This is a genomic window from Rickettsiales endosymbiont of Trichoplax sp. H2 (assembly GCF_009690945.1).
Taxonomy (GTDB): Bacteria; Pseudomonadota; Alphaproteobacteria; order Rickettsiales; family Midichloriaceae; genus Aquirickettsia; species Aquirickettsia rohweri.
Genome location: NZ_NPHZ01000001.1, coordinates 172815 through 230485, shown reverse-complemented (window position 1 = coordinate 230485; position 57671 = coordinate 172815). Strand labels below are relative to the sequence as shown.

Here is a 57671-nt window from a genome sequence, read left to right as displayed (position 1 = left end):
TAAATCACCAAAATCCATAGCATTAAAATTTTCCAGCCTATTTTGATATTCATTATATATTTCGCTTAATTTACCTTTTGCATAATGATCAACTTCTTGTGATGATAAATTTTTAGGCATAATAGCCCTATCTTTAAATCTATTTATATAATAAAGTAGAACCTTAGCTAACGTATTTTTATCATCTAATCCAAAATCTTTTATAAGCTGTTTAATTAATCTAATTTGATCATCTTGGTTTATAATTGTAAAATCAGTATTATATCCAATAAGTTCTGCATGACGCCTTAAAATTTTTGCAGCCATAGAATGAAAAGTACCTATATTCATAGAGCCAGAAATATTCTCTAAAAATTTCTCAACTCTTTGTTTCATTTCATTAGCTGCCTTATTTGTAAATGTTACAGCTAATATTTGTGATGGAAATGCAAAACCATTATTAATCAGGTGAATAATTCTTGAAGTTAACACTTTTGTTTTACCAGTTCCAGCTCCTGCCAAAATTAATATGGGACCATCAATATGTGAAGCAGCTTCAAGCTGTGCTTCATTTAATTGTGACAAATAATCCTCTTTAAAATTTTGCATTATTTTTTATTAATTATTTCGACAGTGGTAACTTTTCAACATTTTGTAATTTGTTTTTAATTACATTTCCTTTATATTCAGCATCCCCTATTGCTTTACTAGCTTGGTCTAATTTTACTTTTGTTTTACTTAAAATTCCAATAAAATTAGAGAATTCATGCTTTACAGTATCTAATAATTTCCAAACTTCATTCGATCTTTTTTCAATTGCTAAGGTTTTAAATCCCATTTGAATACTATTTAACAATGCTATAAGTGTAGTTGGACTGGTAATAATTACCCTATAATCACGCTGAAGTTTGTCAAGCAAACCAGGTATTCTAACTATTTCTGCATACAATCCCTCAACTGGTAAAAACATAACAGCAAAATCAGTACTATGCGGAGGCTTTATGTATTTTTCATTAATACTTTTAGCCTCTTTCTTAACTGCAATTTCTAAAATTTTCACCTGCTTTTCTATATTTGATTTATCACCATCTTCATAAAATTCTATAAGCTTATGATATTCAATCATCGGAAGTTTTGCATCAATAGGCAACAAAGTATTAGAATCTTCTTCATCTTTGTTTGGAAGTTTTAAAGCATATTCAACTCTTTGGTTACTGAGTGGATCAATTTTAGCATTTTCCTCATATTGCTCTTCACTTAAAACTTGCTTTAAAATATTTCCTAATTGCACCTCTCCCCAAATTCCCTTTGTTTTAACATTAGTTAGCACCTTCTTTAAATCACCAACACCTGTCGCTAAATTTTGCATCTCTCCAAGCCCTTTATAAACCATTTCTAGCTGATTACTAACCAATTTAAAAGATTCTCCTAATCTTTTTTCAAGGGTAGATTGTAATTTTTCTTCAACAGCCGCTCTAATTTCATCCAACTTTTTTTGATTATTTTGTTGCATGTTATTAACTTTTTCTTCCATTGATCTTCTCATGTTCTCTATTTTATTTTCATTCAGTTCTGCAATTTGAACCAATTGCTTTTGCATAGAGTCTAACTGTTTTTGCTGATTTAAATAATTGTTTTCAATTTGCTTCGTAATACTACTATGTAAAAAATTTATTTGTTTATCAAAAAAATTATTTAAAAGATTAATTGATGATTTTTGTTCTGACAAAGTATCTTTCAAAGCATCAATATTATTTGAATTTTTAATGCAGATAATGCAAAGATAAATACTTAAAGCAATTAACAGCAATAATATTATTAATAGAAGTATAATTTGTATATTCATAAATAATTAATAGAAGTATTACTTCAGATATAATAATTTTAGTAATATGTATATATTAAATTTAACTATTAATTAACCAATTAATTTTTTAAAAAAATATTTAATACCTTGAATAGACCTTTTAAAAAACCCTGCTTCATTTACATCAATACTTGTAATTAGTTCAACCTCTTTGATTAAAGTATTATTTTTACTATCCATAATCTTTAATTTACCAACAACTTCTCCCTGCTTAACAGGAGCTTTTAGTGGTTCCTGAAATTCAGTTAAAAACAATAAATCTTTCATTTTATCATAGTTATTTGGCACAGTAATAATAATTTCACTTTTTACATTTAAGGCTATTTTATTTAAATTACCATAAATAACATCACCTTCAATTACTTCCTTATGGCCTTTAAATAAAGTCAAATTTTTAAAATTTGAAAATCCAAAATTTAATAATTTTCTTGCCTCTCTTTCTCTTTCTTTTTCACTACCAAGTCCATTTATAACTGCTATAAGCCTTCTTTCTCCTTTTTTTGCACTTATGACAATTCCATGTCCACCTATATCAGTTTTACCCGTTTTTATTCCATCTACTCCATAAGCACCAATTAATGTATTTCTATTATTTTGTCTTACCTTATTAAAAGAATATCGTTTTATGGAATGGTAATGATAATACTCTGGAAAATCTTTTAATAACCTTATTGCCAATGTCACTAAATCTCTAGAGCTCATCAAATGTCCCTCATCAGGCCATCCCGTGCTATTTTTAAAAACAGAATTTTTCAACCCTAATTTTTTGGCATATATATTCATTTTATTGGCAAATGATTCTTCACTACCATCTAATGCTTCTGCTAAAGCAATCGATGCATCATTACCAGATAAAACAATCACTCCTTTTAAAAGTTCATCAACAGAAACTTTTTGTCCTGATTTCAAAAACATCTTTGAACCACCTTTTTTAGCAGCTTCATCACTTATTATAAATTTATCTGATAATTTTAAATCTCCGTTTTGTAAATTTTGAAATATAATATATGATGTCATGATTTTTGTCATAGAAGATGGAGGCATTGGTGTATTACCATTTTTATCATATAAAACTTCACCACTTTCAAAATCTACTAAATATGCAAATTTAGCACTTGTATCAAAGTTATTTGAAAAAATATTATCTTGAGCAAAATTAAAATTTATTGCTTGAGTTATAAAAACGAATATTATAAGGGTTCTATAGGCTATTAAATTAAACATCAGATTACATGAAAATTAAATTATTATTTTTTATATTATGTTATTTTTGCATTATATCTGTGCACATTCCATCACAAGCAAAAAATAATTCACAAATATTACAAAGAAATATAGGTAATTGGATAACATATATTGAAAAAAAAGGTAAGAAAAAAATATGCTATATGTATTCTAATCCTATAAAAACAATAATATTTACGGAAAAAAGGGATACACCATATATAAATTTAAACTACCTAGGTGAAAACAATTTTACAATTACTGTTAAACCAGGATTTGAGATCTCTCAAAATAATCCCATATTAATTATAATTGATGAAGAAAGAAAATATAATTTAAATAGTAAATATAAAAATTTTGCAACAACGTACAATAGCGATCAAGATAATCATATAATAAATTTATTTATCAAAGCTACATATAATTATTTTACTATTAAAAGCTATAAAACAGATGATAAATTAGCTTTAGATTATTATAGTTTATCGGGTTTCAAAGATTCATTAAAGTATTTAAAAAATAATTGTTCCTAATAATAACATGCATTTTATAGATGAAGCTAAAATATTTCTAAAAGCTGGAGATGGAGGGAATGGAGCTTCTAGCTTTAGGCGAGAGAAATATATTGAATTTGGAGGACCAGACGGTGGAAATGGTGGCAATGGAGGTTCAGTAATATTTAGAGTAGTAGAGAATTTGAACACATTAATTGATTTTAGATATAAGCAGCATTTTAAAGCTCCTAAAGGACAAACAGGTCAAGGAAAAAATAAAACTGGAAAGTCAGGTGAAGATTTAATTATTGATATACCACAGGGAACTCAAATGCTATCCGAAGATAAAAAATACATATTATATGATTTTGATCAACCTGAACAAAAAGAAATAATTATTAAAGGTGGAAGTGGTGGATTAGGAAATAGCAATTTTAAATCTTCAAGAAATCAAGCTCCAAGAAAATTTACTGAAGGTAAAATCGGCAATGAAATGTGGGTATGGCTTAATTTAAAATTACTATCAAATATTGGTTTATTAGGAATGCCTAATGCTGGCAAATCTACTTTTCTGTCCAAAGTAACATCTGCAAAGCCAAAAATTGCTGATTATCCATTCACAACTCTCAAACCTCAGTTAGGGGTTGTTTATTATGGACATAATGAGTTTACAATAGCAGATATCCCAGGATTAATTGAAAATGCAAGTTTAGGACATGGTCTTGGTATAAAATTTCTAAAACATCTAGAAAGATGTAAAATCCTTCTTCATATAATAGACATAACAAGTGATGACATAATTGATAATTATAAAATTATAAGAAAAGAATTGGAAAATTATAAAGATTTAGCTAGTAAAAAAGAACTAATATTACTCTCTAAAACAGATATGATTGATGAAGTTGCAGTTCATGAAAAGAAAAAGAAATTAGAAAAAATAACAAATAAAGAAGTAATGACTTACTCATCCATTACAAATACTGGTATTGAGATTGTTAAGAATCGTCTATTTAAAGCATTATAAAATTCATATTTTTTTACACAGCTCATCACTATTACTATCAATAACTTTCTTCAATTGAGCTAAAGCTTGTTTGTTATCTAATTTTTTATCTAATTCTGGCAGAATTTTAAAAATCACTGTGCCAGGATATTTTAACCAAGAATCTTTAGACCAAAATAAACCTGAATTTAAAGCAATTGGAATAATAGGTATATCTGGAAATTTTTTTCTAATTGCAATAATACCAGAATGGTATTCAGCTGATTCAAAAGTTCTCACACGAGTCCCTTCTGGAAAAATTATAATACTCCTCTTTTGTTTTAAATTTACTTCGCAATCTCTTAACATACTTTTTAACGCTGACATCCCTCCCTTTCTATCAATAGGAATCATACCCATTTGCTTCAAAAACCAGCCGTAAAAAGGTATACTAAGCAATTCTTTTTTTATTACATAAACTGGAAAATTTAAATATTGCTGAAAAAAACCTGTTTCAAGAACAGATTGATGTTTGCAAGCAATGATGAAAGGCTCTTTAGGTAAATTTTTTAGTCCCCTTAATTCTATTTTAATATTACAAATCGCTTTTAATCCATAAATTAAACCATAAGACCATATTGTGCCTAAAACTGCCATAACTTTAGGTTTTTTAAAAAAAACCAACGGAGATAATATGCTGCAAGTTATAATTGTCCAAACTGGCAAAAAAATATTAAAAATTAATGACCTAATGTAAACTAAAATTAAATTACTATTTTTCATATTTTTTTAAATAATCTTTTGATTTTAATAAATCTCGCTTTGTATCTATACTTATATTAGGGTCGTTAGTTATTACAATTTTGACTTTCATACCATTTTCTAACGCCCTTAATTGCTCTAATTTTTCATTTTTTTCTAATGGTGATTGAGGTAAACATACAAACTTCTCAAGAGAATTTGCTTTAAATCCATATATTCCAATATGTTTATAATTTTCATCTAACCTCACCGGATATCTAGTAAAATAAAGAGCGTAATTTTGGTAACTTTTAATAACTTTTACAGCATTAATGTTATTTATGTCATCTTCTATATCATTAATTTTAGAAGCAGCAGTGGCTATATCAATATCTTGTTCATCATTCAAAACATCATTTACTTTTTTTATAGTCATTGAATTGATATGTGGCATATCACCTTGTAAATTTATGATGTTGTCATATTCTTCATTTAAATTTTTATATGCTGCATAAACTCTATCTGTACCGGAAGGAAGCATTGGATCAGTACTTATATAATTAAAATTATAAGAATTTATTAAGTTTCCTAGCTCATCATTACAACCTGCAACAACAACTTTCCCTATATTTGCTTCTAAAGCCTTATTATAGACCCTGATTATCATTGGTATTCCTTTAATATTAATCAAAGGTTTTTTTGGCAAACGAGTTGAATCAAGGCGTGCAGGTATAATAATAATAGATTTTCGAAAAGTGTTCATCTTAAATAATTATTATCTCTTCTAGTGAGTAATTTGATTATACACATCATTAATTATATTTTGTATATCCTGAGAATCCACTATTTTTTTACTATTCTTAGTATTTTGCAGTTTTACCAAAAGATGAATAATATTCAATATTTTATCATGTTTAACTCTTAACCTATTTTTAAATTGATTATATAAATTAGATAAAAGCTTTTTTCTATCTAGATACGCATATGATACAGATTGCCTTAAGATTTTATTTGCATCTTCTATTGTTAAGAGTTTATTATTTTTCATCAATGAATAAATATAAGGCTCAGAGTTATCATTAAATAAATGCCACTTCTTTTGTTTCCAATATATATTTGATCTAATAACATCCGCACTACTAGATAGGTCTCCATCTAAAACTTTTATTGCTTTATCATCATCATTAACCTCAAAAAGTGCTTGAGCATAAATATGAGTTCTTACAATTTTAATTTGATCAGGATAATTTTTTAATAAACTTTCATTAATTAATTCAACAACCTTTTTAGGCTTACGTAGTTCCAAATATACATTTAATAACTTATTCAATACCTGCTCTTTCTCATATCCATTTAATCTATATTTATATTGGTGATCTAAAATCTTAGATGCCCTATCTAATAAATCTAAGTCAATTAAATAATTTACCAACTTTAAAGCTATTTTGTCCCCTATATTACCAATAAGGTTTAAGTAACTAAATTCATCAAATATTGCCACTTTTTGGAAAGCATCATATTTATCTCCAACTTCACTTAGAAAAATACTTATAAAAGTAGTTGTCATTTTCTCTTTTGCTTCTAAGGCTTCAAAACTATTATGAAAATATTCTATAATGGTTTGCCAAGTTAATAATGCATTAATATAATCCTCAACCATGTAATATAATTCAGCAGTTCTTTTTAAAACTGTTATTTCAAATTCTGAATTCCTAATTTTAAAATCTAAATATAATAATTGCTCAATACCCTCTTTAATGCTTATTTTTTTATTCTTAATTTCTAAATCAATCAACTCATATTCACACTTTGGGCTAAAATAAAATGAACCATCTATATTTTTACAATTTGTTAACAATTTTATGACATCATTATTATTCTCAGCTAATTTTTGTAAATTTGCTTGTTCATAATAAAATTCAGCTAAATTTTCCCTGGTTAAATTAATTTTTGATAAATTTTTAATAATATCTTTAGCTGCATTAAAATATTTATTTTTAATCAAAAGTCTAAGTTCAAATAGTTTAATTTTTATGAAAATATTTTCAGGATAATTTTTCAAAAAAGCACTATTATTATCAGAAAAAATTTCAATTAAACTACCACTTATTTTTTGAGGTTTATTATTCAATAAATTAATAATATCATTCCAAAACCTGACTTCCTTTAAATTCTTTGTTGGAACAGAAGATATATCTATTTTACTTATTAATTCATAAGCTTTATCAAATCTGTTGCTCATCACATTAGATACTGCATATGCCAATAAAAAATCATATTTGTTGGCTAATAATGGATTATTATATATTGAAAATTTTAATTGAGAAGTTGATTCAGGGTAGTAACCATTAGCTAAGTTAAGTAAAGCAAGATTAATTCTAAAATTGTATTTTTCATCAACTGAGCTATTATATATTTCTGATTGTATTAATTTTTGATCATTGATATATTCTTCCAAACCCTTTCTGTAAGGTTTTATACATAGGATACAATCTTCACTTTTAAATTTTTTTAATTTTGTAAACCCAGGGGTCTGAAATATAGAATTAATTAATGAAGACCCATATTTTGATGATATGTTAAGTCCATTTTTTGAAGTAATCCAAAATAAATTATCATTTTTATTAAACAAAAGTTCACTAGATTTTTCAGAAATAGCAACTCCTTGTATTGAAGGCAAAACATCTAAATCAACAAAAGTAAATTCATTTTTTATACCATACTGATAAGAATTTGTTGTTAGAACTGTAATTTTACCTTTATTTAAGGGGTCAATAAAAGAAATTATCTTTCCAGTTTTTAAATTTTCAATATCAAACTCTATTTTAGAAGTTGGTTCTTCAAAAGGTTTAGATACAAAATTAATAATTTTTGATTTAACTTTCTGAGGAAATATCTTAATAATAAATGAATTCATGTCTTTATATACCAAGAAATACTGATGATTTATTTTCTTTTCAACTAATTTAAAAACTATAGCTAAAGAATCATCTCCTATTTTATAATGATAAAAATCATCTACCAACGCATGATCAATAACGTGTTTATTGACATATTCATTTAAAATTTTGACATTTACAGGAACATATTTATCAAAAATAACATACAAATAGTCATTTTTTATATACGAAGCTATATTTACAGTTTCATCCCATGGAAATATTATTTTTGTATTTTCAATATTTTGATTTACAACAACGTCAAGTCGCTTAGGAATAAATTTATGTGTTTTAATCTTTGATTTTGAATTATCAAGCTCTATTTTTTTTATATTTGAGGTAATTTTTTTAACTTTTTTTGCCTTAACTTTCTTCTTAGGAATATTTTTTAGATGCTGTAATAAATTATATGGTCCAATACTATCATCTGCTAAAGCAACGTTAAACTCAAGGGAAAATAATATAATTAATGTAAGTAATATTATTCTAAAGGTCTTTAATTTCACAAGCAAACTATATTTAGTAAAAACTATTTGATAAACTCAAGCTTACTGATAATATTCATTTTGTAAATTATAATATTATTTTTATGAAAAATATTAAAATAAAAAATAGAATTGCTGTTGTTATATATAATTTAGGTGGTCCAAATAGCAGAAATGATATTGAATTCTTTTTATTCAATTTATTTAACGATAAAAATATTATAACTATTCCTAATCCTTTTAGATATCTTTTAGCAAAATTAATATCTAAACTTAGAAAAAAAGAAGCCACTCTTAATTATAATAAACTTGGCGGAAAATCTCCTTTACTTAAAAATACAATTAAACAAAAACAAGCTCTTGAAAAAATACTTGATAAAAGTACCCATAAAATTTTTATCAGCATGAATTTTTGTAATCCTTTGCCCTATCAAACAGTTAAAGAAGTTGAAAACTTTAATCCTACAAAAATTGTTTTAGTTCCTTTATATCCACAATTCTCTACTACAACGACTGCATCTTTTTTAGATAAATGGAATAAAGCTTTCAGTAAATCTACATTAACATGTCCTCAAAAAATCATTTGTTGCTACTATTCTCAAAAAGAATTTATTGAATCGTCTAAAAAGATTTTCTTAAACATATATAACAAGGCCACAAAAGAAAATGGAAAACCATATGTTATCTTTGTTGCCCATGGTCTACCTGAAAAAATTATTGAATCAGGAGATCCTTATCAATGGCAAATTGAAAATACAGTTAAATTAATTGTTGAATCAGCAAACATCAAAAACTTAGATTATATATTAGCTTACCAAAGCAGAGTTGGACCTGTTTCATGGATTAAACCTTATGCAGATGAAGTTATAATCAAAGAATCAAAAATGAATAAAAATATCCTAATAGTCCCTATATCTTTTGTATCTGAACATGTTGAGACCTTAGTAGAGCTTGATTTAGAATATAAGGAACTAGCTGAATCAAATGGAGCAAAATCATATTATAGAGCAAAAACAGTGAGTGAAGATGATGTTTTTATAAAAGGATTAAAAAATTTAATTATCAATGATAAAAGTAGTTGTGAAACCTGCCCTAAGAAATTTAATAAATGCTATAAAATTAAAAACTAAACAATTAGATGCATAAAATTGATTTTATTTATTCTAATAAACCAATTGAATATGAATTTTCAATGAAATTTATGAAAAATAAAGTAGAAAAAATTATTTCTTCTAAAGAAAATCAGGCAATATGGCTATTAGAGCATCCTAATATTTACACACTAGGAAGAAGCGCAGTGAAATCTGACATTAAAAATAATATTAATATTCCATATATTGATACAGATCGAGGTGGTAAAATAACTTATCATGGACCAGGACAAAAGATTATTTATATTATGTTAAATTTAAAAGAAATCTTTAATAATCAACCAGATATAAAATTATTTATTAATATGTTAGGGAAATGGATAATCACTATACTTAACAAAAACAATATTTTAGCTTATATAGATAATGAAAACATTGGAGTATGGGTAAAAGATAACAATATTAATAAAAAAATAGCATCTATAGGAATCAAATTAAAAAAATGGATCTCATATCATGGTATTGCATTAAATATTAACCCAAACATGAGCTATTTTAATAATATTAATCCTTGTGGAATATTAAATTGTAAAATGACATCTATTTATAAAGAAAATAATAAATTAATTGAAAATTATAAATTAAATGAAATGATCAAAAATACATTTTTAAAAAATTTTAATTTTGAATTAGGAAATGAATATAAAATTTAAATTATTTTTACCTTTTCTTACTTTGCTCTTAATCGTAACTTTATTTAGTTTTAAGCTTATTTTTAATAAAAGTACTGATAGTGTTATTAAATTAAAAAATGAGGAATTACTTTTTCACAAAACAGTAAGCATTTTTACTGAAAATGAAGTGAAATTTAAACAAAATAATAAATATATAATACTTAATTTTTTTTCAACAAATTGCGAGCAATGTATAAATAAATTATCTGAATTAGAGCATTTAAATAAAAAAGGAATAAAAATTTATGGTATAATGGTAGGTGAAAATAAAAATAATTTAACAACTTTATTAAATAAATTTGGAAATTGTTTTGAAGATATATTAATGATTAATTATAAGACATATAAAAATATTGGATATAATAAATTACCAGTGACTATTATTCTCAAAGATAACAAAATAGTATATAAATTTGAAGATAATCTTAAATATCAATTAATAGAAAAAATTATTTTAAATGAAGATAGAAATTAATACAGAATATAAACAAATCAATTCACTAAAGAGAATTGTTAAAAATCTAAATAATGAAATATCAAATTTGATTATTGAGAAAAATAATATAATTAAAATAATAGATACATTAAATATAAAATTAAAAAATTTAATTAAAGAAATTGAAGAAGAAAAAACTCTATCAAAGCAAATTTTAAATTTTGAATTTGGAAAATTTTTTGAATTATCAAAACAAAAAATGAATAAAATTATTGATGAAAAAGACCTTAATAAATCTAAGCTTGAATTGTTAATTGAAGATTTAAAAACAAAATATGATGAACAAAAAAAGTATGAAAATCTATTAGAAAAATCTAAAGATAGAATTGATTATGCAAATAATCTTACTGAACAAAAACATTTAGATGAAATATCACAACATAGACATATTCAAAATAAATTTTAATTATAAAATTAACTTTTTCACATACTTATTAAAACAATAGTTTTTCCTTGATTTATATTGCTACTCATAATTTGCATGTCTCATCATTATATAAATTTTCTGACATAAGTTAAATAATTGTAAAAATATAAATTTCACTCTAGACATTTTAAAAATACTATTATATAAAAAATGTGTATTAATCCTCGGTAGCTCAGTGGTAGAGCAAACGGCTGTTAACCGTTCGGTCGCTGGTTCGAATCCGGCCCGAGGAGCCATTTAAGTGTACTTCATGATTATTTGTTGGAATGTAAATTCGATATCTTCTAGGTTAAATCACCTTATTAAGATTGTTAAAGAGCATAATCCCAAAATAATTTTATTACAGGAGCTCAAATGCACTCAAGAAAAATTTCCTTATGATATATTAGAAGATTTAGGTTATAATATTAAGATTTTTGGTCAAAAGACATATAATGGTGTTGCTATTTTAAGTAAATTCCCTTTAGAAGACACAATCATTGGACTTGAAGGTATGAGTAATGAGCAAGAAGCTCGTTATATTGAAGCTACAATAACGATTAACAAAACATGCTATAAAATAATTTCAGCATACATTCCCAATGGCTCTGAAGTAGGTTCAGAAAAATTTATATATAAGCTGGAGTTTTTTAAAAAGCTTGAGAAAAGACTTATAAAATTGATTGGTTATGGTGAAAACGTAATTATTGGAGCAGATTTTAATGTTGCTCCAGAAAAGATTGATGTTTTTAACCCAAATCACTCTGATGGAAAATTATTATTTAGTATTGAAGAAAGAAAAAGTTTTAGACGCTTATTAAATTTAGGTTTAATTGATACCTATAGAGAGTTTAATAAAGAAGTGCAACAATTTAGTTGGTGGGATTATAGAGCTGGCAGTTGGCAACATAATAAAGGCATGCGAATAGATCATATCTTAGTATCACCTAGAATGGCAGATAAAATAATTACTACAGGAGTATTAGCAGAAACTAGAGGGTGGGAAAAACCATCTGACCACGCCCCTGTTTATATAGAATTTTAACTTCAAGAGCTCATAATTATTATCTTATCAATTATTTATAGATAGTATCCTGTATTTAATAATCAAATCTATATTGAAGTATATTTAAATAATCTGTATTATAAGCATCTATTCACGATAAATTTAATTCATCACTATGATTTTATGCAAAGATATCTCTATGCATTTTGGAGGTAAAAAACTTTTTGATAATGTTAGCTTTACTTTGAAGACAAATAATAAATATGGCCTAATTGGAGCAAATGGATCAGGAAAATCAACCTTAGTTAAATTAATTAAAGGTGAGGAAGAGTTAACTTCAGGTGATATAGTCATCAGTGAATTATTGAAAATTAGTGCTTTGAGCCAGGATCAATTTAAATATGAAAATGATAGAATAATTGATGTCGTGATTCAAGGGAATGAAATCTTATGGGATGCAATGAAAGAACAAGATGCATTAAGTAATAAAAGTGATGTTACTAATGAAGAAGGCTATAGAATTGCAGAATTAGAATCTATTATATATGAAAATGATGGTTATACTGCAGAATCAAACGCTGAGATAATTTTACAAGGACTTGGCATTGATGAGAAAGATTTCAAAGAACCTCTTAAAAAATTATCTGGTGGTTATAAAATTAGAGTTTTGCTTGCGCAATGTCTTTTTTCAAACCCTGATATACTGCTATTAGATGAACCAACAAACCACTTAGACATACTATCAACACAATGGCTAGAAGATTTTTTGAAAAAAAAATTTAAAGGAATTTTATTATTAATATCTCATGACCACGATTTTTTAAATTCAACATGTAATAATATCTTAGATATTGATTATAATACAATCACACTATACTCAGGTAATTACGATCATTTTATTAAAGAAAAACAAAATATAGCAGAGCAAAAAGAGTTAGAAAAAGCTTCAGTAGAAAAGAAAATAGCTAAAGATAAGGTTTTTATAGAGAAATTTAGATCCTCTGCTGCACGTTCTAAACAAGCACTTTCAAGAGAAAAAAAAGTTCAAAAAATAGATGTTCCAGAACTTATGCGTAGCTCAAGAATTGCTCCTAAGTTTTTATTTAAACAAAAGGAAAAATCCGGTCAAGAAGTGTTAGATATTTCAGAGCTTTCACAATCTTTTAAAGAAAATCCATTATTTCAAAATTTATCTTTTAAAGTAAATAGGGGAGAAAAAATAGCTGTCTTAGGTATAAATGGTATAGGAAAATCAACATTACTTAAAACTATGCTAGAACTAATAACTCCTACAAATGGAAGTATAAAATGGGGACATAATACAAAATATTCATATTTCTCACAAGATCATCATGACTTAATAAAGGGTAATGTTTCAGCAATAGACTGGTTAATGGATGCCACTAATGAATCAAATATTAGTACTATAAGAGGAGCGCTTGGAAGAATGTTGCTAACACAAGATCAAGTTGATAAGCTAGTTAATGTATTAAGTGGTGGAGAAGCTGCAAGATTATTATTTGCAAAAATCACACTTGAAAAAGCTAATATTCTAGTACTTGATGAACCTACAAATCACCTAGATTTAGAAAGTAGAATAGTACTTGCAAATTCATTGAAATCTTTTGAAGGAACAATTATATTTGTAAGTCATGATAGACATTTCATATCCACAATTGCGGATAGAGTTATTTTTATGAATAAAGGAAGAACTATAGATTTTCCAGGTAAATATAATGAATTTAGGAAAAAATATAGTAAATTTTTTGAAGTTTAAAGGTTTATGATAAGTCTAATTCACTTAAGTAAATTTTATGTCTAAAGTTATAATACTTTTTAATAGCATATTTATATAATGAAATTTGTATATAAATATGATATTATTACTATGTAAAAAACATCGATAGATATGTCTAATATTATACATCCAATTTACATAAATAGAATATCTACTGTAAGAAAAACAAACAAAAAAGACGGTAAAAAAAATTTCAAATTAGAAAATACATCTACAGTAAAAAATTTAAATAAATCTGATCATAAACAAGAAGTAAGCTCTGAAAATTTATACTTTTTACAGGCAAATGCTAGTGAAATAAATAAGGATAAAGATTTAAATTATGGAAACAATTTGTTAGATCTATTAGCTAAATATAGGAAATCAGTATTACTTTCAAAGCCATCAACCAAAGAGCTATATGAAATAAAAACAACTCTTGAGATGTATAATAAATCTTCTTCTGATACTAAAATTAATAATATAATTCAAGAAATTGAAACTTTAGCAAATGTAGAACTTGCAAAAAGAGGCATAATATAAAATGTCATTCTTTAGTTTAATCTCTAAAATCCTACCTTTATATATAATCACTGTACAAGGCTATATTGCTGGAAGATTACATGAAATTGACACAAAGTCTTTAAGTAAATTAATGTTTCATTTTTTAATGCCTGTTATTTTCTTTGATGTGGCATTAAATACAAAACTTGAATTAAGATATATTCTTCTTCCAGTTCTATATTTTATATTTTGTGTAATTTTGCGCACAGTATCTCTCTTTATTGGTTCAAAATTCTTTGATGATGGAAGGGAAAAAATTATTGGATACGCAGCAGGAAGTGTTAACATAAGCAGCTTAGGGCTTTCTATTGCTATGTTAATTTTTGATAATAACTATATAAGAATCTTTATGTTATCAACAATTGGGTTCATGACTTATGTATATACTGTAGGTAATTACACAATATCTAATAATATTAAATCAAGTAAAAGAAGATTGCCATATCTTTTAAAATTACCACCAATGTATGGCTTTGCCATTGGCATTATAGCAAATATTAGTGATATAAGGTTATTTGATGGATTTAATAATTTATTTTCACAGATGAGAGCTGCTTATTTAGTATTAGGCATGATGATTTTTGGATTAAGTTTAAGCAAAGTAAAATTAAATGGTGGTGTTAAATTTATAAGCATTTTTGTTTTATCAAAAACACTAATATCTCCATTACTATATTTATCATTTATATTATTAGATAAATTTGTATTTCATATTTATGATAATGAAATGTATAAATTATTTTTTCTTTTGTCAGCTTTGCCTCCAGGAGTAGATTGTATTATAACTTGCAATTTATATAATAAATTTCCTGAAAAAGCAGCCATAGCTTTATTAGTAAGCACAATTATATCTACCATATACATACCATTTTTCTTACAGTTTTTTAATAATGCAACGTAAACTAAATTTAAAAACTCCTTATCAAGTTAATGAAGATGAGCTAATTGTTTCTTTAGCTAACATAGAAATATATAAGTCTATTTTTAAATGGGATAAATGGGTTAATAATAGAATATTAATTATTGGCTCAGAAAAATCAGGCAAAACATCTTTTGCTAATTTATGGCGAAATACTGTAAATGCAAAGATTATAAAAAATATTGATAACTTAGAAGATAATCAAAGAGTAATTGTTGATAACATAGAAAATTTTAATGAACTCAATTTAATAAATATAATCAATTTCACTCAAGAAAGATCACTATCATTATTAATGACTTGTTCAAAATATCCATCTTTTAAACTTAATGATCTAGCATCAAGAATTAAATCAACATATAAATTAATTATTAAAGAGCCTGATGAAAATTTAGCAAAACTACTATTGAAAAAATTCTTTAAACAACGACAAATTAAAATTTCTGAAGAAGTTATTAATTACATCTATAATAACATTCAAAGAAAATACTCTTCTATTGAACAAATAGTAAGTCTTTTAGATAATCAATCAATTATTCAAGGAAGAAAACTTACAGTTAAATTTATACAAGATGTATTTAAAAAATTTAACATTGCAAATGAAGAATAATATTCAAGATTATATTATAAATATAATAAAAAATCATGGGCCTCTTACAATAGATAGAATTATCCAGATTTCATCAAATTATTATTATTCAAATTTTGATTCAATAGGAGAAAAAAGTGATTTCATTACTGCACCTGAAATTAGCCAAATGTTTGGTGAAATAGTTGCAATATATTTGATTGATACATGGTATAGAAAATTTAATAAACCGTTAACATTAGTGGAATTAGGGCCAGGAAATGGAACCATGATGCATGATATTCTAAGAACAGCTAAACAATTTAAAAATTTTTATAGCAATATTAAAGAAGTAGCATTAATAGAAACAAGTCCATATTTAGTAAACAAACAAAAATCTCGATTAAAGGATTTTAATAATTTAAATATCACTTGGTATACAAATATTGATGATGTAAAAGGAGATAATTATTTAATCATTGCAAATGAATTTTTTGACGCACTTCCTATCAAACAATTTTATTATAAAGATAATAAAATTTTTGAAGTAGTTATATCCTTAAGTGATAATAAATTAATCTATGGATTAATAGAAAATTCTTCAAATTTAATCACCAATAGCCATTTTAAAAACTCTCAATTCATTGAAATCTCTGATTATAGAAAAAAATATACAGACCATATATCTAAAAAAATTTCAAATGATAAAGGCATTGCATTGATTATTGATTACGGCTATTTAAAAAATCCAAATAAAAGCACCTTACAAGCTGTAAAAAATCATAAAAAAGTTAATTTACTTGATAATATTGGCTATGCTGACATCACCTCTTTAGTTAATTTCACAGATATAAAAAACGATTTTATTAAAAATAATATATCGTCAAACATATTAGACCAAAGTGAATTTTTAACTAAAAATGGTATTATAGAAAGAGCTGAATCTCTAATAAAGTCTAGAGCTTCACGTGAAAAAATTAATTTTCAATTAAATAAGTTAATAGCAAATGATGAAATGGGCACTTTATTTAAAGTACTTACAACCTCCCCTACTTTTTGAATACAATTTAATCTAATTCAGTCTGTTATTATATTATGATGAATATATTCTTCAAATTAAATTAATAATTGGACTTTTTTAAGCATTCTCATTATGGAAACATTACTTGTAGGTATATTTGTATCTTTTATATCAAACCATTTTAACTCATTTGACTCTTTATTTTTTTTCATTGATTCTCTTTCAGCAATTAAAAGAAATCTGCAATCAAAGTGATAATGCGAAGGTTCATCTTTGATTTTAGGAATTATATGAATATCTAAATCAAATATATTTTCAAAATGTAAATGAAAATTATTTATTCCTGACTCTTCCCTTGCTTCTTTTAATGCTACTCTTATTACATCATTATCTCCATCACAATGTCCGCCAAGCTGGAACCATCTATTTAATTTTTTGTGATGCATCAACAAAAATTTCGACATATTTTTATTCATAATAAATGCAGATGCAGTAAAATGACCTAATTTATTAGATCTACTAAAGTGATTCTCTGAATTATAAATAAATTCCAACATCTGATCTTTATATACCATTTCTCTCAAGTCTAGTGCCTTATAATTTTTAATTAACTCTTCAATATTTTTAGTGTTAGATATATTCATCTGATTTTAGTTATTTGTTTCTTTAGTCTTTATTTTATATATTACATAGAGATTATTTGGTAGCATTTCTACCTACTTTAAAATCCACAGACTATTAAATTGCAAATAACATACCCCTACCCCCATAAAACATATCCTTGATTTCTTATAGTTTGCAAAAATTCTGGTGATTTAGGATTTTTTTCTATTTTAGTCCTAAGCCTAGTAATTTGAGTATCAATAGTTCTAGCGTTGATATTATTTAATTGCTTAGCTAATTCCTCTCTTGAAATAACAATATTAATATTCTTAGTAAAAATATTTAATAAGTCCCTTTGACTAGTAGTTAAGGATATTAACTTACCATCAGATGATAAATTTTTATTTTCTAAATCAAATTCAAAATTTCCAAATTTTACTTTTGTTTCAACACTTGATTCTTTTTTAAATCTTGAGATTATTTTCTCAATCCTAATAAGCAGTTCTTTTGGTTCAAATGGCTTAGCAATATAATCCTCAGCACCACTTTCTAAACCATTTATCCTATCATCCACATCTGCTAAAGCTGTTAGCATTATGACAGGAGTATTAAAAAATTTCCTCTTTAAAAACTCTATCCCTGTTTCATTAGGCATTAGAACATCTAATATAATTAGATCAAATTGAAATATATCTAACAATTCATCTGCCATAACAGTATTATTAGCTATGCTTACAATATAATTATTTTTATTCAAATACTCAGATAAAAGCTGACCTATTTCTTCATCATCATCAATTAATAATATATGATACTGCATATATCATTATTCTATAATTTTTGGAACAACATAAAACCCATATTTACTTTTTGGCACATTTTTTAAAACATCATCCCTAGAATTTTTATCAATTACCTCGTCTTCTCTTAATCTTAAATTATTTTCAATAACATTATACAATGGTTTAACATCTTTTGTATCTACACCTTTTAACTCATCAAATAAATCAATAATTTTACACATATCACCAATATATGTCTCTAATTCTTCTTCACTACATGAAATACTTGATAACTTTATTATTTTTTCAACTTCAGATTTACTTATATCCATTATAATATATATTAATCAATGCTATATAATATCTTTTTACTAATATGATTTTTGAAAGTAAAGATGAATTTTTAAATAAACTGAATAAATTAGAAAATTTTAAAGTATTAGGCATCGATTTTGGTACTAAAAAATCAGGCTTGGCTATTTATAATAGCAGTATTAAAATAGTGACACCTCTTCAAATTCTGCAAAATATCACTCAAAATTTCAATAAATTATTAGAGCTAATAGATGAAAATTGTATTAATGGAATTATTGTAGGGAAGCCAGTAAAATTAAATGGCCTTGATACAGAAAACATCAATCAAATAAATAAACTTGTGAAATTACTATCCAATGAAACAAAATTACCAATAATTCTCGTTGATGAAAGATTCACCACCTCCTTAGCCAACACACTTATGAAGCAAGCAAACATTAAAAGGAAAGAAAGGAATAAAATTGATGACCTTGTATCTGCATCCATAATACTTGAAGAATTTTTTTATTAATTTTTGCTTTCTTAACCAAATCTTAACGTTTTTCTTAAAAACCTTAACGTAATCTTAACGTTTGAGCTATATAATGCAATTTCAACTTAAAGAAGGAGTACATAACATGCATAACATTAATTTTTAAAATGAAATAGACAATTCCACATCTACAGGAAAAATACTTAGTAGATAAATTAGAGCAATTAGCTGCAAGACTTGAAGGCTATACCTTTAATATGGTTTTTGATAATCTTGGAGCTCTTGCTGCCTATAAAATATATAAATCTGGACATACAAAGTTTGCAAATTATGCAAAATTTAAGCACTACTATCAATTTGAAGCATACGAAGCAGGGTTTGAAATAGAGGATGCTGTTAAATTTAAATATCATTGGCAAGTTATCGAAGTTGTTGAAAATAAAGTGCCAATAGATCACGTAATCAAATATCAATGGCATCTTCCAAAATTTAAACACAAAGACATCGCTCCCTTTGATGGTATTAAACAACATCAAGAATTGTCTGCGCTTATTAAGGAAAACTTTGAATTAATAAATATTAATTCACATGAATGTGAGCTAGTGCATAGGCATTATGATATGAGTGGCGATGGTCTTTTATTATCGGTATATTGTGATGTTAAAGAGCTATTAGATACTACTAATAAAAGTCAAACAATAGATCATATAGAAGAATAGATAAATTATAATATTTAAGTGAGGGGATAAAATCTTATAATCATGAAGTGCATTACCTCTCAGCAATCATCACGAAGGAGGAATGCATGCCACCCTACAGTCATCACGAGGGAGAGACGAAGTCTCGACTGTGGTGATCCAGAATTATTGCCTCACTTATGTCTTTGAGATATTCCTGGATTGCCACGAGCATTAACATACTCTCGCAATGACTATATTTTTAACTCAAATTGTATTAAATGCACCTATATAATAGCTTTTTTATCTCTTGCAACTAAACTCTTATCTACAACTTTGATTAAAATAATATTTTTTCTTTTGTTATTTTCATAAAGTGCTAAAATGGATCAAGCTAGACATAATTAAAAAATAAAATTTATGCTGAAAAAAAGTGATAAAATTTTCACTAATTTAGATGGGAAATTATCGTTTGATATTCAATCTTCAATCAAAAGAGGCATTTGGCATAATTATAAAAAAAATTTAAAAAAATCACCTGATGATATCATAGAAGAAGTTAAAAAATCTGATTTAAGAGGCAGAGGTGGCGCTGGCTTTTCTACAGGCATGAAATGGTCATTTATGCCAAAAGAAGAAAAAAATGGCATGCCGTCCTATCTCATTGTAAATGCTGATGAAAGTGAGCCAGGCACTTGTAAAGACAGAGATATCATTCGTTATGAACCACATAGAGTTGTTGAAGGCAGTGTTTTATCTGGCCTAGCAATAAGAGCTAAAGCAACCTATATCTATATTAGAGGCGAGTATTACAATGAGTCAGTTATCTTACAAAAAGCCATTGATGAAGCATATGAAAAGGGATTTTTAGGAAAAAATATTTTAGGAACTGGCGTTGATTACGATATTTATATTCATCGAGGAGCTGGTGCTTATATATGCGGAGAAGAAACAGCATTATTAAACAGTTTAGAAGGCAGAAAAGGAATGCCAAGGTTAAAACCTCCAGCTTTTCCAGCTGTTGTTGGTGTATGGGGTTGCCCTACTACAGTTAACAATATAGAAACAATTGCAGTTGTACCTGAAATCTTAAAACGTGGAGCTGATTGGTTTGCATCTATAGGCAGACCTAAAAATACTGGAACAAAGGTTTTTTGCATTTCTGGACACGTTAATAAACCATGTAATGTTGAAGAATCAATGTCTATACCTCTAAAAGAATTGATTGAAAAACATGCAGGAGGTGTTAGAGGTGGATGGGATAATTTACTTGCTGTGATACCTGGAGGCTCATCGGTACCAGTTATTCCAAAAAAAATATGTGAAGATGTATTAATGGATTTTGATAGTTTAAAAGAATCAAATACAGCACTTGGAACTGCTGGTGTTATTGTTATGGATAAATCTACTGATATAATTGAAGCTATTGCAAATTTATCAAAATTCTACATGCATGAATCATGTGGGCAATGCACACCTTGCAGAGAAGGCACTGGATGGCTTTATAGAATCATGACTAGATTAGTAAAAGGTGATGCAAAAATTGAAGAAATTGATTCAATAATAGAACTTACTAAGCAAATTGAAGGACATACTATATGTGCATTGGGTGATGCTGCAGCTTGGCCTATACAAGGATTAGTGAGACATTTTAGACCTGAAATAGAAAAAAGAATTAAAAATTTCCGCAATAAAAAATCTGCAGCTTAGTTAAAAGTATATTTCACTTATAAAAGCAACAATCAATTTAAGAAATTTATTGATTTATAATTATAAATCAATATAAAGAACAAATTATGTATTTAACTAGCTAAATAATGTTAAATATTAAGAGTTCAAAACTTCTTATATCATCTTTGATATATTATTTAAATTCCTTTATCTTTTGATTTATTTTGATTTTCACTTAATATTTTCTCTGAGTGCGGCCCTTTTGTCATAGATAGTAAAGTAAATTTTTCAATTAGCTGACTTGCTACAGAATGTTGATTTTCACGAGCATAATCTAATGGAGTTTTACCTTCGTTATCTTTCTGTGACAATAATTTATCCAAATCACCATTCATTTGCAATATATCAATTGTTTGTAGTTGCCCTTCCATATCTCTCTCTTTAAACTGTTCAGCTAACATATGTAATAAATTTTGACCTTTATTATTAGTTTTAGTAACATCTGCACCTTCACTTATTAAGTATTCAACAGAATCGCCTCTACCATATTCTGCAGATTTCATAAGCACTGTTTCACCATACTTGTTTTGAATATTAATATCAGCGCCAAATCTATCCACCACTTCTTTAAGCATATTTGATGAGGCGAATAAACTATGTAAAACTCCTTGGCCATTTTGATCCAAAGAGTTTACATCATGAATTTTATATTCAGCTCCAAAAATATTGTATAAAAACTCAAATAATTTTTCTAACATAGTATATTGACTACTATCTTTGACATTACTTTCAAATAGTTTTATACCCTCAGTGTCCAAAAAATGTTTCAACAAATCAAGTCCATCTTCTGAATTAGATATAGCTTTTATTGGATCTAAACCAGAACCTTTATACACTTCCATTTTATCACGTATTTCCTCAATTCGATCGCTAGTTAATCCCACCATCTTGAACCCCTCTTAAAAATTAAATAAACTTTATTTATGATATTTATAATTTTTTTATTAATCAACAAAATATTATTAATTTATTCTTTAAGAATTTATTAAACACAACTATTCACAATTTTTAAGCAAAAGTTCAAATTATTTTATTTTTTATATAATAAAAAATATAATTTAATAATATGTTTGCAATTAATATTATTTTAGGTATATTTTATCTTAACTAAGTAAAAAGCGGGCGTAGCTCAGTGGTAGAGCACAACCTTGCCAAGGTTGGGGTCGAGGGTTCGACTCCCTTCGCCCGCTCCATTATGGGGGCATAGCTCAGTTGGTAGAGCATCTGCTTTGCAAGCAGAGGGTCATCGGTTCAAATCCGTTTGCCTCCACCATCTTTTATTATTTTATCGCCACTTCTCCATTAATATTATTTTCAAATTGTATATAAATCTTATAATTTCAGTTTTAATTATAAAAACAAATTTCTGTAATTTATCTTTTTTTACTTTAATATTTTTAGTATCCTTTACATTATTTATTTCTGAATCCCCGAATGTTTGATAAACAATTCTTGGCTCAATACCTGCAAATTTAACATCAAATTCCCATGACCTTAAAAAATAATGATCAACAGGCATTTTAATAGGAAGTGAACTTTTCAGTTGCTTATATGCTGCATCTCTATTAATTAAATATGCTCCAGCATGACTAATATTAAATAAATAGTAATTCAAAGAATATTTATTAATAATTTTTTTAATTTTTATTGGAAGCCCTCCATGGGATATGTCAAAGGATAAAATATCCCATAGTTCACTTATTCTTAAAGATTTACCAATAATCTTTCTAAATAAATTTGGATTAAATGAAATATCATCCTCTAATACCAAAGCAAATTGATTGTTTGATTCTAAAAACTGCTTCCAGACTTTAAAATGTGACATTGAACAACCTATTGTACCTAATTTAGGAGAATGTCCTAAATATTTGTTATAATTATTAAAATCAACTAGGTGATTTATCTTTTCTTTTGGAATAAAATTGCCATCAACAGCTTGTACAATTGTATATGGCATATTTAGCTGCTCTAATAAAGGCTTAATTGTCCTTAACCTATCTTTAGATCTTTTTAAATTTATTAAATAAATTCCTATGCTATCTTTTGTATAATGGCTATTGTAAGGGGTCGATAAATTATCTTTAGTTAATTTAGAATTTTGCTTATTATTTAATACATAAAAACCTGGTTTTTGAATAAATACTGCTAAAATTATTATAAAAATAGCCAAGGTTATAAGTAATAATATTCTTTTAATCATACTGCCTTTAGTTATATATATTTTTTTACTTATATGAATTATTCATTATATAGGTATCATTTAAGTTATTACTATATATACCAATTATTTAATTAACCTTACACAAGCACATTTCGCTTATTAATACCATATATCTAATATAACTTCATCCACTAATAATGATATACATTACAACTATTTACTTTAATTTATAAAATTAACTCAATAAATTTTATTTACAACATAATATTACCAAAGTAGCCTGTGTTAAATTTAATAATGTATCTTCATGAAAGTTAAGATAAAAGTTAAAGCAATCGGTGTAAATAGAGTGGATATTTTACAGTTAGAAGGCAAATACACATCTCCAGATGGTAATAGTATTCCTGGACTTGAAGTATCAGGTATCAGGAATGATAATGGTCAAAGAGTATTTGCATTATTAACTTCTGGTGGATATAGCGAAGAAGTTGAAGTTGATGAAAATTTTATTCACCCTATCCCCAATCATATTGATTATAACATAGCAGCAGCAATTCCAGAAGCAATTGTAACAACTTGGCTAAACTTATATAATATTGGAAAAATCAAAGATTGCTCTAATGTTTTAATACATGGAGGTGCAAGTGGTATATGCTCATTAACAATCCAATATGCTTTAAATGAAGGTAAGGATGTTTTTACAACAGCCAGAGATATTAAAAAATTAGATTATTTAAAAAATTTTCCAAATTGCAAAAGATTAAGTTTTGATCAATTTAAAGATAAAATAAAATCTAAAAACCTAAAAATTGACTTAATCATAGATATATTAGGTGGAAAATATTTAGATCAAAATTTAAGCTTACTAAATAAATATGGGAAGCTTATATTATTTGCTGTAATGGATGGCAAGATATCAGAAATCAACGCTGCAAGAATATTGATGAAAAATTTAACAATTATTGGCTCTACACTTAGAAATAAGAATGAAAAGCAAAAATCATTACTATTTAAAGAAGCATGTAAAAACCTACTACCTTATATTTTTGAAGGAACTATAAGGCCATTAATAAGCAAAATATTTTCTCTTAAAGATTATATACATGCACATCAATATATAAAATCCGGAAAAAATATTGGTAAAGTTATTTTAGTAACTAATTAAAATATAACTAATAAATTAAATAAACCATAGGTTACAAAATCTTAAATTTTTACATTATAAAATTTTACTTTTATAATTAATAGTGTTATATTTACTCTCACAAAAACTAATTAGCTGACAAAATGTCAAAACAATATAGTTTTAATATAGGAGATTCTGTAGTTTATCCCACACATGGAGTAGGCAAGATATTATCTGAAGAAGTAGATAATTATGGTGGTATCGAGATAAAAGTATATGTTATTACCTTTGAAAATAATAATATGACTTTAAGAATTCCACAATCCAGAGCTACTAAAGTTGGACTTAGACCACTTTGTTCTAATGAATTCTTAAACAAGGCTCTGGATGTTTTATCAGGAAAAAAAATAAAACTAAACAAAGGTATGTGGAGCAAAAGGGTTCAGCAATATGAAACTAAAATAAACTCAGGTAATGTAATTGCTATAGCAGAAGTTATAAAAGAATTGCATAGTAATGTTGAAAAATCTGAAAGATCTTACAGCGAAAAAATTATATATAATGATGCTCTTGAAAGATTAGCTGGTGAATATGCTGCAATGTGTAAAGTTGAACTGGAAGAAGCAATTAATAAAATTAATGATAAACTAAACTAAACTGCTAAATTTTTCATATATTTTTATTAATTTCACTACCCTATCATTATGAATTAATTAATTTCAATCATCTTCTTTGTATAAGTTATATCATTAAATCATCTATAAACTCTATATATCAGTAAAATTATCTAAACCCAAGTAATATAATTTAGTGAATTTTAAAAGTTTGCAAATGTGATTCAATATATATTTTTGATATTGTCTTAACAGATGCAGCAATTATAGCATCAATAAACCATGAAAATTGATAATGCTCTGAAGTATATATATAATAACCCGAACTGCAGATAAGAAATAAGAAATTTATAGCAAATCTTGTAGTCATGAAGAAGAGTATCTCTCAAGAGTCATCACGAAGGAGAGCTTTAGCTCGACTGTGGTGATCCACAATTATTATTGCATTTATATTTGTTGATAGCTTCTCTGGATTGCCACGAGCACTTTGTGCTCTCGCAATGACTATATTGTTGTTCATAACTGTACTAAATATTGTTGTATAGTCGCATTCTAATTCTTTATAGAGCAATTCTTATCTACAGCTCAGGTTTATAACAAGACTCTTGTTTATTATCATTTGAAATAAAAGTCATTAATTTAGATATACAACTGGAATCTCTTTCTTTTATTGAATCTTGTCTTTTTTTTGAAGCAATTATAAAAAAATTATCTATTGGCTCACATGTATAATTAGAAATATATCCACCTTTTATAAGTTTTTTAGGAAAAAAAATTTGAGTTGGAATTAATATAGTAGACTTACATAATATCTTCAGTATCTTTCCGTAAATTGCACCTTCATCATATACATACCCTATACCTCCTACTTCTTGCTTATTATATATGCAAAAGGCAGCTTTGATATATCCTTAAATATACTACTTGCTACAAAATCATTATAAAAATCTTCTAATTTATTAGACATTAATGATCTAATAAATATTTCTGGTATCATTTCCTGAACATTTGGAATTCTATCTACCACAAATTTCCAAGTAGTATAAAGCATAATATATAATATACCAACATTTACTGTTAAATTACTATTTATAGAGTAGATATAATTGATTGGAGTATTATCTATTGCAATACTTCTCAATATTTCAAATTTTATCTATCATAAGTTGCAAAAAACTACAAGTAATATATAGCATACTTACATATTGATATTTAAATTTTATCACTAAATTCACATAAATCATAAATTATACACTCTTTGCACATTGGCTTCCTTGCTTTGCAAATATATCTACCATGCAAAACTAACCAATGGTGTGCATATTTCTTCCATTTATTAGGTATCTTCTTAACTAAAGCAAATTCTGTTGCATCAGGTGTTTTTGTTTTGCATAGCCCTAATCGGTTACTTACTCTAAAAACATGTGTATCAACTGCAATTGTATGTTGATTAAATAATGAATTCAGTAAGACATTTGCACTTTTTCTTCCTACACCTGGTAATTCACATAAGTCATCAAAATTATCTGGAAGTTGATTATCATGTTTATCTACCATTATTTGACAAGCATTTATAATATTTTTTGCTTTAGAATTGTATAATCCTATACTTTTTATATAGCCCCTTAAATTTGCTTCACCTAACATAAGCATTTTATATGGATCATCTGCCACCTCAAATAATCTGGGAGTAACCTTATTCACTCCTTTATCAGTGGATTGTGCAGAAAGAACTACAGCTACAAATAAAGTAAAGTTATTAACATAATCTAATTCTATTTTTGGCGTAGGTCTTTGCTGACTCAAAATCTGAAAAATTTGATCAACGTTTTTTTTATGCATGAACCTTAGTCTTTTAATTTTACCATCTCTCCAGGTTTAATCCATTTATCGAAATCTTCTGCAGAAATCAACCCAAGAGATACTCCAGATTCTTTTAGAGTTATATTTTTTTCATATGCATTTTTTGCAATTTTAGCTGCATTATCATAACCAATATATGGATTAAGCGCAGTAATTAACATCAATGATTGATGGAGCAGCATATCAATTTTTTCATGATTAGCTTTAATACCAATAAGGCACTTATTTGTAAAGCTTGTTACAGAATCTGACAATAATTGAACAGATTGTAAAAAATTATAAATTACAACTGGCCTAAATACATTTAACTCAAAATGACCATTTGAACCTGCAACTGTTATTGTAGTATGGTTTCCAATAACTTGAGCAGCAACCATAGTGATTGCTTCACACTGAGTTGGATTGACTTTGCCTGGCATAATTGAAGAACCTGGTTCATTCGCCGGTAATATTAACTCCCCAAATCCACACCTAGGACCAGATGCTAAAAACCTTATATCATTAGCAATTTTCATTAAACTAGCAGCTAAAGTATTAAGAGCTCCACTAGCTTCAATTAATGCATCACAACTTGCAAGTGATTCAAATTTATTGCTAGAAGTTTTAAAATCTAAACCAGTTATCTCATTTATATTTTTAATGAAATGATCAATAAAAGCTTTACTACAATTAATACCAGTGCCAACAGCAGTACCTCCCTGGGCAAGTTGTTTTAAATTTGGCAAGCACTTGTTTATTCTTTCTATATTTAGTTCTACTTGAGCTAAATATCCTGAAAATTCTTGAGATAAAGTAATAGGCGTTGCATCTTGCAGATGTGTCCTCCCTATTTTTACTATATCTTTGAATTCTTTTACTTTATTATTTAATTCCTTTTTAAAATAACTTAAAGATGGTAATAAATTAGATTTTATTTCAGTAACAGCTGCAATATGCATAGCAGTTGGGAATGTATCATTTGAAGATTGACTCATATTCACATGATCATTAGGATGCACAGGTTTTTTACTTCCAACTTCACCACCTAATTCTTCAATTGCTAAATTTGAAAGCACCTCATTCATATTCATATTTGTTTGTGTTCCTGAACCAGTTTGCCAAACAGATAGTGGAAAATTATCATCATAAGAACCTGATAAAACCTTATCAACAGCACTTGATATAGCTTTTGAAATTTTAGAATCTAATTTTCCTATTGTTTTATTAGACAGTGCTGCAGCTTTCTTTTGTTTTGCTAATGCATAAATCAATGCTTTTGGCATTTTTTCAATACCTATTTTAAAATTCTCCAAAGATCTTTCAGCTTGAGCACCCCAGTATTTATCTGAAGGTATTTTCATATTGCCCATTGTATCAGATTCATTTCTAAAATTTACCATTTATTAATACCTAAAATATCGTTTTGGCTTAGAATCTAAGATAAATTTATATTGAATTCAAGCAGTATATATAAGAATAATCACGGGACTGTTACTAAGCAGTGTTACATTCTAATAGAGAGAATAAAATTATTTTAAGTTTAGCAATTTTTAAATAGCAAAATCTAATGAGTGGAGATTGAAAAATTTATTGATGAACGCAATTTGATTTTTTAAATTATTATAATAATAGATAGTTATATAACCATAAACAACGGGATTACTGCTTAACCTTGTCATTGCGAGGATGCAATAGCATCCGTGGCAATCCAGGAAAATTATCAACAAACGTAAATATAGCAACAATTCTGGATCACCTCAGTCGAGCTAAAGCTCTCCTTCGTGATGACATATATAGCAACAGTCATTGCGAAGATGCTCTTCAAGCATCTGTGGCAATCCAGTAATAATACACTTTATGATGACAAGATTTTCTATAATTTCCTAACCTTTTATCTGCAGTTCAGGTTACAGATAGGGTTGGTGTGTGGTGGCAAAAGAGATTGTTCTTAACATTAGAGCATACCATCGTAATGAGTTGTATAATGGTCTTCAATTTTATGGTGGATATCTATGTGATTCATATCTTTAATATTGAAATCTTCTGTACACTCTTTTAATACTAAGTCAGTTCTAAAGTCCGTTCCATGTACTGCTATATCTTTTATACCAAGTAACATATCACCAACATAAGCAGCACTTAACATACTTGCTACATATTGATAATAGGTTCCTATTCCTGCATAATAAGCACCCGCTAATCCTAGTATACCTCCTCCTATCTTACCTATGTTTTGTTCCTCAATATCCAAATAGTTTTTGACCGCTCCTAAGCTAATTACCCCCATTGTCAACATTGGTGCCGGTGAAAACATTCCTATTCCTATTCCAAGCACCATTTCCCATATTAAATTTTGTTCCTTCTCTCCTATATGCTCATATAGGGTATATTCGTCTACCATCCTTTTTACGCTTTCCATATTTATTACTAAGCTATTCACTATTGCTTCCTTGAAATAGAACCCTCCTACTCTTTTTAATGGTAGATTCCATTCATCCATTTCTGATTCATATCCTAAATAAGCTCCTCCTAATCCTAATGCTCCTTCCACTCCATACTGCAAATACTTAATATCTACATGTTCTGAAACTTCCTTCTTTACTTCTTTTGGCAGTAGATTCACTATATTCTCTGTCAACAACATCAATGTTGCTAACTTATCAATTCTTCCTATATCTAGCTTGTGTTTAGCTAAAGTATCTTTGATAGTATAATTGGCCCTAGCAGCTGTTATTTCTTCTCCTGTATAAAATTCAACAGCTCTTATTCTAAAATCCTGTAAATATTGTAAATTAATACGATTTGTTTCTTGTTTTCCAAGATGTTGAACGATTATACTAATTGCATCTTCAGGAATATGAATAGCTGTAGATTTAAGTGCTGGAAGTGAAGTGGAGAATATTCCTTCAATCTTTAATTCAAATTTTTTAGGTTCCCGAATAGCTAGAATTGCATCATTGTATTGCATAACCTCATCTAACCCATTTGTATCCAAAACTATGTTAGAAGGAAACTGACTATTTTTTATCATAATTTCCAGATACTTTATACCTTGGTCTCTTATTTCATTACTCCCAAGGTCAATAGTATGAGAGACTTTGGAATCTTTTAGTTGTTCAGCTAAACCTATTGCTCCTTGGTCTCCTATTTCATTACTCTCAAGACTAATAGTATGAGAGACTTCTGAACCTTTTAGATGTTCACCTAAACCTATTGCTCCTTGGTCTCCTATTTCATTACTCTCAAGATTAATAGTATGAGAGACTTCTGAACCTTTTAGATGTTCACCTAAACCTATTGCTCCTTGGTCTCCTATTTCATTATACCCAAGCTCAATAGTATGAGAGACCTTGGAATTTTTTAGTTGCTCAGCTAGAAGCATTGCTCCTTGAGCTCCTATTTTATTATCCTCAAGCTCAATAGTATGAGAGACCTTGGAATTTTTTAGTTGCTCAGCCAGATCCTTTGCTCCTTGGGCTCCTATATTATTACTCCAAAGATTAATAGTATGAGGAACATTGGAATCTTTTATTATTTTTATAGCTTCATTTAAATTCATAATTTACCCCCCCCGTATTACTATATCTAAATTACTTTCATCCTAATTTTCCGTGTTAATTATAGCATTTATAAATATACATAAAAAGTAATTTTTTAAAGTAAAATCAAGATAATATCAATTTTACTATACTGGATGGCAAGTACCAGCATATACTTTACCAGAAAATCTAACTGATGTAGTTGTTATGAGAATTGTTATACGTGAAGGGTTTAGCTATGAAATGATGAATCTATTATTAAAGGATTTGGAAAAAGCTATTGAATATTGCAAAGCAAATTCAAAAAACTTAAAGCATACTAAAAGGCATTGTTATAAACATTAATATAATCCTTTACTTCTTTTTAATTGCTTTTTTATACTTTTTACTAAATTTATTAAATCAACTTTTTGATTATATCACTTTGTAATAATTTACCTAACTTTATAATTCTACTCTTGTTTTAATTTGACGCTATACTAGAAAAACCTTAATTATTGAATTCTAATCAATTTTAAATTCAGAATTTTTTTCAATAATGTTTGCAAATCTAAATAAATTTTCTTCATCATATGATTTAGATATTAATTGAATACCAAGTGGCAATTTATTTTTAGAAAATCCAACAGGAATTGATATACAAGGTAATCCTGCAAGACTAGCAGGCACAGTAAATAAATCGTTATTATACATATCTATTGGATTTGTCTTTTCACCAATAGCAAAAGCTGGATTTGATGAAGTCGGAGTTAATATAACATCCACTTTTTCAAAAGCACTAATAAAGTCATTTGCTATTAATCTCCTTATTTTTTGTGCCTTTTGGTAATAATCACCAAAATGACTTGCTGATAATACATATGTTCCTGAAATTATTCTCCTTTTAACTTCTTCTCCAAAGCACTCACCTCTTGTCCTTTCTATCATATCTTGAAAACTATCTCCTTTTTCTTCCATTCTAACTCCATACCTTACTCCATCATATCTAGCTAAATTTGATGATGCTTCAGCAGATGTTATAATATAGTATGTTGCAAGTGCATAATCAGTATGTGGTAATGAAATATTAACTAACTCAGCACCTGCGTCTAAAAACCATTTTTTAGCTTTCTCTAAATAACTTTTAATTTCAGGATTGATATTATCTTTTTGATATTCTTTTGGAATTCCAACTTTCATACCTTTAATACTTTTTCCAATATTATCTATTAAATTTGGCGTAACCTTATTTTTAGATGTGGAATCATTTTCATCAAACCCAGAAATAGATTCTAAAATTAACGCAGCATCTGTAATATTATTCGCAAAAACACCTGCTTGGTCTAAAGAACTAGCAAATGCAATGATACCATAACGAGAACACCTGCCATATGTAGGTTTAATGCCAACAGTACCTGTAAACGCCGCTGGAAGTCTTACTGAGCCGCCAGTATCACTCCCTAATGCTCCTAAACAAGTATTTGCTGCAACAGCTGCAGCAGATCCACCAGAAGAACCACCAGCTACTAAATTTTTATCTGAATCATTTGCTTTATATGGATTAATTACATCACCAAAATAGCTATTAGTATTTGAAGAGCCCATGGCAAATTCATCCATATTTGTCTTACCAATCATTATTCCACCATTTGCAAATAATTTGCTGGTTACAGTAGACTCATAAGGTGGAATAAAATTCTCTAACATTTTTGAGCAAGCAGTAGTTAATATACCCTTGGTACAATAATTATCTTTCACCCCTATTGGCATTGCCTCTATCTTCAAAGCTTGTCCATTATCAAATCTCTTTTGAGATTCTTGTGCTTGATTTAATGCATATTCTTCTGTTATTTCCCTATATGCATTATATTTTACATTAGCATCTTTTGCTATTTCAATATATAATTTAATAAACTCAACAACAGATATATCCTTATCAACAAGCAATTTTTGTACTTTATAGTATGGTAAACCTATTAACTCCTGACTCATTATATTTTATAATTTATTATTTTCAGTAATTCTGCTAAATAATATTGATTTGTCTAGCATTTTCTTAAATTTATTCAATATTATTTATTATATAAGAATATACTAATATTACAGTAATACGAAAAATCCAAATTTAATTCGCATTTACTTTATCAAATAATTTCTCAATATTAATTTTTTCATCAATAAACTTATCAATTTGGAATCTAATTTGAGGTGAAAATTTCAGATTAATTCTATTACTAATTTTTTTTCTATATTCAGGCGATAATATGTTTAAAGCTCTTACCAAATCTTTGTCAATTTTATCATTAACAGAATTTATAAATACTGTAGAAATTTTTAAATCTGCACTAGTTTTTACATCGGTTATAGTAATTGTTATTTTCTCTAATTCAGGCAAAAAAACCTCTCCTTTTGTAAAGATCATTGCCATCTCTTGTTTAATTAATTCAGATACTTTTAATTGTCTATTAGTAGGTGGTTTTTTATATTGATAAGTCATAAAATTATTTTATTATTAAAAAGAAAATGATGATCCACATCCACAACTGGATTTTGAGTTTGGATTATTAATAACAAAAGAAGAGTTACCTAATTCTTCAACATACTCCAGTTCAGAATTTTTTAAAAATTCTATTGAGATTTTATCAATAACAACGCAAGCACCATCTTTATCATATTCAAAGTCATCATTATTTTTAGAGTCTGTAAAACCTATTTGATATTTAAGCCCATTACATCCACCTCCTTCCACTTTTATTCTAAACATTTGTGGTTTGCTCTCCTTGGAATTAAGCATATTTATTTTATCTGCTGCTTTTTGTGATATTGAAAACTCATTCATAATAAACAAATACTTATATAAATATTATGAGCATTATATCAATAATTTATAAAACTTTAAATCATTAGTTTTATAGTTATATAACTTTAACCTATACAAATTATTCATTCTTGTTGATTAACAAATTTTATATGACTATTACAATGAAGTTGAAATTAGCATAATAAATAATTTTATGAGTAAGGTACTTTAAAGCATTATGTGATAAATTAGTTAGTACAATGAATTCTGTTCCTGAAGTAGTAGATAAAACACAAAATTTTGCAGCTCATAAAGATGAGTTTTTAAAAAATATATATTCTAATAAAAGAAGTATAGTAGATATAGTAATAACCCGAACTGCAGATAAGAATTGCTCTATAACGAGCTAGAAGCCACTATACAGCAATATTGAGCACAGTTAGGAACAACGATATAGTCATTGCGAGTGCACAAAGTGCTCGTGGCAATCCAGTAATGCATCAACAAATATAAATGCTATAATAGTTATGGATCACCACAGTAGAGCTAAAGATCTCCTTCGTGATGACTCTTGAGATATACTCTTCTTCATTATTATAAAATTTGCTATAAATTTCTTATTTCTTATCTGCAGTTCGGATTAGTAATAAATAAGATTAAAAATTTTTTAGAGATTTTAGGTGTAAAACAAAAAAGGTCATTGACACATAAAACACAAACGTTTGCTGAAAAATTATTACAAGAACGTCAAAATTCACCAACTAGTATAACTAGATAATTAACTATAACTTTTAAGATATTATCTCACCCTGTTTTGATAAATTTAATAATTATTATTATCCTTTAAGCTTTATAATAGAAATAAAACTTTTCCCGTATTTTTTAATAGAAATTATATCATATCCTATTAATAATGCCGGATTAATTTCTCTTGATGTTTCAATTATTAATAATGAATTCAAATACATATAACTAGCAATACTCTCCAATACCTCTTGAGTGATAAATATATTATATGGGGGGTCAAGATATATTATATCAAAAACAATTTCGCATTCAATTTGCAAATCATTAAAACTTGATTTTATCACAATCCAATTTTCATTATTACTTTTTAAATTTTGTAAATTAAAGTTAGTAACCTCTAAACTTTGATTATTTCTATCTATAAAATATATCTGTTTAAATCCCCTTGAAATTGCTTCTATACCAACTGCACCACTTCCACAACATAAATCCAAAAATGAAGATTTATCTATATCAATGCAATTTTTAACAAAATAACTGTTAACAATATTAAAAACTGATTCTTTAACTTTTGAAGTTGTTGGTTTGATATCAACATTTAGTCCTTTTAAGCTACTTACTATTTTTTTGTTTTTATATTTTCCAGCAATGACTCTCATAAATATAGTTATTTATTATTTTTTCTAATATTTCTAATATTTTTCAAATGTTGTTTGTAATTATTTGCAAATACATGTTTTCCAGAGTTATCAGCCACAAAATAAATATCATCACTTTTAATTGGATTGAGTACTGCTTTTATTGAAGATTTTCCAGAGTTACATATAGGGGTTGGAGGCAATCCTAAATTTAAATAAGTATTATATGGAGATTGCGTTTTAAGATCATCATATGTAACCTTTCTATTAAAATCCTCCCATTTTGAAATACCATAAATAACTGTTGGATCAGCTTGTAAAGGCATTCTTTTTTTTAATCTATTTAAATATACACTTGCAATATGAGGCTTTTCATCATCAAATTTTGCTTCTTTTTCAACAATAGATGCTAAAATCAAAGCATCATTCTTATTTTTTAATTCTTTTGTAGCCTCAATATTTCTTTTACTCCATTCTTCTTCAAGCAAATTTTGTAAATCTAAATTCATTTTATATAATAAATAGCTAATTTTTGTACCATACAAATATTCATAAGTATTTGGATATAACGTACCTTCTTTATAAATTTGAAGCGAATCATTATCATTAATAACACCATAGATACTTTTTAATATTTTAGTAACTTGAATATTTGTCAATCCTTCAGGGATAGTTACTGTATGTTTTATAACATCACCTTTAATAATTATATCAAATGCTTTCTCAAAATTTGAATGTATCGGTATATAGTATTCTCCAGCAATAATTCTTTTACCTAATAACTCAAAAATCCTAGCATAGGTTATAAAAAAAAATTTATTACTTACAAGATTATTTCTATAAAAAATATCTGAAGCACATCTAATAGAACAGTTTTTTGGAATAATAATAGTGATATTATCTTGTGTAATTGTTTTATTATAAAGATTTGTATACACATAAAAAACAAACCCTATTTTTATTAAAATAGCTACCAGAGCTGATATATATAGCTTTTTAGAAATTTTCATTTACAAGTTATTATTTTACTTAAAAAGCTTTTTCTATGGTGGCGAGTAATTCCTATTTTCTTTATTGCCTCAATATGCTGTTGAGTACCGTAACCTTTATTTTTATCCCAAAAATATCCTGGATTTTCCTTATCTAAATCTTTCATTATCTTATCTCTAGTAACTTTAGCTATTATTGATGCAGCAGCAATTGACAATGATTTAGAATCACCTCCTATAATAGTGGTTAAATTATTAATCGATGTATCTGGACTTATATTTCCATCAACAATAATATGGTCAAATTTATTTTTCATTTCATTTATAATTCTCCTCATTGCAAGTAATGAAGCTTGTAATATATTTATTTTTTCAATTTCCTCAACACTACTAGATTTTATAATATATTTACAATTATTCTTTAGATAATTACAAAGTATCTCTCTTTTAATAGGGCTTATTTTTTTTGAATCATTTATTTGAGAAATATCTATATTATCATCTAAAATAACTCCTGCTGCTACTACTGGCCCTGCAACACATCCTCTACCAACTTCATCTATACCAAGTATTACTCCTCCTATCCTTTTTTCATATGAAAAATCTGGCTTTAAATTTACTTTATTTAGCATATTTTAATTAGCTGGATTAATAATTTTTAAAATCTTTTTAGTAATTTTTTCAACAGTTAATCCAAAATGACTATATACATCACTATTTTTTCCTGATTTACCAAAATTTTCTACTCCAAAAAAAGCTCCATGAGGACCAATAAACTTAGACCAAGATTGATCATTACCAGCCTCAATTGCAATTTTTAAAGTATTATTACAAAGTATAGCCATTTGATATTCTAAACTTTGTTCCCAAAATATCTCTTGGCATGGAACAGAAATAACTTTGCAACCAATTTGCTTTTTTTCTAAATTCTTTGCAACATCCATAGCTATTGATAACTCTGAACCACTAGCAAAAATAGATATAGAGTTAGCTTCTCTAGATTGATATAAAATATATGCACCAAATCCAACTAAATTTTTCTCATTATTTATAGTAATTTTATTTCTAAGTTGTGGTAAATTTTGCCTACTTAAACATACTGCTGAAGGAGTACTAGCTTGCTTCATCATCAACTCCCAGCACTCTGCTGTTTCTATTGAATCTGCAGGTCTAAACACATTCAAATTTGGAATAGCTCTAAGAGATGACAAATGCTCAACAGGCTGATGAGTTGGACCATCTTCCCCAACACCAATAGAATCATGTGTAAATACCAATATTATTGGCAATTTCATTAAAGAAGCTAGTCGTATAGATGGTCTTAAATAATCAGAGAATACTAAAAACGTTCCACCAAATGATTTAAATTTATCATGAATATTAATCCCATTCATAATAGCAACCATTGCATGTTCTCTAACTCCATAATGTATATAATTTCCAGTAAAATCATCTTTAGATATAATTTTATAATTATTAGATTTCGTTCCATTTGAACCAGATAAATCGGCAGAACCACCAATATAATTATCACTTTTATCACAGACTATATTAATAATTTTATTAGAACTTTTTCTGGTTGCTTCTAAATTATGAAAAGTATCTAAATCTTTTTTAAATTTTTTAATATCACTCATAACAATATTTAAATTATCGTTATTCTGGTGATATTCTAAATAACTTTTTTTACAGTTATTTTCCCAATCTAAATATTCATCTAAATTTCTTTTATAAAAATTTCTCCAAATTTTTAAGATTGGATCAGGGATTACAAAATTATCATATGTCCAATTTAACTTTTTCTTAATTAAATTTATTTCTTCCATCCCTAGACATTTACCATGAGATTCTTCAGAATTTTCAAAATTAGGTGAGCCATATCCAATTTTTGTCTTACACGCTATAAACAACGGCTTATCACTTTTTTGAGCAGAATCTAAAGCCTTCCATATTGCATTTGGGCTATGCCCATCAACTGAAATAACATTCCAATTATATGAAGATATCCTAGCTAAAGTCATATCAGAAACAGCAAGAGATGTGGGACCATCAATAGATATTTTATTATCATCAAATAATACTACAATATTATTCAAACCTAAATGTCCTGCTAATGACATTGCTTCATGAGAAATTCCTTCCATCAAACAACCGTCTCCAACCACTATATATATTTTATGATTTATTACTCCACTTAATTTAGATTTCAATTTTTTTTCTGATATTGCCATTCCAATACCATTAGCTAAACCCTGCCCTAATGGACCAGTTGTAGTTTCAATGCCTAATTTTGGATCATATTCAGGATGACCAGGAGTAATTGAACCAATTTTTCTAAATTTTTTCAAATCCGATAATTTATATCCATTATATCCTGTTAAAAATAACAAACTATAAAGTAACGCTGAACCATGACCCGCAGACAATATTAATCTATCTCTGTTTGCCCATATTGGATCATTTGGATTAAATTTAAGAAAATATTGAAATAAAACTGTAGCAACATCTGCAAAACCCATCGGCATCCCTGGATGACCTGATTTTGCTTCTTCAACCATTTCTATTGAAAGAATCCTCAGAGCATTTGATAACTTATTATGTAAATCCTGTTGTATAATATTTTTTTTCATTAACTGTTACAAATTTATTTAAGACTTAAAAATATAGTTTTATGCAGTTAATTATTGAATCACTGATATCAATAACTTTCACGTTAGGTAAATATAAATTTTTATTATTAACTCGTATAGTATTAGAAACACTGAATTGGTCAATACTTTTTAAAATTTTATCTAAATTAGGATTTTCATTTCCAATTAAATTATGAGTAACTACAACTTCAATGCTCTTAGCATTTAAATGTTTCAAGGTATCAATGGCCTTAATAATTGTTTGTCCACTTCCAATAATATCGTCAACTAATATACAATGCTTGTCCTTTACATCACCCATTACACCACTCATTGTTACATTATTTTTTTCATCTCTTTGTTTGTATATAACAGCAAGTGGAATATTTAAAAATTTGCTAATACTACTACTTCTTATCTTTCCACCAATATCTGGAGATACTATGATACTATTTCCTTGATTTTGATTAGAAAAATTATTTTTAAATAATTCAAACATAGAAATATTCTTAACTGGAATTCTAAAAAAACCCTCTATTTGACTTGAATGTAAATCAATTGTTATAAGTGTATCAATACCTGCAGCTTCAAGTAATGAAGCAATACATGAGGCTGAAATAAAATCCTGGTCAATTTTTTTATGATCCATTCTACTATATGCAAAATATGGTATAATTGCATGCACCCTCTTAGCACCTCTTTTTTTTGAGGCATTTATCATAAACAATAACTGTATGAGATTTTCATTAACATCTGGGTATAACTCATGTATTACCAACACATCTTCTTGATATAAATCATCGTTTATTTTAATACTTAATTCCCCATCACTAAATTTATTAATGTCACTATTTATGATATCTATATTGACTTGAGTTGATATCTTTTTAGCTAACTTTATTGTGTTATTACAATGCAGTATTTTCATAATATTCTATATTTTTATAATCATTGAAAAATTTAATAAATTTCATTGGATGAAAAAATAAACTAGAAATAGAATAATAGTTTACTCCTATATCCCTATAATCTATAATATCATAGATAGATTGAATACCACCTCCAGCAATAATTTCTATTGATTCACCAAAACTTTCTTTCGCCCTTTTTATTAATTTAAAATATAGTCTTTTAATCACCACACCAGATAATCCTCCTTTACTACAAGGAAATGAATTAAATAAATGAAAATATTTAATATCACTATTTTTATAAAATTCTATGATATGTAAATATCTTTTAATAGGAGGAACTTTTATTATTACCTCTAAGCCCAAACTTTTTAATAAGGCAATTTCATCATTAGTTATAAGCCCAATCTTCGCATTAGGACAACTAATATTAATTTCTATGGCATTTAAATTTACATTTTGATTAATGATATAATTTTTCAATACTTCAAAAAATCTTACCATATCTTCTTCATTTATAAGTGAAATTGAAAGTATTTTTTGTTTAATTCTTGATAAATTTATATTTTTAATACCTGGGTTTCTCAATCCTATTGAATTTACCCAACTCAATTTATTATTTTTGCATATTGGCCTTAATGTTTTCAAATATCTACAAACCATACCATCCCTTTTGTGTGCAGTATAAGTGCCACATATTGATGTTGCAAAATCAAAATTAACTATATTTCCAAATGGTGGAGATATAATAAGATTTTTAAACATTTTCCCTAAAAAACTTATCTAATTGAAACACACACTTAATCCAGTTTGGCGAATCTCCTCTCGAAAATACAACAACTCCAAATACGTTATCATATTGTTTATCTTGAAATTTTATTTTAGCTTCTTGCATTGAATTTCCAGTAGTCAAAACATCATCAACAATCAACAGATTATTATTATCATTTGATTTAAATTCTTTTAACGCATTTTCAAAAGGCACCCCACCTCTTGGCACACCATAAACTTCTTTAAATTTATATTTCTTAGATATAATTTTAGCCAGAGTTTTATAATCCTCTTCTGTAATTGCATCGCATTCAATCTTAAAATTAGAAACACCTCCTGAATGCAGTGTAAATTTTTTATGTTGAAATAAATTGTTCATAATACTCCTTAGCAATATTTTTTGGTTCATTTGAATTATATATTGGCCTTCCCACAATTATATGATTAGTCCTAAGTTCTTTTGCTTTAGATGCACTCACTGTACTTGAGTGATCATCATTTACATGATCATTTCTTACACCTGGTGTAGCAAGATTAATTTTATCTTTAAAATTTTCCCTAAAATCTTTAATTAAAAAAGGAGGACAAATGAAATTTTGACCTCCTAGATTTATTATTTCCTCTAATCTTTTTATTATCTTAGACTTATCTATATCCACTATATCACTTGATAAATGCAACACAAAAAAGGGTTTAAATGAAGATTTTAAAGACATTTTAATAGTCTCATCCTGACATGCTGCAGAAATAGTAAATATTTTAAGATTTTCAATCTTAGTTGAATATCCTAAAATTGCTTTTTCCACAGTTGATGTAATATCAAAAAACTTTAAATCAAGCATTATTGGAATATCAAAAGTATTAAGCTTTGAAACATCCAAATTTGAAAGTGCTACATGACCAATTTTAATGAAACTTAAATATTGGTGAGTTTGACTAATTATATAATTTGCCTTCTCAATATTTTTTAAATCTAAAGATAAAATTAAAGACATTTGACTATAATTATATAATATTATTAATTTCCAAAGCTCTAGCAAGCCTTGTTACTCCAATGCCTCCACCAAATCTAGGGAAAAATTTTTGCTTTAAAAAACTTTCTAATTCATATTTTATTCTGTCCTCACCAAATTTGTTATATAATAATTTAGCATATTCACCATTACTAATTGTATGAAAAATCTCATACATCTTTTCAGGATCAGTGGACCTTTCAGCGCTCCCTATTGTTTCTTGACCTTCAATAATAACGTCAATTTTATTTGCGATATCACCAATCATCTGCATATTCCAAAATGGACTTGTTGCAAGTGGAAAATGTGTTAGTAAAAGTGCTGGACCAAATTCCTCAAGCATCATAGCTTCATGCTCATTTTTTATCTCATCTGTGTCATATTCTTTTGCCATATCTAAATATTTTTTTTCAGGAATTTTATCAATATCCTGAAGCCCTAAATGAGCAATTAATTCCTTTTCCATTTTTTTAAATCTTCAAAATTTCCATGAGATTCAAACTCAAACATAGGAAAAATAGTCTTGTGTCTGCCAGGAATAGGATTTGGCTCACTTCTATAAGATGTTGAGAGACAAAAATATCCAGCTACATCTGGTTTGCTAAGCAGTTCATATTCAAGCCACATCTGACCAGTTTGTGGCAAAGGCCAGTCTTGACCTTGATAGTGAAATGTTTGTATTGTTTTTGGATCTTCACATGCTGCAAGTATGCTTAATCTACTTTGAGTATGTGTCTCAATAAAATTTTTGCCCAAAAAAAAAGACCTTAATAAAATTAAGGTCTTTTGAAAGCTTGATGCTGATATAACCAGATCAGTTCGATCATAAAAGTCCTGCGAGTACGTAAGTGGATTTGCTATCATTATTACCTATTTTTGTTTTTACCTAATGAGCCAATATATAAATTAAAAATAACTTGTCAATATTAAATTTAATATTTTTATAAGTAATCATTTATCTTTTTCTTCTTATATATTGAAATATTGCTCCTAAACTTTGGTATATTGAAGTATTATTTCTATAAAATTTAAGTTCATCAATAATCATTTTTAATTCTTCATATTAGAATTATTTCTCAAGATTGAATCATTAAATCACTACATCAACTTTAATTTTTCAATTTATGCATTCATTTCTTAACTATAGATTAATATGGTAATTACAATAAAACAGAGTCACCACATCCACACTTTCCCTTTTCATTAGGATTGATAAAAACAAAACCCGATTTTATCTTCTCATCTACGTAATCTAATTTTGTTCCAAAAATTTTTAATACTGTACTTGGGTTAACAAAAACACTCACTCCTTTATCTACTATTTCTTCATCTAATTCCTTTTTTTTATAAACATATTCAAATTTATACTTACTACCTGAACAACCACCAGATTCAATATTAACCCCTATACCAATTGGTTTTTTATTGTCTTTTTTTAAAAGACTTTTTATATGCTCTGCTGCAGAATCTGTAATTGAAATTATATTTTTATTCATTTTGTCCATTTATTTTTTATTGAATCAACTATTGATTTCATTTGCATACTTAGCGACCCCTTAACTAATATTATATCATTTTCTTTTATATAATCATTAATAATTTTTGACATTTTCTCTGAATTTTCTTCATAAGCACCTTTTACTTCTTTAGCAGCATTATCATATAAATTTTTCATTAACTTTCCTACACAAAATACTTTATCTATTCCATCAATATTGATATTTTTATGAAATTCTACTTCTTTTGCACCTAGCTCTTTCATATCACCTAATATTGCTAAAATTCTTCCATTAGTTTTTTTTAAAGATACTGCATTTTTGACTGCTGATGAAAGTGCTTCAGGGCTTGAATTATATGATTCATCAATAAGCTTAATACAATGCGATAGATTTATCACTGCTCCGCGTCCTGATTGAGGTTTAAAATTTATAAGAGCCTTTTGTATCTCAGTTAAATCAACATTTAAAACATTAGCACAAATAAATATTGCTAAAGAATTATATATTAAGTGATCTCCAACACTTTTATCAAAATTTTGTTCATAATCTTGATTAAAATATTTGATCTTTACTCTCTTAACATTTTGATCATAAATTATATCATTTATATAACAAATCGATTTATCATCTTTTCCAAATGTAAAAATTTCTAATCCAAATTTTTTAGCCTGCTTTAATTGAATATTAAAATGCAAAGATCCTTCATTTAAAATAGCAAATCCAGGCTGCTGCATATTTTCAAAAATTTCTGATTTTGCATATGCAATATCTTCAGTTGAAGCAAAAAATTCAAGATGCACTGGATGTATATTAGTAATAATCGATATGTTAGGCTTTGCTATTTTAGTAAGATTTAAAATCTCTCCTTTATTGCTCATACCTAATTCCAATACACAAAAATCAACATCTCTAGGACAATTTATAATTGATAACGGCAATCCATAATGATTATTAAAATTTTTTGTACTAGCAAATGTTTTGCCACAATTTGATAAAGCTAATTTAAGCATTTCTTTCGTACTTGTCTTACCTACACTTCCTGTAATTCCAATAACTTTACCATTAATTGATTGCCTACGATATTTTGCAAGAGTATTTAATGCTTTTGCAACTTCATCCACCCTTATCACTTTATTTCTATTAGCTTGGCTTACTTTTTCTATATCGTCTGTAAAACATAAACTTGCTCCATTTTGAAAAGCAATATCAATAAACTCATTACCATTAAAATTTTCACTAGATAATGCAATAAACATATCACCTTTTTTAATAGTCCTGGTATCAATTGATGCGCCAGTAACATCTGAAAAATAATTAATTTCTTTACAATTCAAAGCATCCTCAAGTTCTTTTTTACTCCATAAAACATTTTTCATTAACTTGCTCCCATCTTTTTTAATCTTTTCCTTATTGCTGAAGTTGGTATTTTCATAAACTCTCTATACTTAGTTACAGTTCTTCGTGAAATAGATATGCTATATTTTTGACTTAGTATATTACTTATATCTAGATCAGATAAAATTTTTTCTTCATTACATATAATATCTTTTATTGTATTTTTAACTGATATACTAGAATGGTGATTTTCTGTTAATTCAGATTTTATTTTAGAAGAAAAGAAAAATTTAATCTCAAACACACCATGTGGTGTCTCAATATATTTATTTCCAATTCTACTTATAGTACTTTCATTAACTTCTAATTTTTTTGCTAAATCTGAAACAACTAAGGGTTTTAAAAAATTAACACCATTTGCAAAAAACTCATATTGTAGCTCTAATATCTTATCAGCAAAATTTAATAACAACTTTTTCCTCTTTGTTAAAGCAGTAACTACTTCTATTGCTGTTCTTTTATTTTTTGAACAAAATGATTTTTCATTTGGCTTTAAATTTTTATTATCTATATTATTTTGATAAAAACAATTAGGAACTGCTTTATCATTTATAATTGGATAAAATCCCTGATCTTTATTACCCTTAATGATAATTTCTGGTAATATAATTTGAGAGTTATTTGTTAAAAAATCTCTACCAGGTTTTGGATTTAATTTTTTTAATTTTGAAATTAATTCTCTTAACTCCTCCTCAGAAATTTCACACTCTTTTTTTAAGGATTTAAAATCTAACTTAGCAACTAAATTCAAATTCTCTAAGATTTTTTTAAATTTTGAATTAAAAATATTTTTTTCAATCGCCTGTAATTTCAAGCATTCTTCAAGATTTTGCGAATATACACCAATTGGATCGAAAGTTTTTAAAATATTCATTATAGAGTTAAACTTTGTTAAAGATATTTTTAATTCCTGAGCTATATTCTCATCTAAACCTCTAAAATAACCATTATCATCTAGCATATCAGTAACATAATAAGCAATGAATTTTTCATTATCATCTTGAAATGTTAAATTTATTTGATTAATTAAATGTTCTTTAAGAGTTAATGTTTTATCTACTAATTTTGAAAAGACTTCATCTTGATTATAATTATTATCAGTAGTACTTTGTAAATTCTTATAACTTTCTTCATTATTTACAAAATCGACTTCCTCAGTTTCAAGAAATGGATTTTCAATGATTTCTTTTTCTATAAAATCTTTTAAGCCAATTGTATGCATACTAAGAATATTAATGGATTGTTGCATATTTTTAGATAATGCAAGCTTTTGAGATATTTTTTGAACCTGTTTTTGTCCTAGCACTTCTTAGTATTAATTATTACATGAGTAGTCATCAACATTATGACATTTTTAATAATTAATTTCAAAACATGTTTCTGACAATATATGAGTAACTGTTATTTGCAAATTATGGCTGTTGTTATTATTTAATGAATAAATAATATTAGATAAGGGCAAAATATATAAATTTTTAGATTTTGAAAATATTATTGGCGTTGAAAATATCATATCTCCAGGAACACTGTGAGTATAATTTTTTGGTCTAATTTCAGACCATTTCTCCTTAGTTAATTTACAAATCTCCAGGTTTTCTGAATCAGTTTCTATTATATATCTACCATCCCAAATACTTTTGCCTTTTTTTAATATTTTTATTGACTCAATAAATTTTGGCTCTTTATAAAAATAAATTACACCTTGATTAAGCAATATTATACAGCCATTTATAGTAAATTTTTGTTGATCTAAATTATTTAAATTTCCTGATATATACTTTAATTGTTCAATTCTAATTGGATAGTGATTAAAATCATTCTTAACATATTTTATTATATAATTGATTAATCTAAGTTTGATTTCTTCATGTTGATCAATAAAATTAGTCTTACTAATAGAAATAAATCCTAAATCACCAATAGTACAATATTTTTCAAAGATTTCTTTTAGATAGCTTTCAAAAAAATTTCTAGCTCTTCTAGCATTCTCTGATAATAAATTTAACCTTTGAGTAAATTTAAAATCTTTATCGCATTCAGAAATTAAATTTCTTACCTTCACCCTATCAAATTTTACTTCTTTATTTGATTTATCTTCTAACCAAAATATATTTTGGTCTATCATAAAACTTAAAATTTGACTTTTCCTGAATTGTAAAAATGGACGTATAATATTAATTTCATTTATTTTAGTTTTAAATTCAATGCCACTAATTCCATCTATCCCACTACCTCTTAAAATCCTTAAGAAAACTGTTTCAGCTTGGTCATCATAAGTATGCGCAACAAATAAATTCTCTATATTATGATCCTTACAGTAATCACAAATTAACTTATAACGAGCTTGTCTTGCTTTATTTTGAATATCAGATTTTATTATTTCATGTTGCCAAGTCAATATAACATGATTTATATGTTGATTCTTTAAATATCTAGCAACTTCATTAGCTTCAAAAGTAGAATCTTTTCTTAATTTATGATCTACAGTAATTGCTGTGAAAATAATATTATTTCGTTTGCAAATTTTATTTAATAAAAAAGCCAAACACATACTGTCCACACCACCAGACACTGCAATAGCAACTGTTTTTAATTTAGATATACAAAAATTTTTAACTAAATGTTGTTCAAAATTATGAAAATTTAATTCCACTATAAAATAAACATATATTATTACTTTGATTTATTAGATATAACACCTAATACTCCTTGTGAAGGATATTCATTAAAATTTTTTATTTTTATTTCTTCATTATTTCTATTTATCTGCTTTTGCTCTGAATCAGTAAATTTATAATGAAGCATATTCTTAGATAAACCCAAAGTATATAGATCTTTATTAAATTTTATAGTCTCTAGTATATTTAAAATTTTACTATATTTATTTTGTATAGCAACAGCCCTTGCATCACCTTTATATTTATTCTTAATTGATTGATCAGCCCCAATGCTTAATAAATAAATTACGAGTTTGGGATTATTATATCTAACTGCTAATATCAAAGGAGTATCACCGTTATTATTTTGTGCATTTACATTAGCATTATTTTGAATTGCAAATTTCATACCCTCCAATGATCTTAAAGTACAAAAATCAATAAGTGCTTTGTCAGCATCTTTCCTTGTATCAAATATATCACTAATCACAATATTTTTATATTCATCCTGTACGTAATCAAAAAATGTTTTATTATATTTATCTTGTAAAAACATATTAACATCAGATCCTAATAATACTCTAACTGCTTTTAAATTATTCATAATGGCTGCTAAGTGGAGTGCAGACATTTTATTTGAAGTAACAAAATTAGGATTAGCTCCTCTTATAAGCAAGTATCTTAAAGAATTTGTTTTACTATTTTCTACAGCGTACATCAAAGGTGTATACTCATTACTTTTATTTTGTGCATTGATATTAGCACCTTTTAACAATAGACCTTTTATTGCCCCTATATTCTGGTCATTAACAGCAACAAACAATAATTTAGAAAGTTCATCTTTAAACATAAATTTAGGAATATTTGTTTTAATACCTTTTTTTTGAAGATCAAGAAGATATTTAGGAGGTTTGATGTCATAATTATATGGCTTTCTTCTCATATAATTTTTTTCATTAAAATCATTATTATCAATAAATTCCTCAGGCGCTGGAAAATAACTTATTGATTTATTATTTTTTTTAGGAACAACCTTTTTTTCACTAAATTAACTTGATCATTTTTAGTAATATTGCTTTTACTATTTTTTAAATGAGTTTTTTGATTTAACTTTTTATTACTTTTAATAGTATTTTTGTTTTGCTGTAATTTTTCTTTTTTATTAATTTTACTTTTTGATACTTCTGGTAACTTCACTTGCTTGTTTTCCTGTGGCTTAGGTACTTCTGGTAGCTTCACTTGCTTACTATCTTCTGGCTTCGATACCTCTGGTAGCTTCACTTGCTTACTATCTTGTGACTTTGGCATTTCTGGTAGCTTCACTTGCTTACTATCCTGTGACTTTGGCACTTCTGGTAGCTTCACTTGCTTACTATCTTCTGGCTTTGGCACCTCTGGTAATGATTGTACATTAGTACTTGGAAAATTTTTATTATCTAAAATTTTTATATTTTTGTTATTTGAAGTTTTATTTTGAATGGATTTTTTATCAATAGTTATACCCAATTTTTTAGCTTGCTCAATAAAATCATTTGAAAACTCCGAAGAAGCAAAAACATTATTAAAACTAAAATTGAAAAATATAAAACTTAAAATAAATATGAAATTTACTCTACTCATTTTTTGGGATAATTTTTTTAATTTCTTTTTCCACCAATTCTCTAACAATAACTGGCAAATTCTTATTTAACCACTTCTTTAACTCCGGTTTTAATACTTCTTTGACTAATTCTTCAATTGCTTTATCTTTATTCGATAAATAATTTAATTGATCATTATCAACTTCATCCACAACATCTGTTAGATCTAAAGTATCAAAATTAACATCTTTTAGCTTTTTATCAATTAAATCGTTTTTCAATAAATCTAACTCTTGCGAAATACTTTTATTTTTAGGCAATTTCTATGCAATATAAGTTTAGTATACTAATTATTAGCAGTATTGATACTATTAGTCTACTTTTTATCTTTAGATTTTGAATTCAACTGTATTGAGTCAAAATCAATTTGATTATATGGAACTAAAGGAGTAATTATTTCACTTATTGGTATTTGTTTTTTACTCTTATTTTTATCTAAGCTAAATACACTAAAACAAGAAAGAAAAATTGTTAAAATTACATATGAAATTGGGTAACCATAAAATCCAAACAACTTAATAGAAAATGAAGAATAAATTGGACCAATAATTGATCCTACACCAAAAGATATAGTTAATCCTTCTGTTCCACGAATAATTTCTGATCTTTTCAAATGATCACAAACCAAATTCATACTAACTGGATAAATAGTAAATGAGAATATTCCAATTATAATCACTATAAAAATTAACACATAGTAATTAACCAACTTGAAATACTCTAATACAGCAAAAATTAATAAAAAAATGCTATACATTATATTTAGCATTATTTGAACTTTTCTCCTATCCATTTTATCAGAAAAATTTCCCAACGGATACTGCATCAAAACACCAGATAAAAAAGTAATTGCCATTGCAAAAGCTATAAATTGTGTATTATCTGCTATTTCTTCTACATACAATGGAAGTATAGAAAAAATGCTAGAAATAATCATACCAGAAATAAAGCATCCTATAAACCCAGCCTTTGAGGCATGATAGATTTTCTTTAATGAAATACTATCGTGTTCCTCAAGTAAAGGTGGCGTTACAGGAAAACTTGATAAAGGAATTATTGAAGCTATTATTAAAATAGTGGAAATACAAAAAGGCAATATTGTAGATATAGTGGCTTCAGATAAAAAGAACTGGCCCATAGAATAGGAACTATATAACACTATCATATACATAGCTAATGTTTTACCTCTATTATTTTCAGATGATGAACATAAAATCCAACTCTCAACCACTATATATAATCCAGCAATACATGCACCTTGGATAAATCTACATATAAAAAACACAATAATATTATCATTCATACCTGGTAGGATGCTAGTAATAGCCATTATTGATGCTAATGTTGAGAAAGATTTAACATAACCCACTATTTTTATTAATTTGGAAATTTTAAGAGAACCAAATAACATACCTGAAAAATACATAGCAGCTATGCACCCAATTAATAACTCTGATTTTCCCGCAATTTTGAATTTTAACGATACCAGTGTATTCATTAACCCTGAACCAGATATTAAAAGAGCAGTACTTAAAAGTAGCAACCCTATGGAAAGAAAAATTTCCTTTAACCTCACAACATTAAACATATATTTCTATATTTGGTATTATACTTCTATCCGTAAGTATATCAGAAAACTAAGCTAAACAGCTAGAGAATTTTTAATTACTTCAACTTCTTTCTTTAATTCAGGATTATTGCTTATTTTTTTATTAAATTTTCCTAAATAATATAATACCGTAGAATGATCTCTATCTCCTAATTTATTGCCAATTACCTTTAAACTTTTAGAAGTAAGTTCCTTTGCAAGGAAAGATATAATTTGCCTAGCTAGAACCAATTTTTGATTTCTTTTTTTTGATAATATATCAGGTTTTGACAGTCTATAATATTTGGCTACTGCTTTTGTTATATAATCAATTGTCACTATCTTTTCAGATGTTTTCATATAATTTTGAATATATAATAATATATTATCTAAAGATGGTTCTTGAGATGAAACAGTTAAATATGTTGAAAGATTGTTTAAAGATGCTTCTAATTCTCTTACATTAGTAGTCACTTTTTCAGAAATTAAGTGTAAAATTTCTTTTTCAAATTTTACACCATTCTTGCTATTATAAAATTCTAAAATTTTTAATCTCAAAGGCTGATCAAAATTACCTATATGAATTGTATTACTAGAAATTAAAAGAGATTTTGTTTTTAAATTAGATAACTCCAATAAATGAGGAGCAATACTTGAAGCTATTATTACTATTTTACCTAATTCAATCAAAGAATTTAAAATTAATGAAAATTCCTTTTGAGTGCTTTTTTTGCCACAAATAAACTGTATGTCATCGATTAAAAAAATATCTATATTATTAATTAAACTCCTAAGTTCAAATAATGTATTATTTTTAACTGCATTAACAAAATTATGCATAAATTTTTCTGCACTTAAATAACCGACTTTGGTTTTTTTATTATTGCTAAGAATATGATTTGATATTGATTGAAGCAAATGAGTTTTCCCCATACCTACATGAGAATGAATATAATAAATATTGCTATGTTTATATGAAGTACTTTTAGAAGCAATATCATAACAAATTTTATATGCTAAAAAATTTGCATCTCCAACAACATAATTTTCAAAAATATATTTAGGATTTAATTTAGAAAAGACATCTTGAACTAAAAATACATTTCTATTTACTGACTCACTAGAATCGATATTATTTTCTTCGTCAACAATTATAGAAAGCTTATTGATTTGTTGATCTATTTTATAAACTTCTTTTTTTATAATTAAAAAATAATTATTAATAATCCATTCTCTAATAAAATTATTTTGAACTGATATTGTAATTGTTCCCTTTTCTAATTTTACAAATTTGACCTTAGAAAACCAAACATCAAGTTGATCAGCTTTAACAATATTTTTTAAATTAGAAAAAACAACACCCCATAGCTCTTCCCCATATTTTTCACTAATGTGTGATTTAGAAATCAATCTATTTATATGCTCCATAATAATATCAAATTTTTAAAATTAGTTAAAAGTATCCATTGCTCCTAAAGAGGTTTTTTAAAAAATCTATGTATAAATTTATTAACTGTATATTTGAACTATTTTTATTGTTTCGTAAAGAAATTTAATTGCATTTTTTTAAAAAAATTTGTTGACTTATCTTAATGCAGATATTTTGACCCATAGATATAACATTACTTTAAGAGCAAAACTTTTTAAATAAAGTAAAAAATGCCTACAATTCCTACTTAATTAAATCTTTATTTTTAACTTATTATTATGTATTTAATTGTATAGATAAGGAAATTTTAAAGTAAATACTGTATACTTATTAATAGATGAATAACAATTTATTGAACCATTTAAATCCTCCATTATAAGCTTACAGTATGCAAGCCCTAAGCCAGTACCACTTTCGCTATTGTTAAAATATTTATTAAATATCATTTTTATATTTTTTTCATCTATACCTTTTCCATAGTCAATAAAAAATATAGTACCTGGTTTATCCTTTTCAGTTCTAATTTCAATACGAGTATCTGCACCATTATGATTATATGTATTTTTTATCAAATTAATAAAGATAAACTTTAGCGCATTATAAGAACACCTTACATTAAATTTTTCACTAATTTTTATATTGATATTTCCTGCATGAGGCATAAATAATTTACAATCTTCAACAGATTCATATATGCAATCTCTAATTGGATATATATCTTTTGGAATCCTTCTCACGGCTTGACTTAAAACTGAGAGTAAAATTTCAATAGTATTTAACCCATATAGGCTGATTTTTTCAATATCCTTACCAATTTTTTCAATAGAAGTTACCCTAGTTTTAGTAAGATCATACTGATAATCATCTTTAAATTCTTCTTTCTTAGCTTGATTAAATTCTTCATTTAACAACTGAATATACCCATAAACAATAGATATAGGAGATTGAATTTCATGAGAAATTAAATTAGCAAACATCTCTGTCATCTCAAGTTGCTTTTGTTGTTCATCTTCTTTTTTTTGCAATTTTACCTCTTTCTTTTTAATTAAAAATAGTCCTATAAATATAAAAGATAAATACACGTATAATAAGAGTGCAAAATTTGCTAAATCAAAAACAAAGTTATTAAAATTTATAATAAAAAATATTATACATCCTAAGGTAAACCCTATAGTCAAACTAATTAAAAAACCTATAACATTCAAAAATTGATAAAGTAATAATATTGACATAATACCATTAACCGCCCAAAAACTATTATGACCATTATTAAAAAACATATAGCTTGCAGTAAAAGGTAAACAAAATGTTACTGTAAAAAAATAATAATATATTATAATTTTCTTCTTAAATCTGTGACTAAATAAAATATCCCTAAAAATCAAAGAAAACACTAATAAATAGCTGATTACAGTTAATACAAGTAAGGAAAGAGAATTTTCTTTTAAGTAAAAACTATAAATAAAAAAATAACAAAGAGCAAACATGCTAAAACGATTATATAACGGTTCTTGCTTAGTAAATATCTCTTTTATTTTCTTCTTTAATGGAATTTTTTCATATTCTCTTTTAAAAATTTTTCTCTTAATTTTAAAAAATATATAGATTTCAATAAATAAATCTTTAATTGCATATTTTTTCACCACACTTAAATAATAAGTACCAAAATAACCTATAATAACTCCAATTTGTGAAGTTAAAACATATAACAATGTATATTGTGGTAAAAATTTTAAAGTAAGGTAAATAAATATCAATCCAGTAAAAATACCTATATAAAAAGATTTCAAATTAGCTGGGAAATAATAAAGTGCTGCAAAAAAAGGTATAATAATTAAATAAACTCCACATGCTCTAAAAATCCATATTAATTCAAATAAATTTTTGGAAAGCATAAATAGAGGTATTATAGATATTATAAGGATAAAAAATCGTAAAACTCTTAACTCCTGCTTTTCTGTTAAGCTTGGATACAATACTTTAATCAAATCTTTTGTAAGTGCAACACTTGCAGAATTAATATATGAATCTGAAGTTGACATAATAACAGCAAATAATCCAACTATTATAAATCCTTTTAAACCTACAGGAACATAGTCACTTATAAACTTCAGCATAATATTTTCCCCAGTTCCATAATAATTTGCTTTCATTATGCAAGCAATTACAAAAATTGAAAACATAAAAGGAACTGTTATACAAAACAAATAATTAAATATTGTTTTTAGCTTCTTTGGGGTTTCAATAACATCAAGTATCTATGCATATAAGGTGCAGATATTGACGGCATTAAAGAAGCAAAAAGAACACTTATTAATATTATAATATTTTTAAAATTAAACTCAAATTTAAATTCTGATTTTGGAATCTTCAAGAGTACTTCTTCAACACCATTAAAATTAGTACTAACAACTGCATATGCTATTGGAATAATTAGAAAAAATATTATAAATTGATACACATCTATTGCCATAATTCCTCTAATTCCGCCAATCATTCCATAAAGTGCTATTGATCCATAACCAATAAAAACACCATATGCAAATTCTATACCAAAGAAATACTCAAATATCACACCTAAAGCCATACTTTGCATACAAATAGTTCCAATAGTTTCAACAACTATTGCAAGTACAGTGAAAAACCTAGCAGATGTACCATACAGTTTACCTATAGCTTGGCTTAAGGTTGAGCAAAATTGTAGATTATAAATTTTTGGTACTAATAATTTTGAAGTTATCAACCATAAAAATGGCTGTGAAAATATAAAAATTAAAATTAAAAATCCACTATTATACAATTTATCAACATAACCCATAGTAGATCCAGCACCTATACCAGTGGCAAAAATAGAACAAACAAACATGATTGTTGAAGAACCCTTAATTCCAAAAGAAAAATCATCAGGTTTTTTTATTTTTCTAAAATAATGAAAGGCAATATAAAAACAAATAAAAATATGGATTATTACTAATGAAATGTCAAAATATGATAAATTTCGCAAATTAAAAGCCATAACAAGACCAATAAATAATTTCACCTAACCTACTTATACAATTTGCAAATAACTTTTCAATATATTTTTTTATTATTAATAATATAAAACACTTGAATATTTTTTGATTTAGATATAATACAACTATAGGTATGATAACTGTTAAGTAATTAGGTATAAATATGAAGAAATTTACTTTAACAATACTAGCTGCATTAGTAACAATTGTGAGTGCTTTTGCTGATGTTGGACAATAATTAAATAATTATTGCCTGTAATTTTAGCTCAACTATGACGATAATATTTAAATTGTTATTATAGTCATTGTATGTTAGAATATTAAAGCAGCATAAGTACTTATGCTGCTTTTTTATTATTGTGGTTAATTATATAGATTAATAATAAAGAAAAATAGATATATTATTTTTTTATTAATGCAAAAAGCAACCTTATTAACAAAAAATATAACTAATAAACTCTCTTTTTTGGAGGAAAAAATTCCACATCATCAGTCAATGTTTTCTTTGATACTTCTCTATAATCAATTTTGATCTTATCACTAATACTAATCAAAGTATGTTTCATCCATTTTTTATCATCTCTTTCTTGGTAATCTTCTCTAGCATGCGCCCCCCTTGATTCTTTCCTATTCAACGCAGCTGATATTGTTATAAGTGCTTGAGATCTAAGGTTATCTAATTCCAAAGCTTCAACAAGATCACTATTCCATATCATACTCCTATCTGAAATACCAATATCTTTAAATGAATCATATACCTCTTTCATTTTTTCAACACCTTCTTTTAACGACTTTTCCGTACGAAATACTGCAGCATGTTTCTGCATAGTTTTCTGCATTGTAGTCCTTATTTTAGCAGTAGAAAGCTTGCCATTAGAGTTCCTTATTTTATCAAATCTATCAATAGCTTTTTCTATATATTTATCTAAAATATTAGGTTTTGAAGAACCAGACTTAACTACTTCACATGCCCTAATAGCTGCTGCTCTTCCAAATACAACCAAATCAAGCAAAGAATTAGAACCTAATCTATTAGCACCATGAACAGAAACGCAAGCAGCTTCTCCAATTGACATAAGGCCAGGAACTACATCAATTGACTGACCATTTTTCTTAACCACTTCTCCATGATAATTTGTAGGTATACCACCCATATTATAATGCACAGTTGGCGTAACAGGTATTGGCTCTTTAGTCACATCAACACCAGCAAAAACCTTAGCTGTTTCAGAGATACCAGGCAATCTTTTATGTATAATATTTGCATCTAAATGAGATAAAACTAAATGAATATATTCACCTTCTTCACCACAACCTCTTCCTTCATCTATTTCTATAGTCATTGCTCTACTTACAACATCTCTTGATGCCAGATCTTTCACTGAAGGAGCATAGCGCTCCATAAATCTTTCACCATCTTTATTAATAAAATATCCTCCTTCACCCCTTACACCTTCTGTTATTAAACATCCTGCACCATAAACACCAGTTGGATGAAATTGTACAAATTCCATATCTTGCAAAGATAGTCCTGAGCGCAATGCCATGCCACCACCGTCTCCAGTACAAGTATGTGCTGATGTTGCAGAAAAATATGCCCTACCATACCCTCCAGTAGCTAATACTACCAAGTTTGCACTAAATTTATGAATTGTTCCTTCTTCAAGAGAATATGCTAAAACCCCAATAAATTCACCACTATCATTTTGAATTAAATCAATTGTAAAATATTCAATAAAAAACTCTGCATCAGCTCTCAAACATTGCTGATACAATGTATGAAGTATAGCATGCCCAGTTCTATCAGCAGCTGCACATGTTCTCTGAGCAGGCTCACCTTTACCATATTTTGTAGTCATACCTCCAAATGGCCTTTGGTATATTTTACCATCTTTTGTTCTTGAAAAAGGCACACCATAATTTTCCAATTCTATTATCGATTCAGCAGCATTTCTACACATGTATTCAATAGCATCTTGATCTCCTAACCAATCAGCACCTTTAACAGTATCATACATATGCCAACGCCAATCATCTTTCCCCATATTACCTAAAGATGCGCTAATTCCTCCTTGTGCTGCAACTGTATGGCTTCTAGTTGGAAAAACTTTTGTAATACACGCTGTTTTTAAATTTTTCTCAGCCATACCTAAAGTAGCTCTCAATCCTGCTCCTCCAGCTCCTACTACTATGATATCGTATTTATGCTCTATAATATTATATGCTTTCATATTCATTTTACCCCATTCCTGTAAAATATCTAAATAATAAATGATAAAAAACAAAATTAATAAAACTCACTATATATGTTATTATACAAATCAAAATTAATAATTTATGAAGTATTTTATATAATATTTTACAATGAATATAATCTTTCATAATATCTTCAATACCTAAATAACCATGGTATAGAAAAAATGAAATAAAAATGAAAACAAGAGAAAAGTTTAATGGATGTGATATAAATAATATAAACTCTTCCGGAGATGAAGATCTAACAAGCCAAATTATACAAAGCACTAACCATATAAAAAGTGGGATTAATACTAATGCAGTAAATCTTTGCCTTATAAAATGCACTGTAGAAAATTTTGAACTTCCTTTTCCTTTTGCCTTACTATTTAAACTTTTAAAACTCATAATATCAATTATTTATAAATAATTAGGTACCAAAATATACAAGTAAATATAACAGAGAAAATCACAGCTAACCATCCTGTTAAATTTATCATCTTTATATCCATTAATTTGCCTGAGTCCCAAAATAAATATCTTATACCTGTACACATATGGTAAAAAATACAATAACTAAA

General features: G+C 26.7%; 61 protein-coding genes, 3 tRNA genes and 1 pseudogene (2 of these 65 cut by a window edge). 22 read left to right on the top strand and 43 right to left on the bottom strand.

All coding sequences use genetic code 11. The features are described from left to right. The 3 genes and pseudogenes from h2es_RS01265 to h2es_RS01255 all read right to left on the bottom strand — a co-directional run. Window positions 1–588 (bottom strand): annotated as a pseudogene (locus tag h2es_RS01265) (ATP-dependent helicase); its annotated part reaches 1187 nt to the left of the window's first position; the annotation flags it as partial. Between the two features lie 13 nt (window positions 589–601). Further along, window positions 602–1825: a DNA recombination protein RmuC gene (locus h2es_RS01260; RefSeq protein WP_154510675.1), complete on the bottom strand. Its 1224-nt coding sequence runs from the start codon at window positions 1823–1825 to the stop codon at window positions 602–604. A gap of 72 nt (window positions 1826–1897) precedes the next feature. Then, window positions 1898–3070 carry a D-alanyl-D-alanine carboxypeptidase family protein gene (locus h2es_RS01255; protein WP_154510673.1) on the bottom strand — a complete coding sequence of 391 codons (1173 nt, stop codon included), beginning with the start codon at window positions 3068–3070 and terminating at the stop codon, window positions 1898–1900. A gap of 8 nt (window positions 3071–3078) precedes the next feature. Between h2es_RS01255 and h2es_RS01250 the strand changes: the two genes are divergently transcribed. Both h2es_RS01250 and cgtA read left to right on the top strand, forming a co-directional pair. Beyond that, window positions 3079–3603 (top strand): hypothetical protein, encoded by a 525-nt coding sequence (locus h2es_RS01250; protein ID WP_126044191.1) that lies wholly within the window; start codon window positions 3079–3081, stop codon window positions 3601–3603. Between the two features lie 7 nt (window positions 3604–3610). Continuing rightward, a complete protein-coding gene (gene cgtA, locus h2es_RS01245; protein ID WP_154510672.1) occupies window positions 3611–4588 on the top strand; it encodes an Obg family GTPase CgtA in 978 nt (325 codons plus the stop codon). A gap of 3 nt (window positions 4589–4591) precedes the next feature. Here cgtA and h2es_RS01240 read toward each other — a convergent pair whose 3' ends face one another. From h2es_RS01240 to h2es_RS01230, 3 genes are read right to left on the bottom strand one after another with little or no spacing between them, the layout of a single operon-like run. Continuing rightward, a complete protein-coding gene (locus h2es_RS01240; RefSeq protein WP_154510670.1) occupies window positions 4592–5329 on the bottom strand; it encodes a lysophospholipid acyltransferase family protein in 738 nt (245 codons plus the stop codon). Beyond that, on the bottom strand, window positions 5319–6050 hold the full coding sequence (gene kdsB / locus h2es_RS01235; protein ID WP_154510668.1) for a 3-deoxy-manno-octulosonate cytidylyltransferase: 732 nt from the start codon (window positions 6048–6050) through the stop codon (window positions 5319–5321). The genes h2es_RS01240 and kdsB overlap by 11 nt, the downstream gene beginning before the upstream one ends. A gap of 21 nt (window positions 6051–6071) precedes the next feature. Continuing rightward, on the bottom strand, window positions 6072–8732 hold the full coding sequence (locus h2es_RS01230) for a tetratricopeptide repeat protein (RefSeq protein WP_154510666.1): 2661 nt from the start codon (window positions 8730–8732) through the stop codon (window positions 6072–6074). 83 nt (window positions 8733–8815) lie between these two features. Between h2es_RS01230 and hemH the strand changes: the two genes are divergently transcribed. The 11 genes from hemH (at window position 8816) to h2es_RS01175 (ending at window position 17332) form a co-directional block, all read left to right on the top strand. Further along, window positions 8816–9841 (top strand): ferrochelatase, encoded by a 1026-nt coding sequence (gene hemH, locus h2es_RS01225; RefSeq protein WP_154510664.1) that lies wholly within the window; start codon window positions 8816–8818, stop codon window positions 9839–9841. Between the two features lie 8 nt (window positions 9842–9849). Continuing rightward, window positions 9850–10515, top strand: coding sequence for a lipoyl(octanoyl) transferase LipB (gene lipB / locus h2es_RS01220; RefSeq protein WP_126044185.1), 666 nt, complete (start codon window positions 9850–9852; stop codon window positions 10513–10515). Beyond that, on the top strand, window positions 10499–11011 hold the full coding sequence (locus h2es_RS01215; protein WP_154510662.1) for a thioredoxin domain-containing protein: 513 nt from the start codon (window positions 10499–10501) through the stop codon (window positions 11009–11011). Before lipB ends, h2es_RS01215 begins: the two co-directional genes overlap by 17 nt. Next, the gene (locus h2es_RS01210) at window positions 10995–11438 is read left to right on the top strand and encodes a hypothetical protein (protein WP_126044183.1); all 444 of its coding nucleotides are present in this window, start codon (window positions 10995–10997) and stop codon (window positions 11436–11438) included. The genes h2es_RS01215 and h2es_RS01210 overlap by 17 nt, the downstream gene beginning before the upstream one ends. 182 nt (window positions 11439–11620) lie before the next feature. Continuing rightward, window positions 11621–11695, top strand: a tRNA-Asn gene (locus tag h2es_RS01205). Between the two features lie 14 nt (window positions 11696–11709). Next, window positions 11710–12483, top strand: a complete 774-nt coding sequence (gene xth, locus h2es_RS01200; RefSeq protein ID WP_154510660.1) for an exodeoxyribonuclease III — start codon at window positions 11710–11712, stop codon at window positions 12481–12483. A gap of 136 nt (window positions 12484–12619) precedes the next feature. Beyond that, window positions 12620–14221 (top strand): ABC-F family ATP-binding cassette domain-containing protein, encoded by a 1602-nt coding sequence (locus tag h2es_RS01195; protein ID WP_154510658.1) that lies wholly within the window; start codon window positions 12620–12622, stop codon window positions 14219–14221. A 132-nt stretch (window positions 14222–14353) separates the two neighbouring features. Next, window positions 14354–14764, top strand: a complete 411-nt coding sequence (locus tag h2es_RS01190; RefSeq protein ID WP_154510656.1) for a flagellar assembly protein FliX — start codon at window positions 14354–14356, stop codon at window positions 14762–14764. Between the two features lies 1 nt (window position 14765). Next, window positions 14766–15686, top strand: coding sequence for an AEC family transporter (locus h2es_RS01185; RefSeq protein WP_154510654.1), 921 nt, complete (start codon window positions 14766–14768; stop codon window positions 15684–15686). Beyond that, window positions 15676–16314, top strand: coding sequence for an HdaA/DnaA family protein (locus h2es_RS01180; protein WP_154510652.1), 639 nt, complete (start codon window positions 15676–15678; stop codon window positions 16312–16314). The genes h2es_RS01185 and h2es_RS01180 overlap by 11 nt, the downstream gene beginning before the upstream one ends. Continuing rightward, on the top strand, window positions 16304–17332 hold the full coding sequence (locus tag h2es_RS01175; protein ID WP_195909942.1) for an SAM-dependent methyltransferase: 1029 nt from the start codon (window positions 16304–16306) through the stop codon (window positions 17330–17332). Before h2es_RS01180 ends, h2es_RS01175 begins: the two co-directional genes overlap by 11 nt. Window positions 17333–17388: 56 nt before the next feature. Here the strand turns inward: h2es_RS01175 and h2es_RS01170 are convergent, their stop codons facing one another. From h2es_RS01170 to gatC, 3 genes are all read right to left on the bottom strand, one after another. Beyond that, complete coding sequence (locus tag h2es_RS01170; protein ID WP_154510648.1) at window positions 17389–17937, bottom strand: NUDIX hydrolase; 549 nt, start codon at window positions 17935–17937, stop codon at window positions 17389–17391. Window positions 17938–18053: 116 nt separating this feature from the next. Further along, window positions 18054–18716 (bottom strand): response regulator transcription factor, encoded by a 663-nt coding sequence (locus h2es_RS01165; protein ID WP_154510645.1) that lies wholly within the window; start codon window positions 18714–18716, stop codon window positions 18054–18056. A 6-nt stretch (window positions 18717–18722) separates the two neighbouring features. Beyond that, on the bottom strand, window positions 18723–19010 hold the full coding sequence (gene gatC, locus h2es_RS01160) for an Asp-tRNA(Asn)/Glu-tRNA(Gln) amidotransferase subunit GatC (protein WP_154510643.1): 288 nt from the start codon (window positions 19008–19010) through the stop codon (window positions 18723–18725). A 44-nt stretch (window positions 19011–19054) separates the two neighbouring features. On the opposite strand from gatC, the gene ruvX reads away from it, so the two are divergent. The 3 genes from ruvX to nuoF all read left to right on the top strand — a co-directional run bounded on the left by ruvX (window position 19055) and on the right by nuoF (window position 21852). Continuing rightward, window positions 19055–19504 (top strand): Holliday junction resolvase RuvX, encoded by a 450-nt coding sequence (ruvX, locus tag h2es_RS01155; RefSeq protein ID WP_154510641.1) that lies wholly within the window; start codon window positions 19055–19057, stop codon window positions 19502–19504. A gap of 218 nt (window positions 19505–19722) precedes the next feature. Next, window positions 19723–20184 (top strand): hypothetical protein, encoded by a 462-nt coding sequence (locus h2es_RS01150; protein ID WP_154510639.1) that lies wholly within the window; start codon window positions 19723–19725, stop codon window positions 20182–20184. A 378-nt stretch (window positions 20185–20562) separates the two neighbouring features. Further along, complete coding sequence (nuoF, locus tag h2es_RS01145; RefSeq protein ID WP_154510637.1) at window positions 20563–21852, top strand: NADH-quinone oxidoreductase subunit NuoF; 1290 nt, start codon at window positions 20563–20565, stop codon at window positions 21850–21852. A gap of 158 nt (window positions 21853–22010) precedes the next feature. Here the strand turns inward: nuoF and h2es_RS01140 are convergent, their stop codons facing one another. Further along, window positions 22011–22760 carry an ankyrin repeat domain-containing protein gene (locus h2es_RS01140; RefSeq protein ID WP_154510634.1) on the bottom strand — a complete coding sequence of 250 codons (750 nt, stop codon included), beginning with the start codon at window positions 22758–22760 and terminating at the stop codon, window positions 22011–22013. Between the two features lie 231 nt (window positions 22761–22991). Here h2es_RS01140 and h2es_RS01135 point away from each other — a divergent pair. Further along, window positions 22992–23066 (top strand) — tRNA-Gly (locus tag h2es_RS01135). Window positions 23067–23070: 4 nt separating this feature from the next. Continuing rightward, window positions 23071–23146 (top strand) — tRNA-Ala (locus h2es_RS01130). A 12-nt stretch (window positions 23147–23158) separates the two neighbouring features. On the opposite strand, the gene h2es_RS01125 is transcribed toward h2es_RS01130, so the two are convergent. After that, window positions 23159–24073 carry a glycosyltransferase family 25 protein gene (locus tag h2es_RS01125; RefSeq protein WP_154510632.1) on the bottom strand — a complete coding sequence of 305 codons (915 nt, stop codon included), beginning with the start codon at window positions 24071–24073 and terminating at the stop codon, window positions 23159–23161. Window positions 24074–24341: 268 nt separating this feature from the next. Between h2es_RS01125 and h2es_RS01120 the strand changes: the two genes are divergently transcribed. Together h2es_RS01120 and h2es_RS01115 are read left to right on the top strand one after the other, a co-directional pair. Beyond that, window positions 24342–25199: a zinc-binding dehydrogenase gene (locus h2es_RS01120; protein ID WP_154510628.1), complete on the top strand. Its 858-nt coding sequence runs from the start codon at window positions 24342–24344 to the stop codon at window positions 25197–25199. A 122-nt stretch (window positions 25200–25321) separates the two neighbouring features. Beyond that, window positions 25322–25816: a CarD family transcriptional regulator gene (locus h2es_RS01115; RefSeq protein WP_154510626.1), complete on the top strand. Its 495-nt coding sequence runs from the start codon at window positions 25322–25324 to the stop codon at window positions 25814–25816. A gap of 151 nt (window positions 25817–25967) precedes the next feature. On the opposite strand, the gene h2es_RS01110 is transcribed toward h2es_RS01115, so the two are convergent. The 5 genes from h2es_RS01110 to h2es_RS01090 form a co-directional block, all read right to left on the bottom strand. After that, a complete protein-coding gene (locus h2es_RS01110) occupies window positions 25968–26144 on the bottom strand; it encodes a hypothetical protein (RefSeq protein WP_154510624.1) in 177 nt (58 codons plus the stop codon). Window positions 26145–26639: 495 nt separating this feature from the next. Beyond that, window positions 26640–26915 carry a hypothetical protein gene (locus h2es_RS01105; protein WP_154510622.1) on the bottom strand — a complete coding sequence of 92 codons (276 nt, stop codon included), beginning with the start codon at window positions 26913–26915 and terminating at the stop codon, window positions 26640–26642. A 71-nt stretch (window positions 26916–26986) separates the two neighbouring features. Continuing rightward, window positions 26987–27616: an endonuclease III gene (nth, locus tag h2es_RS01100; RefSeq protein WP_154510620.1), complete on the bottom strand. Its 630-nt coding sequence runs from the start codon at window positions 27614–27616 to the stop codon at window positions 26987–26989. A 5-nt stretch (window positions 27617–27621) separates the two neighbouring features. Continuing rightward, window positions 27622–29016, bottom strand: a complete 1395-nt coding sequence (gene fumC / locus h2es_RS01095) for a class II fumarate hydratase (protein ID WP_154510618.1) — start codon at window positions 29014–29016, stop codon at window positions 27622–27624. Window positions 29017–29570: 554 nt separating this feature from the next. Beyond that, window positions 29571–31175: a leucine-rich repeat domain-containing protein gene (locus h2es_RS01090; protein ID WP_154510616.1), complete on the bottom strand. Its 1605-nt coding sequence runs from the start codon at window positions 31173–31175 to the stop codon at window positions 29571–29573. Between the two features lie 187 nt (window positions 31176–31362). Between h2es_RS01090 and h2es_RS01085 the strand changes: the two genes are divergently transcribed. Beyond that, window positions 31363–31500 carry a hypothetical protein gene (locus h2es_RS01085; RefSeq protein ID WP_154510614.1) on the top strand — a complete coding sequence of 46 codons (138 nt, stop codon included), beginning with the start codon at window positions 31363–31365 and terminating at the stop codon, window positions 31498–31500. A 159-nt stretch (window positions 31501–31659) separates the two neighbouring features. Here h2es_RS01085 and gatA read toward each other — a convergent pair whose 3' ends face one another. The 3 genes from gatA to h2es_RS01070 form a co-directional block, all read right to left on the bottom strand. After that, window positions 31660–33126 carry an Asp-tRNA(Asn)/Glu-tRNA(Gln) amidotransferase subunit GatA gene (gatA, locus tag h2es_RS01080; protein WP_154510612.1) on the bottom strand — a complete coding sequence of 489 codons (1467 nt, stop codon included), beginning with the start codon at window positions 33124–33126 and terminating at the stop codon, window positions 31660–31662. A gap of 133 nt (window positions 33127–33259) precedes the next feature. Continuing rightward, complete coding sequence (gene rbfA / locus h2es_RS01075) at window positions 33260–33631, bottom strand: 30S ribosome-binding factor RbfA (RefSeq protein ID WP_154510610.1); 372 nt, start codon at window positions 33629–33631, stop codon at window positions 33260–33262. A gap of 15 nt (window positions 33632–33646) precedes the next feature. After that, entirely contained in the window at window positions 33647–33973 is a 327-nt protein-coding gene (locus tag h2es_RS01070) for a HesB/IscA family protein (RefSeq protein ID WP_154510608.1), read from the bottom strand. A gap of 221 nt (window positions 33974–34194) precedes the next feature. Between h2es_RS01070 and h2es_RS01065 the strand changes: the two genes are divergently transcribed. Further along, a complete protein-coding gene (locus h2es_RS01065; RefSeq protein ID WP_154510606.1) occupies window positions 34195–34344 on the top strand; it encodes a hypothetical protein in 150 nt (49 codons plus the stop codon). Between the two features lie 426 nt (window positions 34345–34770). Here the strand turns inward: h2es_RS01065 and rsmD are convergent, their stop codons facing one another. The 24 genes from rsmD to sdhC all read right to left on the bottom strand — a co-directional run. Beyond that, the gene (rsmD, locus tag h2es_RS01060) at window positions 34771–35340 is read right to left on the bottom strand and encodes a 16S rRNA (guanine(966)-N(2))-methyltransferase RsmD (RefSeq protein WP_154510604.1); all 570 of its coding nucleotides are present in this window, start codon (window positions 35338–35340) and stop codon (window positions 34771–34773) included. Between the two features lie 8 nt (window positions 35341–35348). Next, entirely contained in the window at window positions 35349–36329 is a 981-nt protein-coding gene (mltG, locus tag h2es_RS01055; protein ID WP_126044714.1) for an endolytic transglycosylase MltG, read from the bottom strand. Next, window positions 36326–36940, bottom strand: a complete 615-nt coding sequence (locus h2es_RS01050) for a ribonuclease HII (protein WP_154510602.1) — start codon at window positions 36938–36940, stop codon at window positions 36326–36328. Before h2es_RS01050 ends, mltG begins: the two co-directional genes overlap by 4 nt. 3 nt (window positions 36941–36943) lie before the next feature. Further along, the gene (tkt, locus tag h2es_RS01045; protein WP_154510600.1) at window positions 36944–38938 is read right to left on the bottom strand and encodes a transketolase; all 1995 of its coding nucleotides are present in this window, start codon (window positions 38936–38938) and stop codon (window positions 36944–36946) included. 25 nt (window positions 38939–38963) lie between these two features. Further along, on the bottom strand, window positions 38964–39866 hold the full coding sequence (locus h2es_RS01040) for a ribose-phosphate diphosphokinase (protein WP_154510598.1): 903 nt from the start codon (window positions 39864–39866) through the stop codon (window positions 38964–38966). Beyond that, on the bottom strand, window positions 39847–40614 hold the full coding sequence (locus h2es_RS01035) for a hypothetical protein (protein WP_154510596.1): 768 nt from the start codon (window positions 40612–40614) through the stop codon (window positions 39847–39849). Before h2es_RS01035 ends, h2es_RS01040 begins: the two co-directional genes overlap by 20 nt. Then, window positions 40607–40999: a phosphoribosyltransferase gene (locus h2es_RS01030; protein WP_154510594.1), complete on the bottom strand. Its 393-nt coding sequence runs from the start codon at window positions 40997–40999 to the stop codon at window positions 40607–40609. Before h2es_RS01030 ends, h2es_RS01035 begins: the two co-directional genes overlap by 8 nt. After that, window positions 40977–41615 carry an orotidine-5'-phosphate decarboxylase gene (gene pyrF / locus h2es_RS01025; RefSeq protein WP_154510592.1) on the bottom strand — a complete coding sequence of 213 codons (639 nt, stop codon included), beginning with the start codon at window positions 41613–41615 and terminating at the stop codon, window positions 40977–40979. The genes h2es_RS01030 and pyrF overlap by 23 nt, the downstream gene beginning before the upstream one ends. Window positions 41616–41625: 10 nt before the next feature. Then, window positions 41626–42099, bottom strand: a complete 474-nt coding sequence (locus h2es_RS07650; protein WP_230204224.1) for an amino acid--tRNA ligase-related protein — start codon at window positions 42097–42099, stop codon at window positions 41626–41628. After that, window positions 42084–42389 carry a hypothetical protein gene (locus tag h2es_RS07645; RefSeq protein WP_230204223.1) on the bottom strand — a complete coding sequence of 102 codons (306 nt, stop codon included), beginning with the start codon at window positions 42387–42389 and terminating at the stop codon, window positions 42084–42086. Before h2es_RS07645 ends, h2es_RS07650 begins: the two co-directional genes overlap by 16 nt. A gap of 404 nt (window positions 42390–42793) precedes the next feature. Beyond that, on the bottom strand, window positions 42794–43129 hold the full coding sequence (locus tag h2es_RS01015) for a HesB/IscA family protein (RefSeq protein WP_154510590.1): 336 nt from the start codon (window positions 43127–43129) through the stop codon (window positions 42794–42796). Next, window positions 43126–44508, bottom strand: coding sequence for a UDP-N-acetylmuramoyl-tripeptide--D-alanyl-D-alanine ligase (locus tag h2es_RS01010; protein WP_154510588.1), 1383 nt, complete (start codon window positions 44506–44508; stop codon window positions 43126–43128). Before h2es_RS01010 ends, h2es_RS01015 begins: the two co-directional genes overlap by 4 nt. Further along, complete coding sequence (rpoN, locus tag h2es_RS01005) at window positions 44508–45833, bottom strand: RNA polymerase factor sigma-54 (RefSeq protein WP_154510586.1); 1326 nt, start codon at window positions 45831–45833, stop codon at window positions 44508–44510. The genes h2es_RS01010 and rpoN overlap by 1 nt, the downstream gene beginning before the upstream one ends. A gap of 48 nt (window positions 45834–45881) precedes the next feature. Then, window positions 45882–47180, bottom strand: a complete 1299-nt coding sequence (gene tilS, locus h2es_RS01000; protein ID WP_154510584.1) for a tRNA lysidine(34) synthetase TilS — start codon at window positions 47178–47180, stop codon at window positions 45882–45884. 20 nt (window positions 47181–47200) lie between these two features. After that, entirely contained in the window at window positions 47201–48127 is a 927-nt protein-coding gene (locus h2es_RS00995) for an ankyrin repeat domain-containing protein (protein ID WP_154510582.1), read from the bottom strand. Between the two features lie 59 nt (window positions 48128–48186). Then, window positions 48187–48804 (bottom strand): hypothetical protein, encoded by a 618-nt coding sequence (locus h2es_RS00990; RefSeq protein ID WP_154510580.1) that lies wholly within the window; start codon window positions 48802–48804, stop codon window positions 48187–48189. Then, window positions 48797–49084 (bottom strand): DUF2497 domain-containing protein, encoded by a 288-nt coding sequence (locus h2es_RS00985; protein ID WP_154510578.1) that lies wholly within the window; start codon window positions 49082–49084, stop codon window positions 48797–48799. The genes h2es_RS00990 and h2es_RS00985 overlap by 8 nt, the downstream gene beginning before the upstream one ends. A gap of 56 nt (window positions 49085–49140) precedes the next feature. Further along, entirely contained in the window at window positions 49141–50412 is a 1272-nt protein-coding gene (locus h2es_RS00980) for an MFS transporter (protein ID WP_154510576.1), read from the bottom strand. A gap of 54 nt (window positions 50413–50466) precedes the next feature. After that, the gene (gene dnaA, locus h2es_RS00975; protein WP_195909941.1) at window positions 50467–51822 is read right to left on the bottom strand and encodes a chromosomal replication initiator protein DnaA; all 1356 of its coding nucleotides are present in this window, start codon (window positions 51820–51822) and stop codon (window positions 50467–50469) included. A 303-nt stretch (window positions 51823–52125) separates the two neighbouring features. Further along, window positions 52126–54048 carry a sodium:solute symporter family transporter gene (locus h2es_RS00970; protein ID WP_268258904.1) on the bottom strand — a complete coding sequence of 641 codons (1923 nt, stop codon included), beginning with the start codon at window positions 54046–54048 and terminating at the stop codon, window positions 52126–52128. Window positions 54049–54065: 17 nt separating this feature from the next. Then, window positions 54066–54881 (bottom strand): sodium:solute symporter family transporter, encoded by an 816-nt coding sequence (locus h2es_RS00965; RefSeq protein ID WP_154510570.1) that lies wholly within the window; start codon window positions 54879–54881, stop codon window positions 54066–54068. A gap of 423 nt (window positions 54882–55304) precedes the next feature. Further along, window positions 55305–57092, bottom strand: a complete 1788-nt coding sequence (gene sdhA, locus h2es_RS00960; protein ID WP_154510568.1) for a succinate dehydrogenase flavoprotein subunit — start codon at window positions 57090–57092, stop codon at window positions 55305–55307. A 1-nt stretch (window position 57093) separates the two neighbouring features. After that, window positions 57094–57498: a succinate dehydrogenase, hydrophobic membrane anchor protein gene (gene sdhD / locus h2es_RS00955; protein WP_154510566.1), complete on the bottom strand. Its 405-nt coding sequence runs from the start codon at window positions 57496–57498 to the stop codon at window positions 57094–57096. Between the two features lie 8 nt (window positions 57499–57506). Further along, a protein-coding gene (sdhC, locus tag h2es_RS00950) for a succinate dehydrogenase, cytochrome b556 subunit (RefSeq protein ID WP_126044356.1) crosses the window boundary here: on the bottom strand, window positions 57507–57671 show its 3' end. Its footprint extends 231 nt past the window's final position; the window shows 165 of its 396 coding nt (coding positions 232–396); its start codon lies off the right edge, out of view; the stop codon is at window positions 57507–57509.

Bases quoted from the DNA above. Each gene is read 5' to 3' on its own strand.
- h2es_RS01260 (WP_154510675.1), bottom strand. From the start codon at position 1,825: ATGAATATACAAATTATACTTCTATTAATAATATTATTGCTGTTAATT.
- h2es_RS01255 (WP_154510673.1), bottom strand. From the start codon at position 3,070: ATGTTTAATTTAATAGCCTATAGAACCCTTATAATATTCGTTTTTATA.
- h2es_RS01250 (WP_126044191.1), top strand. From the start codon at position 3,079: ATGAAAATTAAATTATTATTTTTTATATTATGTTATTTTTGCATTATA.
- cgtA (WP_154510672.1), top strand. From the start codon at position 3,611: ATGCATTTTATAGATGAAGCTAAAATATTTCTAAAAGCTGGAGATGGA.
- h2es_RS01240 (WP_154510670.1), bottom strand. From the start codon at position 5,329: ATGAAAAATAGTAATTTAATTTTAGTTTACATTAGGTCATTAATTTTT.
- kdsB (WP_154510668.1), bottom strand. From the start codon at position 6,050: ATGAACACTTTTCGAAAATCTATTATTATTATACCTGCACGCCTTGAT.
- hemH (WP_154510664.1), top strand. From the start codon at position 8,816: ATGAAAAATATTAAAATAAAAAATAGAATTGCTGTTGTTATATATAAT.
- lipB (WP_126044185.1), top strand. From the start codon at position 9,850: ATGCATAAAATTGATTTTATTTATTCTAATAAACCAATTGAATATGAA.
- h2es_RS01215 (WP_154510662.1), top strand. From the start codon at position 10,499: ATGAATATAAAATTTAAATTATTTTTACCTTTTCTTACTTTGCTCTTA.
- h2es_RS01210 (WP_126044183.1), top strand. From the start codon at position 10,995: ATGAAGATAGAAATTAATACAGAATATAAACAAATCAATTCACTAAAG.
- xth (WP_154510660.1), top strand. From the start codon at position 11,710: ATGATTATTTGTTGGAATGTAAATTCGATATCTTCTAGGTTAAATCAC.
- h2es_RS01195 (WP_154510658.1), top strand. From the start codon at position 12,620: ATGATTTTATGCAAAGATATCTCTATGCATTTTGGAGGTAAAAAACTT.
- h2es_RS01190 (WP_154510656.1), top strand. From the start codon at position 14,354: ATGTCTAATATTATACATCCAATTTACATAAATAGAATATCTACTGTA.
- h2es_RS01185 (WP_154510654.1), top strand. From the start codon at position 14,766: ATGTCATTCTTTAGTTTAATCTCTAAAATCCTACCTTTATATATAATC.
- h2es_RS01180 (WP_154510652.1), top strand. From the start codon at position 15,676: ATGCAACGTAAACTAAATTTAAAAACTCCTTATCAAGTTAATGAAGAT.
- h2es_RS01175 (WP_195909942.1), top strand. From the start codon at position 16,304: ATGAAGAATAATATTCAAGATTATATTATAAATATAATAAAAAATCAT.
- h2es_RS01170 (WP_154510648.1), bottom strand. From the start codon at position 17,937: ATGAATATATCTAACACTAAAAATATTGAAGAGTTAATTAAAAATTAT.
- h2es_RS01165 (WP_154510645.1), bottom strand. From the start codon at position 18,716: ATGCAGTATCATATATTATTAATTGATGATGATGAAGAAATAGGTCAG.
- gatC (WP_154510643.1), bottom strand. From the start codon at position 19,010: ATGGATATAAGTAAATCTGAAGTTGAAAAAATAATAAAGTTATCAAGT.
- ruvX (WP_154510641.1), top strand. From the start codon at position 19,055: ATGATTTTTGAAAGTAAAGATGAATTTTTAAATAAACTGAATAAATTA.
- h2es_RS01150 (WP_154510639.1), top strand. From the start codon at position 19,723: ATGGTTTTTGATAATCTTGGAGCTCTTGCTGCCTATAAAATATATAAA.
- nuoF (WP_154510637.1), top strand. From the start codon at position 20,563: ATGCTGAAAAAAAGTGATAAAATTTTCACTAATTTAGATGGGAAATTA.
- h2es_RS01140 (WP_154510634.1), bottom strand. From the start codon at position 22,760: ATGGTGGGATTAACTAGCGATCGAATTGAGGAAATACGTGATAAAATG.
- h2es_RS01125 (WP_154510632.1), bottom strand. From the start codon at position 24,073: ATGATTAAAAGAATATTATTACTTATAACCTTGGCTATTTTTATAATA.
- h2es_RS01120 (WP_154510628.1), top strand. From the start codon at position 24,342: ATGAAAGTTAAGATAAAAGTTAAAGCAATCGGTGTAAATAGAGTGGAT.
- h2es_RS01115 (WP_154510626.1), top strand. From the start codon at position 25,322: ATGTCAAAACAATATAGTTTTAATATAGGAGATTCTGTAGTTTATCCC.
- h2es_RS01110 (WP_154510624.1), bottom strand. From the start codon at position 26,144: ATGACTACAAGATTTGCTATAAATTTCTTATTTCTTATCTGCAGTTCG.
- nth (WP_154510620.1), bottom strand. From the start codon at position 27,616: ATGCATAAAAAAAACGTTGATCAAATTTTTCAGATTTTGAGTCAGCAA.
- fumC (WP_154510618.1), bottom strand. From the start codon at position 29,016: ATGGTAAATTTTAGAAATGAATCTGATACAATGGGCAATATGAAAATA.
- h2es_RS01090 (WP_154510616.1), bottom strand. From the start codon at position 31,175: ATGAATTTAAATGAAGCTATAAAAATAATAAAAGATTCCAATGTTCCT.
- h2es_RS01085 (WP_154510614.1), top strand. From the start codon at position 31,363: ATGAGAATTGTTATACGTGAAGGGTTTAGCTATGAAATGATGAATCTA.
- gatA (WP_154510612.1), bottom strand. From the start codon at position 33,126: ATGAGTCAGGAGTTAATAGGTTTACCATACTATAAAGTACAAAAATTG.
- rbfA (WP_154510610.1), bottom strand. From the start codon at position 33,631: ATGACTTATCAATATAAAAAACCACCTACTAATAGACAATTAAAAGTA.
- h2es_RS01070 (WP_154510608.1), bottom strand. From the start codon at position 33,973: ATGAATGAGTTTTCAATATCACAAAAAGCAGCAGATAAAATAAATATG.
- h2es_RS01065 (WP_154510606.1), top strand. From the start codon at position 34,195: ATGAATTCTGTTCCTGAAGTAGTAGATAAAACACAAAATTTTGCAGCT.
- rsmD (WP_154510604.1), bottom strand. From the start codon at position 35,340: ATGAGAGTCATTGCTGGAAAATATAAAAACAAAAAAATAGTAAGTAGC.
- mltG (WP_126044714.1), bottom strand. From the start codon at position 36,329: ATGAAAATTTCTAAAAAGCTATATATATCAGCTCTGGTAGCTATTTTA.
- h2es_RS01050 (WP_154510602.1), bottom strand. From the start codon at position 36,940: ATGCTAAATAAAGTAAATTTAAAGCCAGATTTTTCATATGAAAAAAGG.
- tkt (WP_154510600.1), bottom strand. From the start codon at position 38,938: ATGAAAAAAAATATTATACAACAGGATTTACATAATAAGTTATCAAAT.
- h2es_RS01040 (WP_154510598.1), bottom strand. From the start codon at position 39,866: ATGAAAATACTGCATTGTAATAACACAATAAAGTTAGCTAAAAAGATA.
- h2es_RS01035 (WP_154510596.1), bottom strand. From the start codon at position 40,614: ATGTTTAAAAATCTTATTATATCTCCACCATTTGGAAATATAGTTAAT.
- h2es_RS01030 (WP_154510594.1), bottom strand. From the start codon at position 40,999: ATGAACAATTTATTTCAACATAAAAAATTTACACTGCATTCAGGAGGT.
- pyrF (WP_154510592.1), bottom strand. From the start codon at position 41,615: ATGTCTTTAATTTTATCTTTAGATTTAAAAAATATTGAGAAGGCAAAT.
- h2es_RS07650 (WP_230204224.1), bottom strand. From the start codon at position 42,099: ATGGAAAAGGAATTAATTGCTCATTTAGGGCTTCAGGATATTGATAAA.
- h2es_RS01015 (WP_154510590.1), bottom strand. From the start codon at position 43,129: ATGAATAAAAATATAATTTCAATTACAGATTCTGCAGCAGAGCATATA.
- h2es_RS01010 (WP_154510588.1), bottom strand. From the start codon at position 44,508: ATGAAAAATGTTTTATGGAGTAAAAAAGAACTTGAGGATGCTTTGAAT.
- h2es_RS00995 (WP_154510582.1), bottom strand. From the start codon at position 48,127: ATGAGAAGAAAGCCATATAATTATGACATCAAACCTCCTAAATATCTT.
- h2es_RS00990 (WP_154510580.1), bottom strand. From the start codon at position 48,804: ATGAGTAGAGTAAATTTCATATTTATTTTAAGTTTTATATTTTTCAAT.
- h2es_RS00980 (WP_154510576.1), bottom strand. From the start codon at position 50,412: ATGTTTAATGTTGTGAGGTTAAAGGAAATTTTTCTTTCCATAGGGTTG.
- sdhA (WP_154510568.1), bottom strand. From the start codon at position 57,092: ATGAATATGAAAGCATATAATATTATAGAGCATAAATACGATATCATA.
- sdhD (WP_154510566.1), bottom strand. From the start codon at position 57,498: ATGAGTTTTAAAAGTTTAAATAGTAAGGCAAAAGGAAAAGGAAGTTCA.